The 57,671-nt window shown below is 66.4% G+C and carries 42 protein-coding genes (2 of these 42 cut by a window edge); 23 read left to right on the top strand and 19 right to left on the bottom strand.

The annotated features are described in order from the left end of the window. The 15 genes from KF833_06240 to KF833_06170 form a co-directional block, all read left to right on the top strand. Positions 1-251: the 3' portion of a hypothetical protein gene (locus KF833_06240; GenBank protein ID MBX3744893.1), read on the top strand. It extends 286 nt beyond the left edge of the window; only the last 251 of its 537 coding nucleotides appear in the window; its start codon lies beyond the left edge, outside the window; the stop codon is at positions 249-251. 79 nt (positions 252-330) lie between these two features. Then, the gene (locus tag KF833_06235; protein MBX3744892.1) at positions 331-2,040 is read left to right on the top strand and encodes a type II/IV secretion system protein; all 1,710 of its coding nucleotides are present in this window, start codon (positions 331-333) and stop codon (positions 2,038-2,040) included. 14 nt (positions 2,041-2,054) lie between these two features. Beyond that, on the top strand, positions 2,055-3,332 hold the full coding sequence (locus KF833_06230) for a type II secretion system F family protein (GenBank protein MBX3744891.1): 1,278 nt from the start codon (positions 2,055-2,057) through the stop codon (positions 3,330-3,332). Between the two features lie 20 nt (positions 3,333-3,352). Further along, positions 3,353-3,817 (top strand): type II secretion system major pseudopilin GspG, encoded by a 465-nt coding sequence (gspG, locus tag KF833_06225; GenBank protein ID MBX3744890.1) that lies wholly within the window; start codon positions 3,353-3,355, stop codon positions 3,815-3,817. A 151-nt stretch (positions 3,818-3,968) separates the two neighbouring features. Beyond that, a complete protein-coding gene (locus KF833_06220; protein ID MBX3744889.1) occupies positions 3,969-4,511 on the top strand; it encodes a hypothetical protein in 543 nt (180 codons plus the stop codon). A 4-nt stretch (positions 4,512-4,515) separates the two neighbouring features. Beyond that, the gene (locus KF833_06215) at positions 4,516-4,890 is read left to right on the top strand and encodes a type II secretion system protein (GenBank protein ID MBX3744888.1); all 375 of its coding nucleotides are present in this window, start codon (positions 4,516-4,518) and stop codon (positions 4,888-4,890) included. Further along, the gene (locus KF833_06210; GenBank protein ID MBX3744887.1) at positions 4,887-5,591 is read left to right on the top strand and encodes a type II secretion system protein GspJ; all 705 of its coding nucleotides are present in this window, start codon (positions 4,887-4,889) and stop codon (positions 5,589-5,591) included. Before KF833_06215 ends, KF833_06210 begins: the two co-directional genes overlap by 4 nt. Continuing rightward, the gene (locus tag KF833_06205) at positions 5,588-6,976 is read left to right on the top strand and encodes a general secretion pathway protein GspK (GenBank protein ID MBX3744886.1); all 1,389 of its coding nucleotides are present in this window, start codon (positions 5,588-5,590) and stop codon (positions 6,974-6,976) included. Before KF833_06210 ends, KF833_06205 begins: the two co-directional genes overlap by 4 nt. Next, positions 6,973-8,409: a pilus assembly protein PilM gene (pilM, locus tag KF833_06200; protein MBX3744885.1), complete on the top strand. Its 1,437-nt coding sequence runs from the start codon at positions 6,973-6,975 to the stop codon at positions 8,407-8,409. Before KF833_06205 ends, pilM begins: the two co-directional genes overlap by 4 nt. A gap of 20 nt (positions 8,410-8,429) precedes the next feature. After that, positions 8,430-8,939, top strand: a complete 510-nt coding sequence (locus KF833_06195; GenBank protein ID MBX3744884.1) for a hypothetical protein — start codon at positions 8,430-8,432, stop codon at positions 8,937-8,939. Next, entirely contained in the window at positions 8,936-9,622 is a 687-nt protein-coding gene (locus KF833_06190) for a hypothetical protein (GenBank protein ID MBX3744883.1), read from the top strand. Before KF833_06195 ends, KF833_06190 begins: the two co-directional genes overlap by 4 nt. Further along, entirely contained in the window at positions 9,619-11,346 is a 1,728-nt protein-coding gene (locus tag KF833_06185) for a hypothetical protein (GenBank protein MBX3744882.1), read from the top strand. The genes KF833_06190 and KF833_06185 overlap by 4 nt, the downstream gene beginning before the upstream one ends. 51 nt (positions 11,347-11,397) lie before the next feature. Beyond that, the gene (locus KF833_06180) at positions 11,398-12,615 is read left to right on the top strand and encodes a type II secretion system protein GspD (protein ID MBX3744881.1); all 1,218 of its coding nucleotides are present in this window, start codon (positions 11,398-11,400) and stop codon (positions 12,613-12,615) included. A gap of 25 nt (positions 12,616-12,640) precedes the next feature. Beyond that, a complete protein-coding gene (locus KF833_06175; GenBank protein ID MBX3744880.1) occupies positions 12,641-14,188 on the top strand; it encodes a hypothetical protein in 1,548 nt (515 codons plus the stop codon). A gap of 11 nt (positions 14,189-14,199) precedes the next feature. Beyond that, on the top strand, positions 14,200-15,645 hold the full coding sequence (locus tag KF833_06170) for a sigma-54-dependent Fis family transcriptional regulator (protein ID MBX3744879.1): 1,446 nt from the start codon (positions 14,200-14,202) through the stop codon (positions 15,643-15,645). Positions 15,646-15,664: 19 nt separating this feature from the next. Here KF833_06170 and KF833_06165 read toward each other — a convergent pair whose 3' ends face one another. The 5 genes from KF833_06165 to KF833_06145 all read right to left on the bottom strand — a co-directional run bounded on the left by KF833_06165 (position 15,665) and on the right by KF833_06145 (position 20,450). Next, positions 15,665-16,678, bottom strand: a complete 1,014-nt coding sequence (locus KF833_06165) for an OmpA family protein (protein ID MBX3744878.1) — start codon at positions 16,676-16,678, stop codon at positions 15,665-15,667. A gap of 156 nt (positions 16,679-16,834) precedes the next feature. Further along, positions 16,835-17,746, bottom strand: coding sequence for an ROK family protein (locus tag KF833_06160; GenBank protein MBX3744877.1), 912 nt, complete (start codon positions 17,744-17,746; stop codon positions 16,835-16,837). After that, positions 17,743-18,465 carry a 6-phosphogluconolactonase gene (locus KF833_06155; GenBank protein MBX3744876.1) on the bottom strand — a complete coding sequence of 241 codons (723 nt, stop codon included), beginning with the start codon at positions 18,463-18,465 and terminating at the stop codon, positions 17,743-17,745. Before KF833_06155 ends, KF833_06160 begins: the two co-directional genes overlap by 4 nt. Positions 18,466-18,572: 107 nt before the next feature. Next, positions 18,573-19,520: a homocysteine S-methyltransferase family protein gene (locus tag KF833_06150; GenBank protein ID MBX3744875.1), complete on the bottom strand. Its 948-nt coding sequence runs from the start codon at positions 19,518-19,520 to the stop codon at positions 18,573-18,575. Positions 19,521-19,526: 6 nt separating this feature from the next. Continuing rightward, positions 19,527-20,450, bottom strand: a complete 924-nt coding sequence (locus tag KF833_06145) for a DMT family transporter (GenBank protein MBX3744874.1) — start codon at positions 20,448-20,450, stop codon at positions 19,527-19,529. Positions 20,451-20,634: 184 nt separating this feature from the next. Between KF833_06145 and KF833_06140 the strand changes: the two genes are divergently transcribed. The 8 genes from KF833_06140 to KF833_06105 all read left to right on the top strand — a co-directional run bounded on the left by KF833_06140 (position 20,635) and on the right by KF833_06105 (position 41,447). Further along, on the top strand, positions 20,635-21,678 hold the full coding sequence (locus KF833_06140) for a peptidyl-prolyl cis-trans isomerase (GenBank protein ID MBX3744873.1): 1,044 nt from the start codon (positions 20,635-20,637) through the stop codon (positions 21,676-21,678). Positions 21,679-21,702: 24 nt separating this feature from the next. Continuing rightward, a complete protein-coding gene (locus tag KF833_06135; protein ID MBX3744872.1) occupies positions 21,703-23,463 on the top strand; it encodes a hypothetical protein in 1,761 nt (586 codons plus the stop codon). 74 nt (positions 23,464-23,537) lie between these two features. Further along, a complete protein-coding gene (locus KF833_06130) occupies positions 23,538-24,068 on the top strand; it encodes a hypothetical protein (GenBank protein ID MBX3744871.1) in 531 nt (176 codons plus the stop codon). 138 nt (positions 24,069-24,206) lie between these two features. Then, complete coding sequence (locus KF833_06125; GenBank protein MBX3744870.1) at positions 24,207-34,589, top strand: hypothetical protein; 10,383 nt, start codon at positions 24,207-24,209, stop codon at positions 34,587-34,589. A gap of 267 nt (positions 34,590-34,856) precedes the next feature. After that, entirely contained in the window at positions 34,857-35,549 is a 693-nt protein-coding gene (locus KF833_06120) for a hypothetical protein (GenBank protein ID MBX3744869.1), read from the top strand. A gap of 161 nt (positions 35,550-35,710) precedes the next feature. Further along, positions 35,711-36,814, top strand: a complete 1,104-nt coding sequence (locus KF833_06115; GenBank protein ID MBX3744868.1) for an alpha/beta fold hydrolase — start codon at positions 35,711-35,713, stop codon at positions 36,812-36,814. Between the two features lie 440 nt (positions 36,815-37,254). Next, positions 37,255-37,842, top strand: a complete 588-nt coding sequence (locus tag KF833_06110) for a sigma-70 family RNA polymerase sigma factor (GenBank protein MBX3744867.1) — start codon at positions 37,255-37,257, stop codon at positions 37,840-37,842. Between the two features lie 134 nt (positions 37,843-37,976). After that, positions 37,977-41,447 (top strand): protein kinase, encoded by a 3,471-nt coding sequence (locus KF833_06105; GenBank protein MBX3744866.1) that lies wholly within the window; start codon positions 37,977-37,979, stop codon positions 41,445-41,447. A gap of 137 nt (positions 41,448-41,584) precedes the next feature. On the opposite strand, the gene KF833_06100 is transcribed toward KF833_06105, so the two are convergent. The 14 genes from KF833_06100 to KF833_06035 form a co-directional block, all read right to left on the bottom strand. Next, positions 41,585-43,018 (bottom strand): glycoside hydrolase family 140 protein, encoded by a 1,434-nt coding sequence (locus KF833_06100; GenBank protein MBX3744865.1) that lies wholly within the window; start codon positions 43,016-43,018, stop codon positions 41,585-41,587. Positions 43,019-43,084: 66 nt separating this feature from the next. Then, positions 43,085-44,068, bottom strand: coding sequence for a helix-turn-helix transcriptional regulator (locus KF833_06095; protein MBX3744864.1), 984 nt, complete (start codon positions 44,066-44,068; stop codon positions 43,085-43,087). Between the two features lie 34 nt (positions 44,069-44,102). After that, the gene (locus KF833_06090; protein MBX3744863.1) at positions 44,103-46,004 is read right to left on the bottom strand and encodes a hypothetical protein; all 1,902 of its coding nucleotides are present in this window, start codon (positions 46,002-46,004) and stop codon (positions 44,103-44,105) included. Further along, on the bottom strand, positions 46,001-46,975 hold the full coding sequence (locus tag KF833_06085; protein ID MBX3744862.1) for an ABC transporter permease: 975 nt from the start codon (positions 46,973-46,975) through the stop codon (positions 46,001-46,003). Before KF833_06085 ends, KF833_06090 begins: the two co-directional genes overlap by 4 nt. Then, on the bottom strand, positions 46,972-48,525 hold the full coding sequence (locus KF833_06080; protein MBX3744861.1) for a sugar ABC transporter ATP-binding protein: 1,554 nt from the start codon (positions 48,523-48,525) through the stop codon (positions 46,972-46,974). The genes KF833_06085 and KF833_06080 overlap by 4 nt, the downstream gene beginning before the upstream one ends. Positions 48,526-48,537: 12 nt before the next feature. After that, entirely contained in the window at positions 48,538-49,503 is a 966-nt protein-coding gene (locus tag KF833_06075) for an ABC transporter permease (GenBank protein MBX3744860.1), read from the bottom strand. Beyond that, positions 49,500-50,567, bottom strand: a complete 1,068-nt coding sequence (locus KF833_06070; protein MBX3744859.1) for a sugar ABC transporter substrate-binding protein — start codon at positions 50,565-50,567, stop codon at positions 49,500-49,502. Before KF833_06070 ends, KF833_06075 begins: the two co-directional genes overlap by 4 nt. A 9-nt stretch (positions 50,568-50,576) precedes the next feature. Further along, positions 50,577-51,380, bottom strand: a complete 804-nt coding sequence (locus KF833_06065) for a TIM barrel protein (GenBank protein MBX3744858.1) — start codon at positions 51,378-51,380, stop codon at positions 50,577-50,579. 105 nt (positions 51,381-51,485) lie between these two features. Further along, positions 51,486-52,316 carry a semialdehyde dehydrogenase gene (locus KF833_06060; protein MBX3744857.1) on the bottom strand — a complete coding sequence of 277 codons (831 nt, stop codon included), beginning with the start codon at positions 52,314-52,316 and terminating at the stop codon, positions 51,486-51,488. 22 nt (positions 52,317-52,338) lie between these two features. Beyond that, on the bottom strand, positions 52,339-53,361 hold the full coding sequence (locus KF833_06055; protein ID MBX3744856.1) for a Gfo/Idh/MocA family oxidoreductase: 1,023 nt from the start codon (positions 53,359-53,361) through the stop codon (positions 52,339-52,341). Positions 53,362-53,634: 273 nt separating this feature from the next. Next, complete coding sequence (locus tag KF833_06050) at positions 53,635-55,059, bottom strand: hypothetical protein (GenBank protein MBX3744855.1); 1,425 nt, start codon at positions 55,057-55,059, stop codon at positions 53,635-53,637. Continuing rightward, complete coding sequence (locus KF833_06045; GenBank protein ID MBX3744854.1) at positions 55,056-56,471, bottom strand: hypothetical protein; 1,416 nt, start codon at positions 56,469-56,471, stop codon at positions 55,056-55,058. Before KF833_06045 ends, KF833_06050 begins: the two co-directional genes overlap by 4 nt. Before the next feature lie 14 nt (positions 56,472-56,485). Beyond that, positions 56,486-57,226, bottom strand: a complete 741-nt coding sequence (locus tag KF833_06040; GenBank protein MBX3744853.1) for a prepilin-type N-terminal cleavage/methylation domain-containing protein — start codon at positions 57,224-57,226, stop codon at positions 56,486-56,488. Positions 57,227-57,235: 9 nt separating this feature from the next. Then, positions 57,236-57,671 carry the 3' portion of a sigma-70 family RNA polymerase sigma factor gene (locus tag KF833_06035; protein ID MBX3744852.1) on the bottom strand. 758 nt of this gene lie beyond the right edge of the window, so only the last 436 of its 1,194 coding nucleotides appear in the window; its start codon lies beyond the right edge, outside the window; its stop codon occupies positions 57,236-57,238.

Below are 57,671 nucleotides of genomic sequence, written 5' to 3'. Positions count from 1 at the left end.
CGCGCGGCAATGAGGGAGGCGGCCAGCAGCGCGGCAACCGGCCTGGCGGCACCTCGATTCCCGAGGCCGACGATCTGGAGAAGGCGATCGAAGCGCGCGCCTCGGCCGAGGAGATCAAGGCCAAGCTGGCCAAGTACCGGGAGGCCCGTCAGGCGAGGCAGGCGGCGCTGACCAAGGCCCAGAACGAACTGCGCCAGGTCCTCAATGTCCGTCAGGAAGCGGTCGCGGTGATGGCTGGCATCCTGGACTGACGTGGCGCCTGACCAACGTCCGAAACCCCTCCCCGACGCCCCCGTGACGAATCCCGCAACCCATTCCGGGCCGGCGACGCTGCCGGAACCCCTGCACAAGATGGTGGAGGCCCGTCAGTTGTCCGCGGCGGATGCCGAGGAATGGCGGGATCGTTGGGGCTCGGGCGAGGGGGTCGGGGCGGGCGAGGAAGAGATTCTCCGCTGGGTGGCCCGTGAGTACGGCGTTGGGTTTTCGACCCTGGACGGGGTGGAACCCGACAAGCAGGTGCTGTCGTTGTTCCCTGCGCGACTCCTGTTGAAGGACGAACTGCTTCCCCTGCGGCGGGTCAACGGGAGTGTCGAGGTGGCGACGAGCCGCCTGTTCGCCACCCAGCCCCTGGACACCCTGAAGACCCTGACCGGACTTCGGCTGCAACCGTTGCTGGCTCCTTCGGAGGCCATCCAGCGGGAGATGAAGAAGCATCTCGGCGTGGGGGCCGACACCATCGACACCCTCGATGAGGAGGCGCCGCTCCAGGTGGTGGACGACGAGGCGGACGAGGACACCAACCTCGACAACGCCGCCGAGGACGCCTCGATCATCCGATTCGTGAACCAGGTTCTGCGGGATGCCATCGAACTCCGCACCTCGGACATCCATCTCGAGCCCTTCGAGAACGAATTGCGGATCCGGTACCGGATCGACGGCGTGCTGCAGGAGATTCCGGTGCCGGCCCAGATCAAGCGGTTCCAGCCGGCGATCGTCTCGCGGGTCAAGATTCTCAGCCACCTCAACATCGCCGAGAAGCGCCTGCCCCAGGACGGGCGCATCAAGATCCGGCTCGACGACAGCGAAGTGGACATCCGCGTCTCGGTGATCCCGATGCTCCACGGGGAAGCGGTGGTGCTGCGTCTGCTCCGGCAGAACGCCACCTTCCGGGGGATGGACTCACTGGGGATGGACGCCCCGGGACTGGCGTCCTTCCGGCGTGTGCTGGGACTGCCCCATGGGATTGTCCTGGTGACCGGTCCGACCGGCAGCGGCAAGACCTCGACCCTTTATACGGCGCTCCACGAGATCAACGACTCGGTCCGGAAGATCATCACCATCGAGGATCCGATCGAATACCAGCTCCGGGGGGTCAACCAGATCCAGGTCTCGGAGAAGGCGGGACTGACCTTCGCCAAGGGGCTGCGGTCCATCCTGCGGCACGATCCCGATGTGATCCTGGTGGGCGAGATCCGGGATCAGGAGACGGCCCAGATTGCGGTGCAGGCTTCGCTGACCGGTCACCTGGTGTTCTCCACCCTGCACACCAACGACGCCCCCGGGGCGCTGACCCGGCTGGTGGACATGGGGGTCGAGCCGTACCTGGTGGCATCGTCGCTCGAGGCGGTGCTGGCGCAGCGCCTGGTCCGCGTGCTGTGTCCGGCGTGCAAGGAGGAGGATGTGCGACCGGCGGCCATGGTGGTCCGCGAACAACTCGGGATGCCGCGGGAGGAGCGCATCTTCCGCGCGGTCGGATGCCGCGAATGCCGGAAGACGGGGTATCACGGGCGCCGGGCGATTTTCGAGTGGATGGACACCGACCCGGAGATCCGGCGGCTCATCCTGAAGAATGTTTCGAGTGACGTGCTTCGGGAGGCGGCCCGGCGTGCCGGGATGCGTTCGCTGGCGGAGGATGGCTGGCGTCTTGTCCGGCTGGGTCTCACCACCCCGGAGGAGGTGCTGCGGGTGACCAAGGATCAGGCCCTGGGCGGGGAGTCGGCGGACAATGTGGCTGACCTTCCGTCGGCCGAGGCAGCGTAAGGGATTGGGACGGCATGCCTGTCTTCGAGTATCGCGCCCTTCAACCCGACGGGAGCCTCACCCAGGGTCGGGTCGAGGCGGGCGGGCGTCAGGAGGCCCTGCGTCGGATGGCGGTCCAGCGCCTTCGCCCGGTCAGTCTGGTGGAGAGCCGTGGGGACGGTTCCGCTGCGAAAGGCGGGAAGCCGGGTTCGGGGGCGGACGGGAGCCGTCCGGCGGGCGGGGCTGGATCGGTCGGGGCATGGTTTGGATCGCAGCGCATCACCCCCCGGGCGCTGGAGAACTTCACCCGGCTGCTTTCCAGCCTGCTGGCCGCCGGGGTGCCATTGAGCCGGGCCCTGGTGATTCTGCATCGGGAGGGGAGCACCCCGGCGGCGTGCGCGAAATGGAAGGAGATCCACGACCGGGTGGTGGACGGCATGCCGCTGGCGGGGGCGATGGCCCTTTCGCCGGAGACGTTTCCGCGGGTGTATGTCGCGATGGTGGAAGCCGGCGAGACGGGCGGGTTCCTTGACGTCGTGCTGGCGCAGATCGCGGACTTCCAGGCGCGGGAGAAGGAGATGCGGGGAAAGGTGGCGGCGGCGCTGCTCTACCCGGTGATTCTCCTGATCCTGGCCCTGGGCGTGCTGGTCTTTCTGCTGGTGTTTTTCATCCCGCGATTCCAGGGGATTTTCGCGGGCTTCGGCGCCCAGTTGCCCCTGTTGACGCAGGCGATTGTTTCGGTCAGCGAGGCGATGCGCGGGTACGGCCTGTTTCTGGCGGCGGGGGCTGCGGTCGTGGGCGTGATGGTCCGGCAGTGGCTGGTATCGCCCGCCGGTCGTCGCCACTGGGAAGGGGCGATCCTGCGGATGCCGGTGCTCGGGGGGTTGGTGGCCCAGTTCGCCATGGCACGCTTCTGCCGGATGCTGGGGACGCTGCTGGGCGCGGGTGTTCCGCTGATCAACGGGTTGAATGTGGCGCGGCGCTCGATCGGGAACCAGATCCTCGTGGATGCCGTCTCGCTGTCGATCGAGCGGGTGAAGGAGGGCAAGGCGCTTGGCGCGAGTCTGGCCGATTCGCGCGGGCTGTTCCCGGGATCGGTCCTCGAGATGATCTCGGTGGCGGAGGAGAGCGGGCGGCTGGATCGCGAGCTGGTCCGGCTGGCGGATGTCACCGAGGGTGACCTCGATCGCCAGTTGCGGATGGCGGTGGCGCTGGCCGAACCCCTGATGCTGTTCGCCATCGCCGGCTTCATCGGCACGATTTTCATCGGCATGGTCATCCCGATCTTCACGCTTCAGGACTACATCAAATGAACTGTCATTCCCGAATCCCAATGGGTCGCAGTGTTCCGGGCTCCCAGGGTGGCGCCGGGCTGCCGTCGCGTCACGGCCAGCGCGGTTTCACCCTGATCGAGCTGCTGCTGGTGCTGGTGATCCTTGGCATCCTGGCGGCCATCGTCGTGCCCAAGTTCTCCGGCCGCACCGAGCAGGCACGGATCACGGCGGCGCAGTCGCAGATCGCCACCTTCGGCACCGCACTCGACGCGTTCGAGGTGGACAACGGCCACTATCCGCGCGGGCGGGACGGTCTGCTGGACCTGGTGGAGCAACCCCGGGACGCCAGGGACTGGAAGGGCCCGTACATGCGCGGCGACATTCCCGACGACCCATGGGGGCGCCCCTATCTCTACGAGAGCCCGGGACGCCGGAACGTGTCGTCGTACGATCTTTGGTCCGTGGGGCCCGACGGGCAGGACGGAACCGACGATGACATCACGAACTTCCAGTCGAGCCGGTAGGCTTTGTGGGCCATGGAGCGAACGGCGGAAGCCATGGATGCCGGAGGTCAGGCCGACCCGGTGGGCTTCCCTTCCCGCCGATCGGGGGGCGCAGGGAGCCCGGTCATGGCGGGCGCTTCCTGGGTTCACGCTGATCGAGTTGATCCTGGTCATGGCGCTCTTGAGCATCGCCTTTGCGCTGACGATTCCGTCGCTGCGGGAGTTCTTCCGCGGGCGGGTGCTGGATTCGGAGGCGCGCCGGTTGCTGTCGTTGACGCGGTATGCACAGAGCCGGGCCATCTCCGAGGGGGTTCCGATGATCCTCTGGATCGACGGGATCGAGGGGCGGTATGGATTGGAGGCGGCGGCGGGATTCCTCGAGGAGGACGGCCGGGCGATCGAGTTCAAGGTGGATCCGCTGCTGGAGATGGAAGCCAGCGAGCCGCCGCGGGCGGACCCGTTATCGATGCGGCCCGAGGAGGCGATGTTGACCGGACTGGGGGCGGTGCCGGGTTGGGGCATCGCGGATCGCGGGCGTTCGCGACTTGGCTTGCCGCGGATCAGTTTCCTGCCGGACGGCTACCTGGGAGAGACGAGTCCGGAATACATCGTGCTGCGTCAGGGCGGGGAGAGCGCCGTCTGGCTGACGCAATCCACCAATCGACTGCTGTATGAACTGCGATCCGAGGCACCATCGCCCTACCGCATCTGGTGAACGGGTGCGGGCGGGATCGGTCCGGGGATTCACCCTGGCCGAGGTGCTCGCGGCGCTGTTGTTCATGGCCATCGTGATCCCGGTGGCCGTGGAAGGGCTGCGGGTGGCGCAACGGGCCGGGCAGGTCGGGCATCGCAAGGCGGTGGCCGCGCGGGTGGGAGAGCGCATTCTGAACGAGTGGCTGGTGACGGGGGCCCAGGCGGCCGGTCAGCCCAGCGGCGCCGTTCTGGACGGCGTCTTCGAGTATCGGTGGACGGTCCGGACCGAGCCGTGGTCGGAGGATGCGATGCGACAGGTGACGGTGGAGGTGGCGTACCGGGTTCAGGACCAGGAGTACGCGGTACGGCTGAGCACGCTGGTGGACCCTTACGTACTGTGAACCTGCCCGCGATCCAACCGTGGCCAAGGAGGAGCGGCTTCACCCTGCTGGAGGTGATGCTGGCGGTGGCGGTGGCGGCCTTCGTGCTGGTGGCGATCAACGGGGTTTTCTTCGGGGGCTTGCAGCTTCGGAACCGGGCGACCCGCACCTTCGAGGAGGCGTTGCCCCTGGAGCGGACGTTGAACCTGTTGCGGCGCGATCTGGCGGGGATTGTGCCTCCCCGGGGATTGCTGTCCGGCGCGCTGCAGACCTCCGGGTCCCGGGTGTTGGAACTTGGACAGGTCAGCCCCGACTTCCACACCGCGACGGGGGCCCTGACCGATCGACACCCGTGGTCGGAGGTGCAACGGGTGGCCTATCTCCTTGTGGATCCTGGTTCCCGGGAGGCGGCGGGCCAGGACCTGGTGCGGTCGGTGAGGCGCAATCTCCTGGCGCCGGTGGAGGACACGCCGGAGTGGCAACGGTTGCTGGGCGGGGTCGAGCGGCTCGACTTCTCCTACTACGACGGCAGCCAGTGGCGGACGGATTGGGACTCGACGATCGAGGAGATTCCGCTGCCGGCGGCGATCCGGGTCGAACTGCAACTGGCGGCGCCGGGGAACCGCGGCGAACTGCCGCCCCTGATCGAACTGGTGGTGCCCCTGCCGGTGGACGGCAGGACCAACACGCTTTCGGCGGCCGAAGGAGGAGGCGGGCGATGAACGGGCCGAGTTGCCATCCAGGGAAGGCGGGGGGCGGGGGGCGGGGGGCGGGGCCCCGGACCCGGGAGCGGGGCGCGGTCCTGGTGATTGTGCTGTGGGTGGCCTTCGGACTGGTGAGCCTGACGCTGTACTTTGCCCATTCGATGGGGATGGAACTGCGGGCTGCGGACCACCGGAGTTCGGGGCTGGCGGCGGAACAGGCGATCGCCGGTGCAGCCCGGTATGTGACCAATGTCCTGCATCTTGCCACCGTATCCGGCCGGTTGCCGGATCGATGGAGTTATCGGGCCGAGGCGGTGCCGGTGGGCGAGGCGACGTTCTGGCTGATCGGGCGTGGGGACGCGTCGGATGGCGCGAACCGGCTCTATTTCGAACTCGTGGACGAGTCTTCGCGGCTGAATCTGAATGCCGCCAGCATCGAGGTCCTCCAGTGGCTGCCGCGGATGACGCCGGAGCTGGCGGCGGCGATCGTGGACTGGCGGGACACCGATTCGGAGCCTTCACCGGGGGGCGCCGAGGACGAGGTGTACCTGCGGTTGAACCCGCCCTACCGGTGCAAGAACGGTCCGTTCGAATCGGTGGAGGAGCTTCGGTTGGTGCACGGCATGGACCTCGAGATCCTGTTTGGGGAGGACACCAACTGGAACGGGGTGCTGGATGCCAACGAAAACGACGGCGAGGCGTCGCCGCCCTTCGACAACCGGGACGGGCGGCTGGATCCAGGGTTGATCGAGTACGTGACCGTATCCAGCCGTGAACCGGCGATGACCCCGACGGGAACGGCCCGGCTGGACCTTTCGGCGGACGGCATCGATGAGGCGGCGGTGGGATCGCTGCTGCAGGAGCGTTTCGGGACGGAGCGCGGCAATGAGATCCTGGCGCGGTTGGGCGCGCTGGCGGAAGGCTTCGGGAGCGTCCTGCAGTTCTATATCCGGTCGGGCATGACGGCCGACGAACTGGCGCAGGTGGAGGAGGACATCCGGGTGGCCGGCCCGGAGGGCGATTGGGGCAAGGTCAATGTGAACACGGCCAGCGAGACGGTGCTGGCCTGTCTGCCTGGCATCGGTCCGGAGAACGCGCCCACGCTGGTCGCGCATCGGCGGTCCCTCAACCTGGATGTGCCGACGTTGGCCTGGGTGACCGAGGTCCTGGGCGAGGAGGACGCGATCCGGGCCGGCCCGTATCTCACGGGGCGCAGCTACCAGTTCAGCGCGGACATTGCGGCGGTGGGCCCTTATGGGCGCGGGTATCGGCGGGAGCGATGGGTGTTCGACACCGAAGGCGGCACGGTGCGGATGGTGGCGCGACGGGATCTGACGCACCTGGGGTGGGCGTTGGGGCCGGAGACGAGGCGGGAACTGCTGCTGACGGGAGGCGCACGATGAAGGGGATTCTGAATCAACGCGGCGGGGGAACCCTGCTCGGACTGGCATTTGAAGGGCATCGGCTGCGGGCGGCGGCCCTGCGTCGGAGCAACGGGCGGATCGAGGTGCTCAAGACCGCTTGGGTCCCGCTTTCGCTCGATCTGCTGACCAACGATCCCCAGTTGGTCGGGCGCGAGATCCGGCAGCAACTGGACGCGGCGGGATTCCGGGAGCGGCGATGCGCGGTATGCCTGCCGCCCGACTGGCTGCTGACTCTTTCCGTGCGGCTACCGGATCTCAGCGAGGACGATCTGCGGAGTTTTCTCGAACTCGAGGCCGAGCGGGGCTTTCCCTTCGGAACGGAGTCGATGGTGCTGGCCGAGTCGCGGTTCCGGACGCCGGAAGGCGAGGTCTGGGCGACGTTGGTCGCCGTGACCCGGGACCATGTGGCCCGGTTGGAGGAGGTCCTGGCGGCGGCGCAATTGCGTCCGGTGACGTTCTCGTCGGGTTTGGCGGCGCTGCCCCGGATGGCGGAAAGCCCGGACGAGGGGACCATGACCCTCCTTCCGGACGACGGCGGGCTCGGGGTGCTGGTGACCTACGGGGGCGGCATGGCGGTGTTGAGGCGTGTCGAGGGCGTGTACGAGACGGAGTCCGGAGGTCCCGCCCTGCGGCCCGACGTGCTGACGCGGGAACTGCGGATCACCCTGGGCCAGTTGCCCACATCCGTGCGGGCGGGGCTTCGCCGGGTGCGGGTGTTCGGGGGCGATGAGGCGGTGGAGGAATTATTCGAGGAGATGCAGCTCAAGGCGGCGTCCTGGAAGCTGTCGGTGGAATGGGTCCGGGAACTGCCGGTGGATGCGTTTCCGGCGGTGCTGCCGTCGGGAACGCCGGTGAGCACGGCGTTGTGCCTGGCGGCGCGCCAGTTGACGGCGAGTCTTCCCGGGGTGGAACTGCTTCCCCCGAAGGTGAGCCGGTGGGAGCGATTGGCGGCGCGGTATGCCTCCCGGAAACTGGCGTGGACGGCCAGCGCGGCGGGAGCCTTGGCTCTTCTGACCGCAGGCAGCTTCGGAGTGCAGCAGGTGGGCCTCTGGCACTGGGGATCCCGGTGGTCGGTGATGGCGAGGCAGGTGGGTGAGATCGAGGCCATGCAGCAGCAGATCCGCCTTTACCGGCCCTGGTACGACGATTCCGTCCGGTCCCTGAAAGTGCTGCGGCGCCTGACCGAGGCGTTTCCGGAGGACGGGCGGGTTTGGGCGCGGAGCGTCGAGATGCGGGGTCCGACGTCGGTGGTGTGCAGCGGAACGGCGCGGGATCGCGAAGCCCTACTGCAGGCGCGGACCCGTTTGGGGGCAGCCCCGGAGATCGACGATTTGAAGACCGAACAGATGCGGGGCGAGGGGCCGGTGGAGTTCACCTTCAACTTTCAGTGGACGGACGGAGGAGGCCAATGAGCGGAGCCAGCCGACAGCGCATGCTATTGATCCTGGCGGGGGTTGCCTTGGGGATCCTGCTGGGGGAGCGGATGATCCTCGATCCGCTGACGGGTGCATGGAAGGCGCGTTCGGCGCGCGTTGCCGATCTGCGCAAGAAGGTCACCCAGGGGCAGATGCTGCTGGACCGGGAGCGGGCGATCCGGGATCGATGGGCGTCGATGCGGAGGGAGGCGCTGCCACGGGATGTTTCGGTGGCGGAGAACCAGTTGCTGGGGGCCTTCGACCGGTGGTCGCGGGAGAGCGGCGTGGGAATCAGCGCGATCCGGCCCCAGTGGCGGCGGGGTCCGGAGGACTCGATGGTGATCGAGTGCCGGGCGGATGCGTTCGGAAATCTCTCGCGCCTGACGCACTTCCTCTATTTGCTGGAGAAGGATCCGCTCCCGGTGAGGATCGAAACCCTGGAATTGAGCGCACGGGATCCCCGGGGCGACCAATTGAACCTCAGCCTCCAGATCAGCGTGCTGATGCTTCCCACAACCGGATCATGACACGGACACCGACACGTTCCCTGCCTTTCACCCGATGGCTCGTCCGGGGGTGGTTGGAGTGCCGTGCCCTGGTGCTGGCGACGGCGATGCTGGTGTCGATGGGGGGGTGGGCCCAGACCAACGCGGCGCCGGATTCCGGCCTCGCCGAGTTCGGCATGATCGCCGAGCGCAACATCTTCAATCCCCAGAGAACTGCGCGTTCGGCCGCGCCGCCGGCCCCGCCGCGGGAGGAACGCCGGACGGTCCGGGTGGACACGTTCGCGCTGGTGGGAACCCTCAGTTACGAGAAGGGCCGGTTTGCCGTGTTCGATGGCAGTCGCTCCGAATACCGGGCGGTCCTTTCCGTGGGGGACACCATCGCGGGTTACACCATCGAGGCCATCCACGAAGGGGAGGTTCGCCTCAAAAGCGAGGGCGGCGGCGTCGATTTGAGGGTATCGTCGGGCATGAGGCGGGAGGACGAGGGCGAGTGGCGCCCGTCGTCCGCGGGAGAGGGGTTCATGGCTGCCAGCGGGCGCCGGGGCGATGACGGAGGGCGGGCGGCGTCATCCCGACCCACGCGCAGTTGGGACCGGACGGGGAACGCGGGTTCGGCCACCGCGTCCCCGGCGCCGGCCGGGGGAGAGGACGCCAGCGAAGTTTTGCGACGATTGATGCAATTAAGAGAACAGGAGCTGAAATGAAAACCATCCGACAATTCCTGCTGGCGGGGAGTGGCGCACTGATTCTGATGACGGCGACCGCCCAGAATCCACCCGTTCCTCCTGCCGACGCGGAGGACTTCGACGAGGAAATCCTGGAGGTCGTCCTTCCGGACGTCTTCGAACCGACGGAGGGGGACACTGACGGTGGGGTGGGAGTCGAACGCCCTGGGCAGACGCCGGCCGATGCCGGGCGCCGGCCCGAGGCAAGACCGGCTCCGTCGGCGGTGCCCGACCGGCGGGACGCCGGCCGGCCTGCACGGCCCTCGTCCCTTCCAACCCCGCCCGCGGCGCCGATGGCGGACGGGGAGAACGGACTGAGGCTCAATTTCCGGGGGGTGCCGCTCGAACTGGTACTGGACTACCTCAGCGACGCGGCGGGGTTCATCATCAACCTCGAAACCCAGGTGGAGGGAAGGGTCGATGTGTGGAGCAACCAGCCACTGGACCGCGAGGAGGCCGTGACCCTGTTGAACTCGGTGTTGAACCGCAACGGGTACGCCGCCATCCGGCAGGGCCGGACGCTGACCATCGTGCGGAAGGACGAGGCCAAGACCCGGGACATTCCGGTGCGGGTGGTGGACTGGGCGAACGACCGCGACCTCGAGGGCCTGCCGCGGAATGACGAGATCGTCACCCAGATCATCCCGGTGCGCTTCATCAATGCGGTGCAGTTGGTGAAGGATCTGCAGCCGCTGTTGCCGACCACGGCCACCCTGACGGCCAATGAGGGTGGCAATGCCCTGCTGATCACCGATACGCAGACCAACATCCGGCGCATGGCGTCCATCGTACGGGCGCTGGACACGGCGATCTCGAGCGTCTCGACCGTGCGGGTGTTTCCCCTCTACTTCTCCGACGCCAAGATCGTGGCCACGGTGATCCGCGACCTGTTCCAGCCGCAGGAGACGCAGCGGAATGCGGGCGGGGGGGGGCCGGGCGGCGGTGCGGCTCGGTTTCTCAACCAGATCCGCGGGGGTGGAGCGCAGGCGGGAGGGGAAACCGCAGCGACCAGCGGCCGGGCTCCTGTGCCGCGGGTGGTGGCGGTCGCCGACGAGCGGAGCAACGCCGTGGTGGTGAACGCGCCCGAGGAGCAGATGCTGGTGATTGCCGGGGTGATCGAGGAGATGGATGTCAATGTGGACGACATTACCGAACTCCGGGTCTTCCGCCTGACGCACGCTGATCCGCAGGAGACCGCGACACTGCTCAACGACCTGTTCTCTGACACGTCGCGCCAGCAGACCGGCAATCAGCGCGGCCAGGTGCGGTTCGGCGGCGGACCGCAGGGGGGCAACGCCCGGGGAAGCACGGACGCCAGCAGCCGCATGCAGCAGCAGAGCAAGGTGGTGGCGGTTCCGGATCTGCGGACCGGGTCGGTGGTGGTGAGCGCCGCCCGGGACTTGATGGGTCAGATTGCCGCCATGCTGAACCAACTCGACGCCGACCCCGCCCGGAAGCAGCGGGTGTTCGTGTACGACGTCGAGAACTCGGATCCCCAGGCGGTGCAGGAGGTGCTTCAGACGCTCTTCCCGGACCAGAACGTGGGCTTGAACCGCAATACGCGGAACACCCAGCGCCAGGGCAACAATGCGTTGAACACCCGGCAGACGCAGACTCAGAACCAGGGGTTTGGTGCGGGGCAACGAACGGGCACCGGCTTCGGGGGCAACGTGGGCGGGGCCAACTTCGGAGGGCAGCGGTAGTCGGGGATGTCCGTCAGGACGGCTGTCTTGAGGCGATCGAAAGTATCCAACATGCCAAAGGAATCGTTGTTCCAAACCGATGCCCGACCGGGGCCGCAGGCGTTGTGCGGTCCGAAGCGTTTCCCACGCCTCCGGGGCGCTTCCGCCGCCTGGATGCGTCCCTTTTTCGCCGCGGCGTGGGTTGCCGCGGGCGTCATGGCCCTGACCAGCCCCGCATGGTCGCAGACCGCCCAGCGGGCCGGGGCCATCAACTACCCGAGCAGCACCCAGATCGGAGGGGCCACGGTCACCTTCGATCAGGAGACCCGGAAGCTGATCGTGGTGGCCGACGAGGAGACGGCGTCCTACGTGAGCCAGGTGGTCACCAACCTCGACCGTCCGGCGCCCCAGGTCCTGATCAAGGTGGTCTTTCTCGAGGTGACCTACCGCAAGGGCTTCGACATCGGAATCGAGGGGAACTACCGGCGCGGCATGGGCAATTCGACGACCGGAAGCATCAACCAGGCCTTCGGTCTCGCCCAGCAGGGCGCGTTGCCGACCCCGCCCGGCGCCGGGATCTACCAGATCCTTGGAGACGATTTTCAGGTGACGCTGCGCGCCATCGCCGAGGCCGGCAAGACCGAGGTGCTGTCGCGTCCCTCGATCCTTGCCCGCAACAACCAGCAGGCGGTGATCACGGTCGGGCAACAGGTGCCGCTGATCACCAACGTGCGGTACGACAACTTCGGCAACCAGATCAACGCCGTCAGCTACACCAGCGTTGGCATCATCCTGCGGGTCACCCCTTTCATCACTTCGGACGGCATGGTGGAGATGATTGTCTCGCCGGAGATCTCGAACCTCTCGGACGCGACGGTGCCCATTGCGGCCGGGGTGAACGCTCCGGTGATCAACTCGCGGTCGGCGGACACGGTGGTGGTCACGCCGGACGGGCAGACGGTGATCATCGGGGGGCTGATGTCGAACAACAAGATCGAGACCGACAGCAAGGTGCCGTTCCTGGGTGACATCCCGCTGCTGGGAAACCTGTTCAAGCGGCGGAGCCAGGCGGGGACAAAGACGGAACTGCTGATCTTTCTCACGCCGCACATTGTCAAGGCGCCGGCCCATCTGGCGGCCGTGGCGGACCGGGAGCGGGCGCATCAGGAACTGGTCCCGCAGGCCTTCTCGGAAGCCGAACTGAACCGCTTCCTGCACGATCAACCGCGTCCCGCGCCGGCCCCCGGCCGGGGTGAAACCCGGTCCGAACGGCGTCAGCGCAACCGCTGACCTGCGCCGGGCCCCCGCATTCCCCGTGAGCGCGCACATCAGTCGGAGCACCCGGTGGGTGTACGGGGGGCTCACCCTCCTCTGGCTGCTGGTGGTGGGCTGGCAGGTGGTCGAGCACCGGAGGGTGCGGCAGGTGGCGCGGACCGAACTGATTCACCGGGCCAAGGACATTTCGACGACACTCGGTTTTGTCATCCATTCGCAGCGGCGGTTCGGGGGCCTGGTCTCGAAGGAACGCATCGAACTGGCCCTCAAGCCGCTCATCCGTCCCGGGGAACTCCACACCATCGCCCTTCTCAACGACGCCGAGGAAGTGGTCGCGTCCGCGGGGGAACCGATCGAGTTCGACCTCCGGGAACTGGTGCCCCGGGCGGAGTACTGGCGCCGGGATTTCGTCGCGTTGATGAACCTGGTGGACCTCGGGACGAATGTGACCAGCGAGGCCGAGTCGCGCTCGACCACCATCGTTCTGCCTCCCCGCAACGAACGGACCGGCCTTGGGCCGGAGCGTCCACCCGGTCCGCCGCCCGGAGGGCCCGAAGGATTCCGGTCGCGGGCTGCGGGCGGGGCCCGGGAGCGCGACGAGACGGATGAGGCCGGAGGCGAAGGGCACGAGGAGTGGAACCGGCCGAGGCCTCGCCGGGGGGATGGCCGGTTCCCGTTTGGGCGCCCGTTCTGGATGGGCGAGGAGGAGTACCGGACGCTGGTGCAGAAACAGGGGGTGCACAGTTTCGTGCTGGTGTTGTCCACCCATTCGATGCGGGCCGTCTGCACGCAGGACCTGTGGGCGCGCGGGGTGATCGCCGCGTTCGCCGCGGTGTCTGCGCTGGGGTTGGGTCTGGCGTGGCGGAACCTCGGCCATTCCTCCGAACTGGAGGTGCGCCTGGCGCGGGCCGCCGAGTTGAACACCCGCCTCAAGGAGATGAACCTCGCGGCGGCCGGCCTGGCGCACGAGACGCGCAATCCCCTCAACATCATCCGGGGGCTGGCCACGCTGATTTCGCGGCAGGTCGCCGGATCCCCCGAGATCGAGGCGAAGTCGCGCGACATCATTGCCAAGACGGACCGGGTGACCGCGCAGCTCAACGAGTTCATCAACTACTCGCGCCCGCGCGAAGTGCGCTGGAGCGCGGTGCCGCTGGGCAGCGTTGTCGCCGAGGTGGCCCGGGCGTTGGGCTCGGACCTCGAGGAGCGGGGGATGACCCTCGATGCCGCCCCGGACCTGCCGGCGGTGCAGGGTGACGAACCGCTGGTGCGGCAGGCGCTGTTCAACCTCTTCCTCAACGCCATTCAGGCGGGGGACCGCGGCGGGCGCATCGAGGTGGTGTCGCAACGCTCCGATTCGGGCGGGTTCCGGATCCAGATCCGTGACGACGGACCGGGTGTGCCGGAGGCGCTGCGGGAGGAGATCTTCCGGCCGTACTTCACCACCCATCCGGGCGGGACGGGCCTGGGTCTGGCGGTGGTCCAGCAGATCGTGTTGGCCCACGGCTGGGAGATTCGTTGCCTGCCCAACCGGCCGCGCGGCGCCGTGTTCGAATTGAGTCGCCTCCAGGCGGCACCCAAGGCCTGAATCGGAGTCCCATGCGCTCCGCCGCCCGCGACGCCCCGGTTTCCGCGGCCCGCCTCCTGATCGTGGACGACGATGCCGGACAGCGGGGTCTGCTGGAGGCGTTTCTGCGGAGCCAGGGATTCGAGACGGTGACGGCCCCATGCGGGGAGGAGGCCCTGGCCCTGCTCGCCGAGGGCGGCTTCGGGATGATGATCTCCGATGTGCGGATGCCGGGGATCTCCGGCCTGGAAACGCTGCGTCGGGCCCGCGAACGCCATGCGGTGCTCCCGGTCCTGCTGGTGACGGGGTACGCCGACATCCGGGAGGCGGTGGGCGCCATGCGGGATGGCGCGGTGAATTACCTCTCCAAACCGATCGACCTGGACGAATTGCTCGCGTCGGTGCGGCACGCGCTGGGCCTGGTCCAGGCCGGTCCCTCTCCCGCCGTTCCCGACCGTGCCCTGCCCCCGCATGTGGTGGCGCGAAGCCCCCTGATGCGGGCCCTGTTCCGGGATGCCGCGTTGATCGCCGGGTCCGACAGCCGGGTCCTGATGGCCGGCGAGAGCGGGGCCGGCAAGGAGGTGCTGGCCGACGTGATCCATCATTGGAGCCATCGCGCGGACGGCCCCCTGGTGAAGGTCAATTGCGCGGCCATTCCCGAGGCGCTTCTCGAAAGCGAGTTGTTCGGCCACGAACGTGGTGCCTTCACCGGGGCCACCAGCCAGCGGATCGGACGGTTCGAGCAGGCCACCGACGGGACCATCTTCCTGGACGAGATCGGCGACATGTCGCCGAACCTTCAGGCCAAGCTCCTGAGGGTGACCCAGGACGGCCGCTTCCAGCGGGTCGGTTCGAACCGGGAGATCGGCTCCAACGCGCGCATCCTGGCGGCCTCGAACCGGAACCTCGAGGAGGAGGTCCGCCAGGGACGGTTTCGCGAGGACCTGTTCTACCGCCTCAACGTGGTGGAACTGAGCGTCCCCCCTTTGCGCGAACGGCGGGAGGACATCCAGCCTCTCGCCAACCATTTTCTCGAGCAGTTCGCCCAAGGCCGGGCCCGCCTCTCTTCCGCGGTGACCGAAATCCTCGATCGCTACGCCTGGCCGGGCAATGTGCGGGAACTTCGCAACGCCATGGAACGGGCCGCGCTCCTCTCGCGCGGCGACGTCGTCCTGCCCGAACACCTGCCCAACCGCATCCGCGCGACGGCGACGGTCACGGCGGGGCCGCCGCCGGACCCCGGCGAGGTGATGCGTCTCGATGCCCTCGAACGGCAGACCATCCTTCAGGTCCTGCACGAGCAGGATTTCAACCGCACCGGGACGGCCCGTGTGCTCGGCATCAGCCGGCGGGCCCTGATCTACAAGCTTCAGCGCCTCCGGGAACTCGGTTGCAGGGTCGATGCCCCGGGCACCGGTTCCGGCACGCCCGGCCTCGAAAGAGGTTCCGACCCGGCCGCACAGCCTCCGGAATCCTGACCCCGGGGAGAAGGAGCGGCTAGTCGCGCCGTTGTCCGGGATCCTGCGGCGTACCCGGCACCGGCGTGTCCTCTTCCGGCGTGACCTCGACCGGCCCATCGAAGAGTCCGGGATCCCGGGGCGGAGGATCCGCAAGGGGCTGTGCCTCAGGCGGGGGCGAGACGGCGCCCGGAGCCGGCATCGGCGCGGGGGACTTGGCGGGAGTGGAGGGTGCGACGGGTTCGACGGAATCCCCATCATCGGGCAGACGCCCACTCGCCCCTGCGGGGGAATGGACCGGAACGTCTTCCGGGAATGCATCGGGGACGGCCGGTTCCCCGGGTTCCCCGGGTTCGTCTGGCACGACATCGGTGGGAACGAACAGATCGGGGAGCACCACCAGGGCGATGCGACGGTTTCGGGCGCGGCCTTCGGGGGTGGCATTGTCGGCGATCGGCTGATGTTCGCCGCACCCCACCGCCGAAAGCCGCCTGGGGTCCACTCCGGCCTTCTCCGTGAGGTACCGGACCGCCGCCAGGGCGCGGGCCATCGAGAGTTCCCAGTTGCTGGGGAAGCGCAACCGGATGGGAACATTGTCCGTGTGCCCGAACACCTGGACCGGACGGTTGGTGTACCGGGCAAGGACCTGGGCCACTTCGTCGAGGACCCTCATGCCCTCCGGCTTCAGGGTGGCGTCCCCGGAATCGAACAGGATGCGGTCGAGGATCGTGACCGTCAGGCGCCCCTGAAGATCGGAGACGGCCACATCGCGGGACTCGAGGACGGAGCGCAGTTCCGATTCGAGGCGCTTCTGGGAGCTGGCAGCCCGGGCCATCTGTTCGGCGAGCGCCTCCTCACGATCCCGCGTCATCTCCACTTCCTTCCACGCCTCCGCCAGTCTTGCAGCGTGGGCCTCGCCGTCGCGGCGCAGATCGGAGAGCTGGGTCCGGACGATCTCGAGTTGGCGATGTTTCTGCCAGGCGACGTAGCCGGTGGCACTCAGGACCGCCACCACCACCATGCCGAAAAACACGAACCACGCCTCGCGATTCATCGGCGCCAGCCTAGGGCTGGGACGCGACGGGAGCGATGCGGAATCGCACGCCGCTCCCGCGCCCGGCGCATCCCCGGGTTCTGCGTGAGAAGGCAGCGAATCGGAGGAACGACCGGAAGGGGGCGCCGGCAGCGCGAGCGTCGGGGTGCACCCGGTTCATGCGACCTGTCTCCAGGCCTTCGCTGCGGCGCCGAGCCAGCCGGCGTCGGCCCCGGTGGCGGCGCGGAGCATCGGCAGGCCGCGGTGGGTCTCCGACCAGATGTGCCGGCGGGTCGCGGCGATGAATTCGTCCCAGTACGCGCCCTCGCTCAAGCCCAGTCCGCCGCCCAGAACGACGGCCTCCGGGTCGAGAATGTTGACGAGCAGAGCGACCTGGGACTCGAGAGCGCGGCTTGCGGTCGTGACGATCCGGCGGGCTTCGGGATGGCCGGACATGGCCGCCGCCAGCACGTCCTGACCGCTCGTGGCCACGCCGCCAACGGCGTTGAAGCGGGCCACCAGCGCCGGGCCGGAGGCGATCTCCTCCAGCGTGCGCGTGTTCACGCCGCCACAGGTTTCGCACGGCACGCTCAAAGGACTGCTGCCCATCGTGCCGGTCGCACCCCGCGAGCCGGCATACGGCCGTCCGTCGAGCATGAGACAGCAACTGATGCCCGTGCCGACGGTGACATAGAGGAAATCCCGGAAGGTTTGTGCCGCACCGAACCACGCCTCGGCCTGCGCGGCGGCGCGGACATCGGCTTCCAGCACCGTCGGGGCGATCGCCGCGAGTTCCTCGCGCACGGGCTGGTCCAGCCACCGGATACAGTTCGCACTGGCCAGCCGGCCTTCGCGGTCCACCAGTTCGCACACGCCGAGACCGATCGCCTGGATCGTCTGCCCGCGTGCCACGGCCTCCCCGGCCAGTTCCCGCGCGAGCCGCAGCACCTCGTCGAGCACCGCGCGTCCGCCCCGTTCCGCGCGCGTCGGAATCGTGCGCCGCCCGTACAGCGAACCCTCCGGAAACGCCGCCAGCCCGGCGGCGATCTTCGTCCCGCCCACATCGATGCCCACGGCAAGGAAGCTCATGGTCCGGCTTCCGTTCGACTCGCGGCGGCGGCATCGAGGAAGACCTGTGTGTCGCCATGGCCCTGGAGCCACGACGCCGGGCAGGACGCATCGCGTGGGCCGTGCCGCATGGACGCCACAGCGGCGGCCTTGTGCGGGCCATAGGCCATGATCAGCACCCGTCGTGCGGCGAGGATCGTCTTCATTCCCACCGTCGCCCCGCGCGAGGGCGCGTAGTCCCCGTTGAACCACTGCCGGTTCGCCTCGACGGAGATGGCATCGAGATCGAGCACGCGCGCGACGGAATCCTCCGCGCTGCCCGGCTCGTTGAAGCCGAGATGCCCGTTCTGGCCGAGACCGAGAACGATGACATCGAGGCCGCCCATCTCCCCGATGCGCCGCTCGTGGGCCCGGATGCAGGCCAGCGCCTCCGCCTCCAGCGAACTCACCATGAATCCGTTCGCGGCCGGCACCCCCCACGGCCCGACGGCGGTGCGGCGGATGAGATTGGCACAGTTGCGGGGTTCATCCCGCGGCACACCCACGTACTCGTCGAGGGCGAAGACATTCAGATGGGCGAGCGCCAGCCGGCGCGCAGCGACAAGCCGGTACAGTTCGAGCGGCGTGTTCCCTGCGGCGAGCATCACGTTGCGGGTTCCCGGCGCGACCAGCCATCCCGCCAGCGTTTCGGCAGCGGCGGCGTTGGCCTGTTCGGCCGTCTGAAAGACCAGGACATTCATGGTTCAACCCAGGGTGATATGGACAAAGGCATGTTGGCGGGGGAACGGGTGTTCATCGTCGTCACGGAGTTCTCCATGGCGCCCTGCCCGGGGCATCGCATCGGATCCTACGCGGCCTGACTCACGCCCGCTGCCAGCGCCCGGATGTAGGCCGCGTTGCAGCCGCAGCATCCGCCCGCGTACGCCACGCCCTCGGCGCGCGCCCATTTCCCGAACTCCACAAACGCACCGCGCGGGACCTGGATCGTCTCCAGGTCGTCGGGGAACGCCGGCAGGCGCGTGAAGCTGTGGCATGCCTCCGTGGTGTGGAACGCCGCCGGCTGCGCGGCCAGCGGCACCGTCGCCGCCGCGCGCATCTCCCGCAGCAACGGCAGCATCCGTTGCGGGTCCTGTTCGCAATTCGCGCCCACGGCAATGGCCCCGAGATCCGCCATCGCCCGCGCGCATTCGGCAGGCGTCCTGTCGTCACTGCACCGGGTGATGAGGGGACGGAAGCTCATGGTCGCCACGGCGGGCAGGCCGGCATCCGCCGCACATCGCAGCGCGACCTCCATCTCCGCGAGGTGGAAGAAGGTCTCGAGGATCAGGAAGTCCACGCCCGCATCCTTGAGCAGCCGGATCTGCTCGGCGAGATGGTCGCGCGACTTGTCCAGTGAGGTCATGCCCTCCCGTTCCGTGAGCTGGGTGCGGGAGACGCTGCCTGCCACCAGCGCCCGGTCGCCCGCGACCTCCTTCGCCAGCTTCACGGCGGCGACATTGATCCTTTCCGTGTCCGCCCCGTAACCGGCGCGGTTCAATTTTTCACGCGTGCCGAAGAAGGTCAGGGCCTGAAGCACGTTCGAGCCGGCCTTGAGGAATTCACGGTGCAGTTCGCGGAGCGCGTCCGGGTTCTCGATGGCCACCTCGGGCGTGAACTGCCCGCTGCCGCGTCCGGTGCCGACCTTCTCACGGCCCGAGCCGCTGTCCACGTGGCCGCGTCGTTCGAGTTCGATGAGATAACCGCCGTCGCCGATGACGACACCCGTGCGCAGAAGCTCAGTGATGGATTGGGGCATGGAGATTCATGAGGTTGAGACGGCCATCCCGGAGGTTCGGCCGGCGGTCTCCCACGAGAGCGCGGCCACGGAGACCAGCGCGGCGGCGATCGCCACGGCCTCGCGCGGGCCGATGCTCTCCTGAAACCAGAGCACGGCCACGGGCACGCTGATGATGGGATAGAGATTGCTCATCGGCGCGATCACCGAGGCCTGACCGCCGCGCGCGTAGGCAGCCAGCACGGCGAAGTTCCCAAACGCGATGAAGAATCCGAGCGCCGCCGCCAGACCCCAGGCACGCGGAGGAATCGCCTCCGGCCACGGCGCCCGCAACGCAAAGAAGATCCCGACCGGCACGAACGCGCCAAGATAAACCAGCGCCGCCGTCTCACCGGGGAGATGGTTGGTGGCCACCTTCTGGAGGAAACCCGATGCGCCCCAAAGCAGGATCGGCGGCAGCGCGAACAGGACCGTGCTCGACAGCAGCCCACGCTCGTGCTGCACGTTGAACAGCCAGATGGCGACGAACGACATCGCGAGGCCGGCGAGCTGGACACGGTTCATGCGCTCGCGCAGAAGCAGCACCGCGAGCAGCACCGTGACCAGCGGCGAGATCGCCGTGAGCGACGCGACCGCCGCGACCTTCTCGCCGCGCGCCAGGGCCGCGTAGAACGCGATGTTCCCCAGGCAGGTGATGACGCCGCCGAGGAAGGCAAGCGCCAGGCCCCTGGATGACGCACCTCGCAGCCTGCCCCGGCTGCGCCACGCGAGCGCAGGCAGAATCGGCAGCAGACCGAGCGTCGAGAGCGCCTGGCTCTGTTCCGCCGTGAGCGCGTCGCCAAGCGCCTTGGACAGCACCGCCCACAGCCCCCAGGAGAGCAGCGCGGTGGTCGTCCAGATGAACCAGGCGGGCACGGCGGCGAGGATGAAGAGCCCGCCCGCGCCGGGCAATGCCTTCGATGGCCCAAGGAAACCCCACCGTTCGCCAGCGGGACAGGCGCCTGCAGGTCAGGCCTTGGGTTATTGACCCTGGATGGGAGGCTCGGCTCCCGGATGCGAATCGCCTGTCGTGTAACGTTTGGTTCCTTTCCATGTAAGTAGGGCCGGTAACGATTCCCATGGAGTCAGACCCGGCATGAAGACACCGCGCACAGCGATCGCCCGCCCCGAACCCAGTTTCTCCCGGCCTCCGGCACCGCGCACAACGGCGCTCTCCCGGATTGCCCCCCTCCTGCTTCTCCCCTTCCTGGCCTCCTGCGGACCCTATACAACCTCGAAGACCACGGCAGTCGCCAGCGAGGGCGTTGCGTTGAGTCAGGGGGCGATCGCGGTTGTCGGGAGTCAGGCGATCTCACCCGACACACTCCTGGGCGCGTGGATCCAACGCAATCAGGGGACGGTCGCACCGGCAGACAAGGCCGCCGTGCTGGATGACCTGATCAGGCGTGAACTTCTCCATGCGGAGGCCCGGAGGACGGCATTCGACGAGCGCCCGGACATCCTTGCCGCCTGGCGTGACTTCGTCATCAATCGCTTTGCCGAGGAACGGGAGCGTACAGGTGGGGCCCTTCCTCCACCCACCGAGGCGGAAATCGAGGATCACTATGAGCGTCACCTGAGTCACTACTCATCTCCAGAACGCATCCGGGCCGCCCTGATCCTCATCCGGCAGTCCCCGCTTGCCGATGAGGAGAGGAAGGAGGCCCTGGTGGCACGACTGGCAGCGTTGCGGGATCAGGCTGTCCAACAGGCGGATTCCGCTCCGGATTTCGGCGAACTGGCCCGGGCACACTCGGAGCATCGGGCGACACGACATCTGGGAGGAGACGTCGGATGGATGACTCATGACACGGCAGCCGGCGCCTGGCCCGACGAGGTGGTTACCGCCCTCTTTGCGCTTCGCCGGCAGGGCGAAATCAGCCCGGCAATCAGGACCTCAGAAGGGCTCTTCCTTCTCAAACTCATCGCCCGCCAGCCCAGCGAGCCTCTTCCCCTGGCCGACGTTCGGGAGCGCATCAGCCAGCAACTCAGCCGGACTCGGGCCCTTGAGGCGGAAGCGGCGTTCTACGAGGGTCTCAAGCGAGCCCACCCGGTCCGCATCGATACCAACCTGCTGGCAGAACTCTGCCAGGCACCGCCCCGGGTCGCCATCCGCCCGCCGCATCTGCCGCTCCGCTGATCGATCCACCCGCACTCCCCCTCCATGATCCCACTGAAATCTCCAAGGCACGAAGAGTCCGAAGGCCAGGCACCGGAAGCCGTTCCGCCCTTCCTTCCTTCGTATCTCTGCGTTGCAGCCGTCCTTCTTGCAGTCGCCATGCAGGCGCCCGCGCAATCGCTTACCCAGACCTTCAACCTGCAGCCCGGCTGGAATGCCATCTGGCTTGAAGTGGATCCGCCCGACCGCACGCCCGCCGTCGTGCTTGGGGACTTGAATTTCGTCAGCTTGTGGACCTGGTCCGAACGCGTCAGCGCAACGGACTTCATCCAGAATCCCAGCTCCAGCGGATGGAACAGGGCACAGTGGCTTGCGGCCTTTCCCGCGCAAAGCCCCGAAGCCATGCTCGGCAACCTCCATGCGATACTGCCCCGGCGCGCCTATCTCGTTAAGATCGCGGGCACCAACGCCGTGGACTGGCATGTCACGGGCACTCCATCCCTTCAGACCACCGAATGGCTGCCGGGCCGCTTCCACCTGCGCGGCCTGCCGGTGGATCCGGGGGCGCCACCCACCTTTCTTGGCTTCTTCAGACCTTCCCCAGCCCATTACGACACACGACAGGCAACCCTGGAGCCCGCCTATCGCCTGAAACCCTCGGGCGAATGGGTCGAAATCGACCCCAATGCCCCGGTGCGTCGCGGAGAGGCCTACTGGATTCGCGCCCGGGCACCCTCGAACTACCAGGGTCCATTCAGCCTCGAACACACCAGCGGACCGGGACTCGAATTCGGCGATGCCGCGCCGCGTGGCCGTCTGACCGTGCGAAACCACAGCGTCCTGTCCCAGGTCATCCGGTTCGAGTCGGCCACGGACCTCGAATCGCCCCTGGCGCTGGACCATGGATCCCTCGCGACCCCCCGGTTCACCGGCTTCCAGACGCACGAGGAGGGTGTCGCTCCGGGCGGGGTGAAGCACCTGAGGCTGCTGGTGGACGCGGTGCCAGGCAGCTTCAGCACCCACACCAACATCTACCGTGCCAGCGACGGCCAGGGCACGATGTACTACCTTCCCGTTCGCATCGCGGCATCGCAACAAGCCGGGTCAGGATCGACCGGCGGTCTCACCAACGGATCCTTGAACACCGGCCTGTGGATGGGATCGGTCGTGATCACCAACGTGGCCCAGGCGCATGCCACCAACGCGACGGCCGCGGGAACGGTCTCCGCGGGATTCCCCATGCGCGTGCTGATTCACGTGGATGACCACGGGCAGGCCAGTCTTCTGCGTGAGGCGGCCCTGCTCTACGGTCGCACCACCCCGGACGGGCAGTCGAACCCGGCTCCGTTCTCCTTGTTGGTGACACAACCGGCGCGCCTGGCCAGGGTCCTCGCTGCCAATCCTGCTTCGGGCCGGATCACCGGCCGGCGTGTATCCACCTCCCACTTCGACTTCGACACCCGATCCGGCCAGTACGAGCTGCCGCTGACTGGCATCTTCGCGATCGGCAATCAATTGACGGGTACGATCGATCTGACGCCCGACCTGCCCGGAAATCCATTCCTTCACCGATATCATCCCGATCATGGGACCAACCGTGCCTACCCGGTGAGCAGGGATTTCACCTTCCGGTTTGAAGCAGCCGAGATTCGCACGGGGAACCGTACACTTCCCGCCATTGCGGGCACCTACTCCGAAACCATCATGGGCCTTCACAAACTGCCGCTGATGACTTCGGGGTCGCTGTACCTGCAACGCATCTCGGAGGTGGGCACCCTGAACGCCGAGGCGCCGTCAGCCTTCTAGGCACCCCGGCCATCCACCAGGAGACTCCTTGCATGAAACTGATCTCTCGTTTCCTCCCATTCCGGCCCGTCGCGATGTGGCTTCTGCTGGCGTGCGGGCCCTGGGGCCTTCCCGTGCCGGCTGCCAGCGTTTATCCCAATCCGTCGTCCCCGGACCCCTATCGTCCGGCGAATCTCCGTCTCTACGGATCCGCGCAGTTCGTTGATGTCAGCGCGGACGGGATCGCCTACCACTACCTCTATCCCGGCCATGAAAATCAACCCGGCATGGTGTTGATCGACCTCCCGGGTTCCGGCAGGACTGCGCCGGATGCCTTCACCGTCGAATTTGTTCTGGCAAAGCGGACGGTGATCCTCGATCGGGCTTTCAGCTTCAACTTTGGAAACATCGGCGCTTCCGATCTTGCCAGTGGATCTGGGGGCGCCGGCAACGGGCTCACCATCTCATTCGTCGGTGAAATCGAGAAAGACATAGTACAGACCCATATCCAGGCCAAGTGGGGAGGAGCGTTGCTTGGCAGCGCCGTCCTGAGGATCCTGCCTGTCGCCTGGACCATCTCTTATGAGCACGGCCATCTAAACATCACCTTTCTGGATCCGGAGTGAGAACCAGTTAAGTGGCTCAATAATTGGCAGGTTGATCCCCCGCCCGATCCAGCCTGGCGCTTCGCATGGATCTCGGACACGGAAGTGCCCGTGCATTATCGCGCAGCGAGTGGACCTCCGCCGTCTCCGACACCCGGAATGCGGATCTCCGCCTTCGGAGCCCCCCGGCTCGTCGGAACGTTGACGAATCGCACAAGCTTTCAGGATCACGAGGACAGCTTCAGCTTTCAGTTCGCATCGCTTGATCCCGTCATATCCCAATCCCATCTCTATATCACCACGTCCAACCCCTCCGTCATCTCGACCAACGACATCTCCATTGTGGAGTCTCCAGGGACCGCTTACGGGGAGCCTTACGACGCAGACCTGGTCCTGATACCTCGTCGCGGTGTCACTGGGTCCTCCACCGTCACCCTCATGGCGGATCAGGGAGGCGGCTGGCCGCCTGTGAGTCTCGGCAGCTACCTGCACACGATTCAGAAGAACATTCCACCCACCATCTCCGCACTGGGTTCGGTCGTCCAGCCTCAGGGCGCCACCTGTGTCGTTCCCTTCTCGGTGGGCAGCGACCACTGGCCGCTGAAATCCCTGTTCCTGAACATTGAGCTCGACCATTCGAACTGGGACCTCCTTCCGCAGGTATTCATGCAGGGATTGGGGCGCAATCGCACTCTTGTCTTCACCCCGGCGCTGCACCGGACCGGGGAAGCCGAGTTCATCGTGACCGTCACCGACGGTTCCGGAGACGAGGCCACCAGTTCACTGAAGGTGACCGTCGTCCCGAATCAGGTTCCCCCCGCCGTTCTTGGATCCGGCTTTGCACTGGACCTGAATCGAAACAACTCCGAAGTGCAGAACATCGAGGTCCCGCAGTACGCGGTGGACCGGAACTTCAACCCCGATCAGGGAGATCGCTTCACCCTCGAAGCATGGGTCAATCCTGCCTCGGTCGGCAGCCGGACCATCCTGTCCAGAGGAGCCGGGCCAAACGACAGCTCGGAGTTCATTCTGGGGTTGATCGCCCAGTCGGGCGCGATGCGCCTCGGGTTCATGGCTGCCGGAGATTGGGACTACTCGACCTCGGAGATACCCACCAACCGCTGGACACACGTCGCGGTGACCTATGACGGCGCGGTGAAAACCTTCCATATCAACGGCGTCCAGGACAGCTCGGCGAGTCGAGCGGGGCCCCTCTTCCAGTCGCCGGACAACCTGTTGTTCATTGGAATTCAGGGTGCCGACTGTCAGTGCAATCCGTTCGTCGGATCGTTGGATGAGGTGCGTGTCTGGAACGTCGTCCGCTCACCCAGCCAGATCCAGGCATCCATGCAGGCGCCCCTGGACCCGGCCAGCACCGGCCTGCTGCGGTATTACCGGTTCGACGAGGGATTCGTTCACTTCGACTGGGGGAATGACTCCTTGCAGGGCGGGGCACCATCGCCAGGCGGTCAGGTGCGGGACTCGAGCCAATCCAACCGGGGCGCCGGGACCGTCAATTTCCCCGGCTTCATTCCCGGCGTGCCCGACGGGATCGTGGTGCCTGCTGTGCAGGCCGAGCCTTTGACCCTCGGACTGGGCGCCGCGGCACAAGGCACCAATGTCTGGGGAACCGCCGGCCTGGCCAGGGAAATCTATTTTGGTTCGAACAGCATCTCGCTCGCCTCGGGCATCGTGAGCTGGCCCTACTATCCAACGAGGCCGGACATCGTCCTGCCGGCAGGCAAAGGCCTGGAGGTGCCGCCCGGCGGCCCGGTGCTCTACGGAGAGCGATTCAGGGGCTATCTCCTGCCCCCTGTATCAGGCACGTACACCCTGGCGATTGCCAGCTCCAATGAGGGTCAACTGTGGCTGGGCGACAATGAAAGTCCCGACAGCAAACGGCTGGTCGCCCGCTCTCCCGAGGCAGGCGTCGCCTTCCGCCAGTTCAATCGGGACCCATCGCTGCAGAGCGCCAGTGTCAACCTGACCGCCGGACAACGCTACTATCTCGAAGTGCTTCATCAGGCGGGTGATGGCAAGGATGCCAGCCCGCACTTGTCGGTGCAATGGACGCTCCCCGATGGAACGATCGAAAGCCCACTGCCTCCGTATCGCACCCAACCCTTGGGTGGCGCCCCTTCGGAGGGCGCGTTCACGTTTGTCGATGTTCGCCCGCCTGGGTTCGGAACACTGACCGGTGCACAGGCCGACGGAACCTATTTGGGTGCCACCAACTTCTTCGGACAGGATGAATTCGCCTACATGGTGTTGTCCGGCGGAAAGGCCTCCCCCCCGTCGCGTGTCGTGCTCGATGTGAAGAATCGCAACGATCGTCCGGTGGCGGGTTCCCTCAACGCATTGAGGTTCGACGGTGCCTCGGGGACGCTGCAGACGGGCTCCGCCCTGAACCTGACCGACGGTTCCTTCACGATCGAGTTGTGGGCACGACAGCTCAATGGGACACAAGGCTGGGCGGAGACGCTGTGGTGTCACGGAACTCTGGATTTCAATCACTTTGCAACGCTGGGCTGGCAGTCGGATGGACGCCTGCGTCTCTCGATCGGCAACACCAACCTGGTCAGTCCTGTTGCGGTTGCTGACAGCCAATGGCATCACTACGCAACGGTTTACGACGCAGGAGCGAAACAGGTCGAAATCTATCGGGACGGCATCCTGCTTGTGTCCTCGGCCTTTACGGAAGGCTATCACGGAAATGGGCCGCTCGTGGTGGGGAGCTTTCCCGGACACCCGCCCAGCCAGTACTTTGCAGGCGATATCGACGAGATCCGGGTGTGGCGCAGCGCCCGGGATCGCCTGGACATTCTCTCGACCATGACGACTCCGTTGGGAGCCGCCGAGGAACCCGGCCTGTACGCCTACTATCGCCTGGATGAGGGCAATGGCCTTCGCGCCGGGGACTCGAGTGCCCCCAAGTCAGGCGTCGCCCTGGATGCAACCCTGCTTGGGGAGTTTTCATGGATCCAGGGAGCGCCTGGATTCCTTCAGGTCACCCTTCCGCGGAACAGTCCCGGGCATCGCTTCTTTCTTTCGGGATATGATTTTGGCGGGGCGCCGCTGACGTACCGGGTGACGCGCCAGCCGGCTCATGCGAAGGTCACCCTTGATCCCCTGAATCCAGGCGAGGCGGTCATTGTCCCGAACCGAAACTTCTACGGCCAGGACGAGCTTCGATACACCGTGACCAGCGAGCGGGGGACATCGCCCGAAGTCACGCTGCAACTGGAGGTGGCGTTCATCAACATCCCGCCCGTGCTTGGACGGATCCGCGACCAGGAGATGGAGGAGGAGGATCCCCCGTTGGTCGTGCCATTCCTGGCGATCGACGAGGACGATGCCAACGGTGACGGCCTTATCTTCACCGCGACCTCATCGAACCAGCAACTGCTTCCGCCCGAAAGGATGGTATTTGGCGGTTCCGGTACCAACCGGAACCTCACGCTCGACCCGGTGGAGGGGGAGGTGGGCACGGCGATCGTCGAGATCGAGGTGAGTGACGGCGTGGATCGCACCCGGACGCACTTCGAGTTGCTCGTCAATCCACGCCTGGCGTTCGCTGTGATCGATGTCGGGCACCTCACCGCAAACCCCTTCAGCGTTGCCACAGCCCTCAACCGTCAGGGCCAGGTGGCGGGATACTCCGCCCGCGACGCCTCGGGGACCAACGCGCGCCCGTTCTTCTATACGGGCCTGGACGAGCTGTCGCGAGTCCTTGAGCCGGCGAATCCCGGGGGCGGTCCGGCCCGCGCTTTGGGACTCAATGGTCTGGGACGAATGGTTGGGGAGGCCGTCACATCCTTGAGCGAGACCCACGCGTTCCAGGCGGACCCGCTGGGCAGCACCCAGCTCATGGATCTTGGGACGATCGAAGGGAGCGACTTCAGTGCCGCCACCGCGATCAACGATCGCGGCCTGATCGTCGGGTACTCCAGGCTTCAGGACGGCACTTACCGGGCATTTCAGGCGGGTACGACGCCGATCCGTGCGATCGAGATGCCTGCTTCCTTGAGCAGCATGTGGGCCACCGCCGTCAATGTCGCCGGTCAGATTGTCGGCCACGGCACCACAACCGGCTCCGGAGCAACCAATGCGTTCCTCACCCTCAACGACGTCACCACGGTTCTCGATCTGCCCCCGGGCGCCGAGCACGTGATGGCCACCTGGATCAACGATCAAGGCGTGATCGTGGGTCACGCCATTTTTCCAACCGCTCCCCGATCGAGGATTGTGACCTTCGACGGGAGCCGGTGGAACATCCTGGACGACATGATGGGTGGGGGGGAGGCCCAGGCCACCGGGATCAATCGTTTCGGTCAGATCATCGGGCGCGCCCTCACGACCAACGGCACCTGGCGCGCCTTTCTCTACTCGGATGGACGCGCCAACGATCTCAACGAGCTGATTCCGTTCGCGTCCGGTTGGGAGCTCACGACCGCCAACGCAATCAACGACCAGCTCCAGATCGTCGGCGCCGGAGTCACCAACGGTGCGACTCGTGCCATTCTGCTCTTCCCTGCCAGCGAGATTGGCCGGCGTGTCTTCCGTCCTGCGGGCACCCTTGGCATGATCCCTCAGATCCGGGTTCTCCAGGGAGAGGGGGATGACAACGCGGCCAACTCCTTCTTCTGGAGCTCGTACGAGCGAAAGTTGTTCGCCATCCGACCCGTCGTCGCCACCCTGGACTGGCGCACTGGAATCTATGCTCCGGTCACGAACGAGACCCAGTTCGGCGACAGTGTCATCCGCCAGGTCTATACCAATGAGGTCCTTGTCAGTACGCTCTCGATCAACACCTGGCCACGGGATCCCGAGATTCACGTTGCCAACACACCGGTTCAGCTTCAGCCGGACCATCCTTCCTTCAGGCACGGTCTCGTGGACCTGCTCTATTCGACCTCCGATGGTGCGCAGGTGGACCGCAATTCGAGGGTGTTCGACGCTCCGCAGGAGGGCTACAGCGTGGTTCATTACCTGCGCACGGAGGGCCGCCCCCTCAACGCCAGCCGGCAGCCCAACCACTTCACCGTCGTCCAGACGATTCCCTGGAATCATCCGGCACACCTGGTCTCCAACGTGACCTGGACCGTTGCCACGCCCCTGACCAACGCGCTTCACAATGACTATCCGGGTCTCAACGGATATGTCTATTTCCCCAATGCGGACTATGACGCGGTTGGCGACGATGCCGCGTACAGCCGGACGAACCGGAGCGGCGCGATCCTTCCTGTGAATGCCAGTCCAGGGCGCGATCCGCTGGTGGTCGTGTGGTATCAGCAGGACAGGATCGGCACGGCATGGTCGAGGCATCCCGTCCGATACCAGCTTCAATGGCCCACCAACGCCGGGACGATTGTCATCGCCAGCGGGCTCGGAACCGGCGCGCTGGATCCGGCGCGGTATCCGAACCTGCGCATCTACAACCAGCCCGATTCGAACCTGCCGGGCTTCAACCCGAACGAGGAGCACGCGCTGATCTCGAACGGACGGGTCTATGCCCTCCGCGACGACCTGAATGCGCGACTTCATGAAAAGGCCTCCGAGCCGTTCGTCCTGCTCAAGTTCCAGGATGCCGCAACCCATGAATGGCGAATGAAACCCTACAAGGTCGTGGCAGAGCAGGATCCCTGGTCATTCCAGTACTCCGCCCAGGTGGGACAGGAGATTCAACCGCCTGCGCCGATATCGGTTCTTCCACTCATGACTGCCAGGAACCATACCGTCTCGGGCCCTTCCTGGCGCGATTACCACGGGAGGATCTATGCCAGGGCGGGTGCTCCGGACGGTGGCGACACCGACATTGTGGTCCGCTATTTCTATCCCCTGCAGCCCGGATTCTTCTACGATCTCAACGGGGATGGAAAACCCGACGCGGAGGTGGGTGCTCCAGTCGCCTGGCTGGATGAACGCCCGGGCGGGGTGACCGGCGAGCCGATCGATGTCACGTACAAGGTGGCCTGGCCAGAGAATGTGCCCGCCCTTCAGGTGGGCCAGACCCTCACCACGGCGCGATCCGGGCTTCCGGACATTCTGGATATGGCGGACGCCCAGGTGATCTTCGACTCGCTAAACGACAAGGGCGCCAATCCCCAGGGCGCGGCGGCACGGCTCTTCGATCCGCTCACGCCACGCACGGTGCCCGTCGAGGAGTCCTTTCAGTTCCCCACCCAGGTCCGGCGGGAGATGGATGCGGCCACCGGCAATGAGATCTTCCCGGACCTGCCCTTCCAGCTTCGGGTTCGACTGTTCCATGATCCCTTGAATCGTCTGCTGGGATTCCGTGGTTTCAACTACGTCCCGGCGGATGGGGGAACGCCGCTGACGCTCCTCAATGTGATGAGCCAGCGGGAACGCGAAACGATTCTGGCCCTCAACACGGAGAGTGGCGGCCAGGCGTTCGAGGAGCTGATCGAGGCCCTGTATCGTAAGACTCGAAATCCGAACGACCTCGACGTGGACAAGAACGGAAGGCCCGATGACAGCCTGCTTATCGGGGTGACCACGCAGGTCATCACCAATGGCAACACCGTCGTGACCAGTTTCGTCGGGGAATCCTTTGGAGGCGGACCCAAGGGACTCACCGCCGGGCAGCCATTGCCAACGAACACCAACGGCAGCCCGCGCTATGTGGTGATTGCCGAAAACAATGACCCCAGGCTTCCCGGACTACCGGTCAGTCTGCACGTGATCCGAGTGGTCGAGGACCTGTTCGACGGCTCGCTGGCCTTCATTCAACCCGACAACGTCCTCGACGAACGCATCTCATTGCGGCACACCGCGGACTTCGCGGGGGCTCCGGAAAGCTTTGTCTTCCAGTGGTTCTACCAGCTGGACGCCCAGGGACTGGACGGGACCGTTCTCCCGGAGACCGATGTCCAGGGGAGGGTGACCGACCCGCGCGGATGGGAGCCCTATGCTGTCGAACCCGAGGCGGGCACGGGGGCGAATGACATCACGCTTGGAACCGGGACAGAGTCCGCCGTCGTGACCCTGTCCGATACCTGGTGGATCTCCCGGTTTGGAGTGCCCGGAACGAATGGAACGATACAGTGGAGTGGCTGGATCGGGGATCCGTCGGCGGCTTCGGCTCCCCGCGCGATGTTTGTGCCGGGGTGGATCAAGCGCGTCCTGAGCGGGATCAATCTTTTCAGCCAGCGCACCTCGGACTTTGACAATCATGCAGTGAATACCCTTGCCAGCGCCCTGGCCGAGGCCGGCCCTCGATATGAAGGGGACGTCGCCCTCAATCCCGACAAGTTGGACGAGTTCGGTTTGATCCAGATCTACGAGACCATCCTGCGACGTGGCGCTGCCATGAGCATCAACGGATCGCCGCCGTTGGATATCGAAGCCGCCAACGGGGCCCTGCTGCTCGCTGCGGGGCGCATCGCCGATCTGTACCTGCTTCTGGGGAACGAGGCCTTTGCCGACGCCGCGGATCCTACGATAGGACTCACCACGGATTCGGAGTCCTTGGGGAGCCTGGCGTCATCGATCTTCGCTTTTGAAGACCAGCTCGATTCCCTGCTTGAGGAAGAGCTGGCCCTCCTCCGGGGCCGGGATGACCGTGCGGCGGGCGTGGGCGGGGCACCCGTTTACAATCGTCTCTTCTGGAACTTCACCGGGAGCGACGGAGAAGTCGCCTACTCGCAGACCTACGGCATCCTGGATTGGAATCGGGATGGGTTCATCAATGCCCTGGATGCCAGGAGGCTCTACCCTCAAGGCCACGGGGATGCCTGGGGTCATTATCTCACAGCGCTGACCACGTATTACGATCTGCTGCGCAACCCCAATTATACCTGGATCCCCCGGCCAGAGAGGACCCTGATCGCCGGGGTGACCATCGAGGTGAACTACGAGGACGAACGCCGGTTTGCGCGCGCCGCGGCCGCCCGGGCCCGCACCGGGGCGGAGATCGTCGAGCGCACCCGCCGTTCAGACTTTTCTCCGGACCCCAACCTGAGTCTGCAAGGGTACGACGACACGGACCCCCGACGCGCCTGGGGCATGAGCGAGTGGGCGCGCCGCGCGGGAACCGGCGCCTGGTTCGATTGGGTGACCGGCAACGCGATCCTTCCTCCGGTCGATTCGACCCATGCCGGCATCGAAAGGATCGACCGGCTCTCCGTACCCGAGCTGTCGCAGATCGTGGCCGAGGCCATCGTCATCCAGAATGAACTCGACCAGGCCGATGCGGGTTTGAATCCCCTCGGGGTCGCCTCCGGAACCGTTCCCTTCGACATCGATCCGGACCTGCTCCAGACGGGCCTTTCCAGAACCACCCATTTCGAGCAGATCTACAATCGGGCGGTCGGGGCCCTTCGCAACGCCGTCACCACCTTCGATCGGGCCAGCCGGCTCAGCAACACCCTGCGTCGCCAGCAGGATTCGGCCGAGGCATTCTCCGTATCGGTCCTGCAACAGGAAACGGACTTCCGTAATCGCCTGATCGAGATCTTCGGGTATCCCTACGTGGGCGATACCGGAGCAGGAGCATCCTACCCCGCCGGCTACGATGGGCCGGACCTGCACCACTGGATGTACGTGGACACCCTCGACGTCACCCCGGAAAACAACCCGAGAAGTGAGGAGTTCACCGACCTCTGGAAGGGCTTCAGGAATGCGATTCACGACTGGGGTGCGGAATTTTCAAGAGCCACCTTCAACGCCCTGAGTCCCGTGTACACAAATCAGAGCATCGAAGTCGAGTATCCGGTTGCGGCTTCCGATTATGGGTTCGTGGCGCCCGCTTCCTGGGGGAAACGAAGGGCCGAGGGCCGGCTGCAGACCGCGCTTCGGAAGATGGTCGGTGCCCAGGCCGAACTGAGACAAGCAACCACCCTGTATGCCAATCATGTCACCGAGATTGAAGAACAGTTGGAACTGCTCGATGCCCGCTTTGGGTTGCGGGCCGATCAGATCCGATTGCTCGACGCGAAGGAGGGCGTTCTCACGACGTTCAACGCCCTGATCCTCTCCGCGAAGTCGGTCAAGATCGTCAGCGAAGGTGTGACCGAGGACATCCGCGAGGTTACCGGTGCCCTCATAGAGTCCATCCCCGATGTCGTCGGACTGGCCAGCGATGTCTTTTTTGCGGTCATGGCTTCTCTCTACTTTACCGGCCACTTCAGCAGCTCCGTTTCCGAGAAAGTCGCCGAAGCCGCCGAACTCTCGGAGGCAGCGTTGGATTTCTCCAAGGAGGTGGCCGAGGTGGCCATCGAACGGGAGATGGAATCGAACGAGCAGGATTTCGAGGTGAACGAGCGCGCCAAGGAACTCGAGGGGCTGGTCCGTGGAGAGGCGGCCTTGCGGCTGGACATCTTCCGGGCCAGCCAGGCCCTGCTGCAAGCGGCCCGCGATCTCGAGGCTGCCCTGGCCGAAGGAAACCGGCTGCTTCAGCGGCGTCGCGTCTTCCGAAGTACGGCCGCAGGCGAGATTCAGAAGAACCGGTATCGCGACCTGGCATTCCGCATCTTCCGGAACGACGCGCTCCAGAAGTACGACGCCCAGTTCGAGCTGGCTTCGCGGTATGTCCATCTGACCGCCGCCTCCTACGATTACGAACTCAACCTGGATGGCGAGAGATCCGCACGGTCGTTCCTTTCCGAGATTGTCCGGGAACGCAACCTCGGCGAAATGATCGACGGCGAGCCCGTCGCCGGTCGCGTGGGACTCGCCAGCATCATGAGCCGCATGCGGCAGAACTTCGATGTCCTCAAGGGACAGCTGGGTCTGAACAATCACCGTGACGAGCGTGCCCGGTTCTCGCTCCGGACGGAGGCGCTGCGAATCCTTCCGGGAGGCACCAACGACGCCGCGAATCTCAACTGGCGCACCGCGCTTCAGCAGGCTCGAGTCACCAACCTGTGGGAGGTTGCCGAATTTCGCCGTTACTGCCGGCCCTTTGCGCCGGAGGGCAACGGACCGCAGCCCGGCATTGTGCTGCGGTTCAGCACCGTCGTCACCGCAGGCCAGAACTTCTTCGGGCGGCCGCTGGGGCCGTTGGACTCGAGCTACGACGCCTCCGAGTATTCGACGCGCATCCGGTCGGTGGGCTTGTGGTTCAGCGACTACAATGCCGCCGGGCTCAGTTACACCCCGAGGGTGTATCTGGTGCCGGTGGGTGCGGATGTGCTTCGCTCCCCCAACGCGGGGGATTTCTCGTTGCGCCCGTGGCAGGTTGTTGAACAGCGCATCCCGGTTCCGTTTCCGATCGGGACAACCGAGTTGAACAATCCGGGCTGGATCCCCGAGCTGCACTCATTGGATGGCACCTTTTCCGATTTCCGGCGGCATTCGGCGTTCAGGGCCTATCACGATGCGGCCTTCGACAGCCGGGAATTCGCCGAGAGCACCCGGCTGGTGGGCCGGTCCGTCTGGAACTCGCAGTGGGTGCTGATCATTCCGGGGCTCTATCTCCTCGGCGACACGCCCGAAGCGGCCAGCGAAGGTCTGGACAGGTTCATCGATTCGGTCTCTGACATCAGGCTCTTCTTTCAAACCTACAGTTATGGCGGAAACTGAGAATCAACCGACACGTCGAGGTGCCTCAAGCCTATGAATTCCGAACCTTGCCAGGGCCCTGCATTTCATGGGCGGAGGGTGCGTTCCGCCGGGCCGTCCAGCCACGTGGCGCATTTGCAGGGGGGTCGGGAAGGGGGTCAGCGCGCCGGCATGGGCTGGAGATCGCTGACTGCTGCGATCCTTCTGATCTCCGGAGTGGGTGTTCACGGGGGAATTCCGCTCCCGGACCACGTTCTGTACGGCACCATTGCCTTGAATGGTCGCGCCGTGACCCGGATGGATACGGACGTGCGGATCGAGGCCCGGCGCAGTGTCCATGGCCCGGTGCTGGCCTCGTACCGGATGGGTTCATCCTCCGGGATGGGCGAATTCCACTATCAACTGCGGATCCCCATGGGCGACCGCCAGGCTGCTGCGACTCCCGACACCGCTCAACCTGGCGACGTCGTGGTGATCCTCGTCCGGAATGCCGCCGGGCTGCAGCATCAGGTTTCCCACCAGATCGTCGAGCCCGGCGCCGCGCTCCGTTTCGATTTCGGTGCCAGCCTCGACACGGACGGCGATGGAGTTCCCGATGGCTGGGAGCTTGCCCAGCTGGGTGGGGTCAAGGGGAGCCTGGAAGGGGACACGGACGGGGATGGTGTTTCCGATCTTCAGGAGTATGTCGCGGGCACCCGTCCGACGGATGCAGCCGATGTTTTTCGCCTTGCAACGATGATCGAGGGCGGACTCGCGCACATCAGCTTCCGGGCCCTGTCGGCGCAGGGCAGCGGGTATGAAGGACGACGACGATGGTACGCGCTGGAGAGTTCGACGGCGATGGAACCGGATCGTTGGCAGGCGGTCGAGAATCACAGCCGGATTCCGGGGATGGATCAGATTGTCGTTTACAGCCGCGGGCTGAACGGCACGGATTCCGCTGCGTTCTTCCGGGCGCGGGTGTGGCTGGAGGGACCGTAGGCACAGGGTTGGGACCGGCATACGAGGATTGATGGGTGGTTCATCGGCGGCATTTCTGGAGTTTTATGTTATCGGCAGACTCATTCTTTGCTCACCAGGCATCGCGGACGCTGGCCCACGTGCAATTTGGAGGGGCGGACTTTGGAGAAGTCACGACGACCATGGCCCGTGTGTTGCCCGGCGACGCAGGTTCGTGGCAACGGGAATGGACGGTGACCGCGGACCGGATTGCGGCCATCGGGGATGCGTGCGCGGCGCGTGGACATGCCGTGAGTGCGAGGGAAGCCTGGTTGCGGGCCTCGAACTACTACCGGACCTCGTACCTCATGCATTACGGGGCACCGACGGCACCTGAGGTGTTGCACGGCTTCGAACGCGAGTCGGAGACCTTTCGGGGCTTTGCGGAGCGCGCCGATTCCCTCCTCGAACCGGTGGAGATTCCGTACGAGGGCACGACGCTTCCCGGCTACTTCTGCCGGGCGCCGGGTGCGTCAAGGCCGGCAAGAACGCTGATTGCAACGAATGGCTACGACTCGACGATTCATGAGATGTACTTTGCCTTCGCCATCGCAGCGAACCGACGGGGTTGTCATTGTCTGCTTTTCGATGGACCGGGGCAGGGACGGGTCCTGATCCGGCAGGGTCTCCGGATGCGGCCGGACTGGGAGAACGTGATACGGCCGGTGGTGGATTTCGCCATGACGCGCCCCGAGATCGACCCGAACCGGATTGCGCTCGCGGGCTGGAGCTTTGGTGGGTATCTCGCGCTCCGCGGCGCGGGCGGGGAGCCGCGCCTGGCAGCCTGTGCGGCGGACCCGGGTCTTATGAGCCTGCTGGCACCGCTTCGGAAGATTTGCCCGGACCTGCCGGGTGAAGTCCTGGCGAAGCCCTCCGAGGCCGATCCGGCCCAACTGGCACCGCTGGTGGCGCTGATCGAGTCCACGGCCGAGCTGCGATGGAGCATCCTGCAGCGCGGATTCTGGGTCCACGGGGTCCGTTCGGTGGCCGAATTCCTTGGCGTTGCGGGGCAGTACACGAACGAGGGGATCCTGCGGTCGATTCGTTGTCCGGTGTTTGTAGCGTGGCAGGAGAGTGATCCTTTGGCGGCGACGGCGCCCGAGGTTTATGAGGCGCTCCGGGCGCCCGGGACGCTGGTGCGGTTCCTCGCGTCCGAGGGCGCCGGCGGCCACTGCGCGATGACAGGGCGATCCCTGTTGCACCAGCGAATGTTCGACTGGCTCGACGATGTGCTGGGGACCCACTGACCATGCACGAACTCCCTCCCTCCATCACCGGGTCCGTGTGTGTGCCCCCGGCGGCATGGGCCCGTGCCTCCTGGATTTGTGGGGAGATGAGCGAACATCGCGAAGCGTCGCTTCGGAGGGCCGGGTTCCACGAGGCCGCAGGGGAGTGGTGCAATGGAATGAGGACTCGCGGAGCTCGTCCCTCCGATTCGCATCCTCACCGCCGCTTGGGGATGCACCGGGCATGGATCCACGCAGAAGTTTCCCCTTGTCGGCGGAGAGATGCGAGATCTATACCAAGCGGGTCGTCGATGGCGGAATCGAACGCGGGCAGACCTCAAGGACTCTTCCGGACCACGCACTGGAGCGTTGTTCTGGCCGCGAGCGACTTGAATTCGCCGGATGCGCATCAGGCTCTTACGCGTCTCTGTCAGACCTACTGGTATCCATTGTATTGCTGTGTGCGGCGCCACGGGCGCTCGCCGGAGGATTCGCAGGACCTGACCCAGGCATTCTTCGCGAAGCTCCTGGCCAGGAATCAGATTGCGCTTGGGGACCGCGAGAGGGGCCGTTTCCGCACATTTCTGCTGCATTCCTTCGAGAACTTTCTGCACAACGAGCATGCGCGGGCCACGAGGCAGAAGCGTGGCGGTGGACGGGAGTTCATCTCCTGGGATCCGCAAAGCGCCGAGGAGCAGTACGCCAGGGATCCGTTTCCGGAGATGTCGCCGCAGCGGATCTTCGAGCGACGCTGGGCGTCAACGCTTCTCTCGGAGACGCTGGGGCGGGTGCGGAGGGAGTTTCATTCGAACAGCCGGGAGGAATTGTTTGATCTGTTGGAACCCCATTTGTGGGGAGACGACACGGGCACGCCCTATGCGCAGATCGCCGCTCAACTCAACATGACGGTCGTGGCCATCCGGGTGACGATGCACCGGTTGCAAGCGCGGTACCGCGACCTGCTGCGGGAGGAGATCGCCCAGACCATCGGACCGGATGAGGACGTCGATAGCGAACTGAGATATCTGCGGCGCATTCTCACGACGTGAGGCCGTGATCCTGCCGGCACTTGACGGCAGGAACCAACAGCGTGACACCTCGTTCGTCAGACTCGAGTCTTCCTTGTCCGCGATGCGGAGCCCCGCTGCCGCCCGATGCATCGAGCAGCGCCTGTTGGACCTGCATGCTTGACCTCGCCGCATTCTCCGGGGAAGAGCCAGGATCCATGGATGGCGGGGCGGCGAACACGGCGGTCCCGTCTGGAGGCGAACCGGTTGGATTGCGCTTCGGCGACTACGTCCTGGAGCAGGAGATTGCGCATGGCGGGATGGGGGTTGTCTATCGGGCACGCCAGATCAGCCTCAACCGGATCGTCGCGGTGAAGTTGCTGCTTCTGGGCCGGTATTCGAGCAACGAAAGCATCGAACGGTTCAAGCGCGAAGCCCGGTCCGCGGCGGCCCTGCGCCATCCGAACATCGTTGCGATCCATGAGGTTGGGGAGTGTGACGGGCAGCACTTCTTTTCGATGGAGTACATCGATGGACGCAGCCTTGCGGAGTTGCTCAGGGAGGGACCGGTCCCGTCGCCGCGGGCCGCCGAGTTTGCCCGGGTCCTTGCCCAGGCGATGCATTACGCTCACGGACAGGGGGTGCTGCATCGCGACCTGAAGCCCTCGAACGTGTTGATCGACGATTTGGGGCAGATCCGGATCACTGACTTTGGTCTTGCCAAGCGGCTTGATGGCAGCAGCGATCTCACGCTGACCGGCCATCTGGTGGGCACACCGAACTATCTCGCACCCGAACAGGCTGCAGGCCGGCAGGCGGAGGTCGGTCCGGCGAGCGACGTGTACGCGATCGGGGCCTTGCTCTATGAGTTGCTGACTGGCCGGCCTCCTTTCCTCGCGCAATCCCTGCAGGAGACGCTCCTTCTCATTCGAGACACCGAGCCTGTGGCACCGCGGGTCTTGAACCGGGCCGTGGCGCGGGACCTCGAAACCATCTGTCTCAAGTGCCTGCAGAGGCGTCCGGCCCAGCGGTACATGTCCGCGCAAGCCCTGGCGGACGATCTGGGGCGCTTTCTGGACCATGCGCCCATCAAGGCACGCCCTGTCACCGCGCTGGAACGTCTGGTGAAGTGGGTTCGCCGCTCCCCCGGAATCGCCGGCCTTCTGGGGGTCACCACGCTGGCGGTCGTGAGCCTGGTCGCCAGCCAGTCGGTCATGGGCTGGCGTCTGGCCCGAGCCAGCCGGATCACACAACAGGCGAACATCGAACTGGCACAGACCGTTCGCGACCTGGAATGGGAGAAGGCGGAGAATCTGGCGCAGGCGGGCAAGACCGCCGATGCCCTGTCGTATTTCAACCGATTCCTTCGCTCCAACCTCCAGGACGATGTTGTGGCGAGTCGCATCCTTTCCACACTCAACCTTCGGAATTTCGCGGTGCCCGCCAGCGAACCGTTGCGTCATGGGGGACCCGTCGTTCATGCGGAGTTCAGCACCGACGACCGATTCGTACTGACGGCGTCGAGCGATGGGACGGCACGCCTTTGGGAGACGGCGACGTCACGCCCCATCCTGGTGGTTACAAACGGCCATCCCGTGGCCGGCGCGGCGCTTCTGGCTCAAGGCACGCGATTCGCCACCATCCACCGCGGTGGTGTGGGGCTCTGGGATGTTCGAACGGGACAAAGCCTCGCCCGCTTTGCGGCTGACCCCATGTCCGGGCCCGTCCTTTGCGTCAGCCCGGATGGGGAGCGGATCGCCTTTCCGGATGAGCTCAACGTACTCGTGATCCATGCCCGATCCGGGCAGCCGGTTTGTCCTCCTCTCCCTATTCCAGATCCCCTGTTCCAGGCGCGATTCAGTCCGGACGGCCAGCAGCTCATCACGGGGACCATGCAGCAACAGGTGGCGGTTTGGGACCTTTCGAGGGGAGGTCACTTCATGGAGCCCTGGGCGATCAAGAAGGGCTGCGCGGACTTCAGCCCCGGTGGCGCCAGCGTGGCCGTGGCATCGGTGGATGGAATCCTCTATCTGTTCGACGCGAAGTCCGGCGCCGAGCTCCGGCGGAGCACCATTCCGTTGGGGGACCCATTCCTGGTGCGGTTCGTCAGTGGCGGCCGGAGGATCCTGACGGTGTCATGGAACTCACCGGTGCAAATGTGGGATGTCAGTTCCCTGGAGCCGATCGGAACGCCCTTCGGAATTGCGCAATGGATTTCGGACTTCGACGTCACGACCGACAGCCGCTATCTCCTGACCGGGAGTCGGCAGGGGGCGGTGAGACTATGGGAATTGGATGGAGGCGATGCGGCCTGTGAACCGTTTGAACACGAAAGTTCCATCGCCACGGTCCGCTTCAATGCCAATGGTAGCCTTGCGGTGACCGCGTCCGCGGATGGCACGGCACGGATCTGGGACCTGCGAATGAGAAGCGCGAGGGTCCCCCGGGTTCGGATGGCGGAGAATATTCGCGCCGCCCTGTTCAGTCCTGACGGCGGGCGTGTTCTGACGGTCTCCTTGAACGAAGCGAGGATTTGGGATGCCCAGTTGTCACAGCCTCTCGGTGCGCCGATGCAGGACAGGAGCATTCATGGCGCCGGCTTCTCGGCGGACGGGCAACTGATCTACACATCGTCCCTCTATCATCACGTGCGCCTCTGGAATGCGCACACGGGCGTTCCTGTTGGCGAACCGCTGGCACATTCCCGGGAGGTTTGGAACTGCGCGTTCACGCGCGATGGCCGTTCGTTGATCACCACGTGCCGGGACGGTCGTGCGCGGGTGTGGGATGTCGGAACCGGCAGCCTTCGGATCCCGCCCATCGTTCATCCGGATGACGTGATCAACCTGAGTATCGCACCGGACGATGAACGCTTTGTCACGGGCTGCATAGACGGCGCAGCGCGGGTCTGGTCGGCCAGTTCAGGCGCCCGGTTGAGCCTGCCGATGTGGCACAAGGGGGTCCTCTGGGCGGTGGCATTCAGCCCCGACGGACTGAAGATCGTCACCGGCTCCGCCGACAGGACCGCGCAGGTCTGGGACAGTCGATCGGGGCAACCCATGGGAGTGCCCATGCGCCACGACAAGGCGGTGTTTCATGCCGCCTTCAGTCCCGACAGCAGGTTCGTCCTGACCTCTTCGGAGGATGGGACCGCGCGCGTCTGGAATGGAACGACAGGTCAGCCGGTTTCCCGCTGGATGCGGCATCGGGACGCGATCTGGTCCGCCCGTTACAGCCCGAACGGACGGCTGGTCGCCACGGCGTCCAATGACGGCACGGCGTGCCTCTGGGATGCCCGAACCGGCTACCCTGTCAGTGAGCGCCTGAGACACGACGGCGAGGTTCACCGGGTTAACTTCAGTCCGGACTCACAACGTTTGTTGACGGGATCGGCGGACGGCGTGGTCCGTGTCTGGGAAGTCGGTCTTCCGCCCGTCCCGGTCGCTCCTGCATTTCTGGAGCTGGCAGAGGCCTTGACGGGTAAGCGTCTGGGCAGCGACGGTGAAATCCATCTCGTACCCCAACCGCAACTGCGGGAGCTTCGTGACCGGCTGATGAGCGGTACACAGGATGATTATTATTCCCGATGGGGACGATGGCTGTTTCGCGACCGACTGACGGACCCGGCACCGGCCTTCCTGCCCTAAGAGCCTGTCTGAAAACTGGAAGGGCCCCTCCCAGTTTTAAGACAGGCTCCAGGCCGAACAGGCGTTCCTCGACGGACCTGAACCTCTTGCCGCGTCGGGTGACGGCATGGCGACGGAGCCGGGCCGAACGAGACCGTTCAGGGCGACGGACGCCGGCCCGGCGCGGGATAGGCCCTGGTGGCGTCGTCGAGCACCAGCACCCAGTCGAGCATCTCGCCCAGGTCGGGCGGATGGAAGGTGCGCTCGCCCTCGTTGGGGAAGGTACCGATGACCCGGGCTCCGCCGTCGCGCGGATTGAACCACCACGCCTGGACCTTCGGCCCGCGAATCACCTCCATCCGCACCCTGAAACTCCTGCCCACGGGCGCATAGACCATTGCGTAGGTGCCGTCGGTGTCGCGTGTGGCCACGAACCGGTACCGGCCCGCACCGGGGACGCTCGTCGGCACGCGGTCGGTGACGAGGATCGAGTCGTCGGGGATTCGGGTGAGGAACGGGCGGGAGAGCATCAGGTGCCTGCCATGCTGCATCTGCGCGGCGGCGGGTTGATGGATGGCCTCGTACCAGGGCATCAGCGGGTTGTTGACCGGGTTCCGTCCGGGCGCCCACATCTGCCAGATCGAGTGATGACCGTAGGTGTGACCGAACGCGCCGGAGAAGAGGTTCCAGTAGAGCGGCCGCCGCACGTCGCCACTGATCGAATGGCCCAGCTCGTTGGCCTTGAAGGCCACGGGGTGGTCCTCGTAGATCGGTTCGCCATCGAGCACGGGCTTGACGGGCGTGCGGTCGTAATCCTTGCGCGTGCTGTCGTAGCGGCCGGTGTATTCGGCGACGTGGCCGTTCTGCCGCATGTTGAAGTCCAGCCAGTCCTCCTCGTGGAAATACTGCGCCGAACCCTGCCCGCCGCTGGGATGCCAGGTGATTCGATGGGCGCCGCCGTCCCCCCGGCGCAGGCCCTTCGCCATGGCGCGGTTGATCTCCCGGTGCAGGTCGCTTTCCACCGGCCGGTCGCCGCCCGCGATCCAGACGATGCCGGCCTCGCGGTAGCGACGTCCGAGCCATTCCCCGTAGGTGCCGGCGTTGGCGGGGGTGAAGATCTCCGGGCCGACGCCCCACTTCCTGTTCCACTTGTCGCCCCACGTCGGGAGCATTCCGATCACCAGCCCGAGGGAGTTCGCCCTGTGCACGATGTAGTCCACATGGTCCCAGTAATCGTTGGCCGGGCCGTCCTTCACATCGGGCTTGGTGGGATCGTTGTCGATGAGCGGGCGGTGTCCGTAGGGATTTGGGTCGTTGAGACCGTCCAGTTCGGCGAGCGCCACGGCCTGGATGACGGTGAAGCCCTTGTCCGCCCGATCCTGGAGATAGCGGTCCGCCTCCTCGCGGTTCAGACGGTGGAAGAGTTCCCAAGCCGTATCGGCCAGCCAGAAGAACGGCTGGCCATCGGCGGTGACGAGGAAGCGCCGGTTTTCGCTGACCTGGATCGACGGGGCGGCTGCGGCCATGGACGCCGGCAGGGCCAGGGCCCAGACGGCCAGACAGGCGAGGGCACGAAGGGTCCGGGATTGCATGGCGTTGAGGCTGCCACGGGCATCCCGGCGCCACTAGGACGTGCCGGGAAAAAGCTTGCACGAAATTCACCCGGAACCGGACGGACGGACCGCGCGCCGGCGAAACTCCTTGGGCACCTGCCCGAAGGCGCGTTTGAACCGTCTGTCGAAATAGCTCTGGTCGGAGAATCCCACCTCGCTGGCGATCTCGGCGATCGACTTGTCGGTTTCGCGCAGCAACCGCGCACCGTTGGAGAGGCGCACATGGTTCAGGTAGGCCACCAGGGTCATGCCGGCCACCTGCTTGAAGGTTCTCATGAACTGCGGCGCACTCATCCCGGCCAGCCGGGCCGCGGCACTGACGGGGAGTTTTCCCGCAGGACAGGCATTGATGTGGTCGAACAGTCTCTTGAGCCGAAGGGACCGTTCCTGCTGGCGCATGAACTCCCATTTCGCCACCGCCGAGGCCCGGAAATGCGCGGCCAGATGATAGAGCAGCTCCAGCAGAAACGCCTTGGAGCCCGCCTGAAAGAACGGTTTCTCCGTGCCGCCGAAATAGCAGTCGAGCAGGCGCGTCATGGCTCCGTGAACGTCCGCCGCCGCCTTGTCCCCGGCCCGCATGGCATGGGGCTTCTTTTCCAGCTTGGAGTAGAACGGCAGGAGGAATGCGTAGTCGTGCGAGGGAGAGCCGAGACTGTAAACGAACTCGGGCAGGAAACTCACCACGATGACCCGTGTGTCGAAGCCGGGAAAGTCCACCACGTGATGGAGCTTCAGGTTGTCCACCACCAGCAGATCGCCGCGGTCCAGGCCGACCTCCTGTTCCCCCATGCGAAAGCGGGCCGGGCCGTCGAGGGGAAGGAACAGCTCCAGCCGCTCATGCCAGGTCCCGCCCCGTGTGTGCCGGCGCGACGTGTAGCGGAAGAGTTTGATGGCCAGAGGAAACTCCTCGTCGAGCGGCACAACGTAGCGCCCGCGCGCATCGAGCTGCGCCGCAATGTCATGGGGTTCGAACCGGAGCCTGCGGCAGGTCTCGCACAGTCGCACGAAGCCGTCGTTCAGGACACCCATGGGACGTGACAGTAGGCAGGCGTCCGGAGCATCTCTACTCCAAATCCAGGACGACCAGCGCGTACTTCTGCAGCACCAGTTCGACTTTCCCGGCACCCCCCGCAACCCATTCGCCAGGTCCCGCAAGATGGGATTCCGGGCGGTGCTGCGCCCGATCGAGGGTCGTTTCGTCGAGCATGCTCCAGCGCGCGCGCCCTGCAGGAAGGGAGAGGCCCAGCCGCAGCGGATCGGTGCGGAGGTTGGCGATGACGATGCGGCGGAGATAGCCGTCCCGGAAGAGTGCGAGCGCCGTGTATTCACCATCGGGTGGCATCGGGAACGGCGTGACCTGACGGAAGCCGGCCACGGCTGCGAAGACGAAATAAACTGGAAATACGGCGCCCGGCAGGGAGGGAAACAGGTCCGGCAGGGGCGATCCCTCCGTGGTTTCCATGATGCCCCGCCACCCCGTCGTTTCGAAGTACGTCACGGCGGCGGTCCCGGCGCCTGTCAGTGCCGCAAGGCTGCCGAGTGTCCAGGCCGCGGCGAGCAGCGTGGGCTGGCGTGGGTCCACCGTCGATGGCAGTTCGTCTGCCGGCCCGGCCGGGTCCGCCCTGGTTGCCACGGCGTTGAATCGGGGACGCAGGGTGACCGGGGACACGATGAGCGGCTTCATCGGCGCCATCCGGCGGGCGCTGGCGACGGTGTCGGGCAGGGCTTCGAGATTCTCGAACAGGGAAATGCCATCGAAGGTGTGGACCTGGGGTGTGGCAGGCCAGCCGAGGAAGTCACATTCCGAAGCCCCGAGCCGGTGGAGCGCGTGGGCCCGGTTGAGTTCACAGAAGTGGGCGTTGGAACCGCCGCCGATCGGAACCCGCAGCGGCCGGAGGGCGGCTCGGGCATGGTTCAGTGTGGCGCGACCGGTCGCCTCTTCGCCGTCGCGGAACACCAGCACCCGCTCGATGCGCCCGCGCGCCAGGCTGGCGACCTCGCGAAGTTCACGGGCGCCATCGAGGTCGGGAAGATGGAGGGCGAGTTCCAGTCGGAGATCCAGTTTCGCCGCATCACGGAGTACCCGCTTCAGCGTCTCCCGCCAGCCCGCCTCCTTCAGCCGCACATCGGCGCGCAGGTGCGCGAGTTGAAGGGCTGCGAGGCGCCTGACTTCCAGCGCACGCAACGGTCTGCCATGGCTCGCCCTGCCCAGTCCGAGACGGGGAAGCTCGTGGGTGGGAACGGTAGGCGGCACGAGAGCCGTCCGCGCCATGGAGCGCCCCGGCCGGAAGGAACGCCAGGTGGCCCGCAGCGTGACGCTCTGCCGAACGCGTGTACCCGCGCGAACCGCCCTGGGAAAGGGCAGGGCGAGGGGCGTGCAGTAGGTCTTGAAGCTCGCGTCCGTCCAGTTGCGCTGATCCTCCATTTCGAAGACGTCGCCCTTGAACTGGAAGGTCACCCGGATGCCTCCCCTGACCTCGTGGGCGAGGGTCTTCATGTCACGAAAGGTCGCCGCTCCGACCCCTTGCGGTTCGATGTCGCGGGCGAAGCGGCCTCGCTCCTCCTGACCGTTCGTCCGCACCACCCAGGCCCGGGCGCCCCGGCACTCGCGGATCGGATGGAGCACACAGAGGCCGATGCGGTTGCTGAGAAAGCCGGAATGTGCCACGCCATCGAACTGGAACTTCACCGTTCCATTCGCCGCCCCGCGAATGTGTCCGGTCCAACCGAACTCGATGCCGTCCCGACGGCACCCGGCATCGAAGGAGAGGTGAAAGGACTTTTCCGAGGCGCGGACAACGAGGTTGGAAAGCACGGGAGGCACGGTGTTCCAGTTGGCGTCCCTCACGGCGGCGTAGATGCCCCGGACAAGCTCGGTTGTGCCAAGCCGGACATGGCGCAGGAAGCCGGTGTCCGGGTCAAACTCCATGGCGAGGGCGCCCGCATGCAGGGGCAGCAGGCTCATGCCTCCTCCCCCCGGATTCTCCGCCGGGTCAACGAAGCCACCAGCCGCTGACGGGTACTGTCGATGAGCACCGCCACGAAGATGATGGCGCTGGTCACGAGCGGATAGAGGTAGGGATCGGCATTCAGGATCACCAGCCCGTTCTCGACGCTTTGAATCAGCACGGCTCCCAGCACCGTGCCGGGAAAGACGGCGCCGCGTCCTCCGAAGAGACTCGTCCCACCGAGCACGGCTGCGGCAATGGCGGAGAACTCACGATGGGTGCCGAACGTCGGCGAGACCGCGCCAAGCTGCGCGAGGGAGAGGATGCAGCCGATCGCGGCACACAGTCCGCTGATGACATAGACCGAGGCGAGGAGCCTGCGCGTGTTCAGGCCGGCCTTCCTTGCCGCCTCCAGATGGTTGCCGACCGCGTAGAGCTGACGCCCGAACGGCGTTCGGGTGAGTGTGACATGGGCCAGTGCGAGGACCCCGGCGAACACGATCAGCGGTAGGGGCACTCCTGCCAGCCGCGCCGTGCCGATGTGAAGGAACACGTCGGGCAGATTCATCGCCCGCGTCTGGGTGATCCAGAGGCCCAGGCCGCGCCCGGCGTAGAGGGTTGCCAGGGTGGCGATGAAGGCGACGATGCCGAGGCGCGTGACCAGCAGCGCATTAATTGCCCCGCAGGCGAGACCCGTGGCAAGGATGGCGAGCAGGGCCAGCGGCAGGGCGACCCCGGCCAGCAGAAGTTTCCCCGCGACCGCCGCCGCAATGAACATGATCGCGCCCACCGACAGATCCACGCCCGCCGTCACCAGCACGAATGTCATGCCGATGGCGACGACGGCGGTGGAGGAGGATTGCACGAGCAGGTTTTCCAGGTTGGCGCCGGTGAGAAACTTCGGTGAGAGCGTGCCAAACACCGCCAGGACCGCGACGAACAGCAGCACCGTGGATCCGTTGAGCAGGACGAGGGCGGCGCGGGTCATGGCTTCCCTTCCCCCCGGTCGTGCCCGGCCAATGCGGTGTGCAGGATCTTTTCCCGGTCAAACGCATCGCGGGAGAACTCACCGCTGAGGGCGCCCCGGCTCAGGACAAGGATCCGGTCGCAGAGGCCGATGAGTTCCTCGATCTCCGACGAGATGACGATCACGCCGGCACCCCGATCCGCGAGTTCGAGGATGAGCTGGTAGATCTCGAACTTCGCGCCCACGTCGATGCCGCGCGTCGGTTCGTCGAGAATGAGCACGCGCGGTTCGGCCAGCAGCCATTTGGCCAGGACGACCTTCTGCTGGTTGCCCCCGCTCAAGGTGCCCGCGGTTTGTTCGAGTCTGACCGATGGCTGCAGCCGGACGGCTTCGCGGATGCGGGCCAGCGCGCCGCCCAGTCTCCGTGGATCCAGCATCCCGAGGGGCGGCCGGATGTATTGAGGCAACGTCACCAGGGCGAGGTTGTCCGCCACCGAGGCCTCCAGGCAGAGGCCGTCGTCCCGGCGGTTCTCGGTCAGCATGGCCAGTCCCCGCCGGATGCGGCGGCGGGGGGAACCGTGCAAGGGCTGGCCGGCGATGCGGAGGCTTCCGCGCTCGAACGGATCGAGCCCGAAGAGGATGCGCGCCAGTTCCGTGCGCCCGGCGCCCATGAGCCCGGACAGGCCCAGCACCTCGCCCTGGTGCAGGGTGAAGGAGATGTCCCGAATCACCCCGGGCTGGGTGAGGGAACGGACTTCGAGCAACGCTTCGGAACCTTCGGGCGGGCCATTTCTCCGCCGATCCGGGAAGAGCTGCTTCAACTCACGTCCCACCATCAGGGAAACGAGCCGTGGCTGATCGAACCCGGTCGCCGGTCCCTGGCCCACGACCTCCCCGTCGCGCAGCACGACCACTTCATCGCAGATCCGCAGCACATCCCCGAGCGCGTGCGAGATGAAGATGATCGAGCGTCCCTCGGCGCGAAGCTGGCGCATGAGCGCAAACAACCGCCCGCACTCGCGCGCGCTCAACGAGGTCGTGGGCTCGTCGAGAAGGATGAGCCGGGCATCGAAGGAGAGCGCATGGGCGATCTCGACGAGCTGGCGTTCGCCCGGGGATAGGGTCTCAACGGGCGCATCGGGCGAGAGCCTGAGTCCGACCCGCTGCAGCAGGACGTCCGTCCGGTCCCGCATCCCGGCCCGGCGGATGAACGGTCCCATCGTCGGAAACCCGGTCAGAAAGAGATTCTCGGCGATGCTGAGATTGGGAAACAGGTTGAGTTCCTGATGGACGAACCCGATGCCGGCGTCGCGCGCGTCCCGGGGCACGCGCGGCGAGTAGGGCTTCCCGGCGAAGCGCATTGAGCCTTCATCGGCGGCGAGATTCCCGCCGAGCACGTTCATCAGGGTGGATTTCCCGGCGCCATTCTCGCCGACGAGCCCGACGATCCGCGCCCCGGGCACGCTGAAGCTGACAGACTTCAACACCCGGACTCCGAAAAAGGCCTTGGTGATGCCACGGAAGGTCAGGAGTCCGGCGGCGGCGCCCTGCGGTGAGTGAGTCGTGGCCATGCGCATGCCCGGTTAGGAACCGCGGGGCCTGAGCCAGGAACTCCTTCCCACATCGAGGACGGCCGCCATGAGGATGACCAGTCCCTTCACGATCATGATGGTGAAGTAGGACAGGTCGAGGAGGTTGAGGGCATTGTCGAGCAGGGTGAGGAACAGGACGCCAAACAGGGTCCACAGCACCTTGCCCTTCCCGCCGAACAGGCTCGTTCCGCCAATGACCGTCGCCCCGATGACATCCAGCAGGATGCGCTGGCCGAGCACGGGCGACGCCGTTTCGAGCCGTGCGGTGTAGAGCACCGACGCGGCGGCGGCAAAGATGCCGCTGACCACGTAGGCCATGGTGACCACGCCCTCCACCGGGACGCCGGAGACATGCGCGGTGCGCGGGTTGTGGCCGACGGCATGGAGCCAGCGTCCGAACATCGAACGCGAAAGCATCAGGTGCGCGACGCCGGCGAAGGCGGCGGCAATGGGCAGTGAGATCCAGACCGGGCCGCCGAGGATCGTGAACGCCGGGGGCAGTCCGGGAATGTTCCTCGACCGCGTCAGCCAGATGGCGAGTCCGGACAGAAACATCATGCTCGTCAGAGTGACCATGAAGGGGGGCATCCGGAGCCGGGTCACGGCGAACCCGTTTCCCGCACCCATGAGTCCGCCGAGGGTCAGCATCAACAGGGTCCCGACCGGCACGGCGGCCGGATGCCCGCGCAGCCATCCCGTTTCGCCATTCATCACCATCCCGCCCACGACCGAGGTGAGGGCGATGACCGAGGTGACGGAGAGATCGATGCCGCCGGCGATCAGCACCACGGTCAGTCCCACCGCCACGATGAGGAGCGGGGCGAGATTCCCAAGCAGGTTGACCAGGTTGCCCGCAGAGACCAGACCGGGAGTGAAGGGCCCGAGCGCGACCACCAGGGCGCCGCTGAGAAGAAGGACAAGGTATTCCGAACGGATGAGCCGGAGGGCGGGACTCATTTCCTCTGGAGGTTGGCTCCCCACATCTGCGGCGCCTTCTCCTTCAGGTTGCCCTGGTGGATCACGAATCCGGGGTCCTGGATGATCTCCGGCAGTTCCCTGCCCGCGCGCAGATCCACGATGGCCTGCACGCTTTGCTCCGCTTCAAAATACACGTCCTGCACGCCGGTGGCGTCGAGATAGCCGTCCAGCAACATGGCATACGCCGTCGCGTCGCCATCGAAGCCGCCGAGCAGGACATGGCCGGGCGTGCCGATCTTGTGATACTTCCCGGCGCTTCGAAGGGCGCTGACGATACTGGGGAGCAGGAAATCGGAGCTGGTGAAGATGAAGCTGATGTCGGGGTGGGCCTGAAGCGCATTCACGACCCCGGCGTGCGCCTTCTCCTGATTCCATTCGGTCGGGATGCGCGCGACGACGTCCACGATCCCGGGCGCCTCGGTGACCGCCGCCTCGAAGCCGTCACGGCGCCCGATGGCGTTCATGTCGCCGAGATCCCCGAGCAGGACCATCGCCTTGTGTTTCCGGCCCGACTTCCGGGCTTCCTCGATCAGGTAGGCGACGGTCTCCCGGGTGAGCGCGAAGTTGTCGGCGACCACGGCGACGGACTTCGCGTCGCTCCGGCCGGCGGGCCGGTTGAACAGGACGATGGGGATGTTCGCCGCGTTGGCCGCCCGGATCATCGGGATGCAGGTGCTGGCGTCCTTGGGCACGAGAATGATGCCGTCCACTTTGCGGGTGATGAAGTTTCTCACCTGCTGCAACTGACGGTTCGCATCGTTGTCCGCCACGGCCTCGATCACCCGGAAGCCGCGTCTGGCGCACTCGGCCTTGATCGCCTCGTACCCGGCGATCCAGTACTCGGTTTGCAGCGTCTCGAAGGCGACGCCGATGGTGAGGGGTCTGCCATCCGCATCCTGGGCGCTCCCGGAGGAACCGGATCTGCCGCAGCCGCCCAGAGCGAGGGCGACGAGCGCGAGACAGGCCCCGACGAGCGAGGGGAACCGTGCCGCCCTGGTGCCCGCGCGAGTCCGGTTCAGGAGAAGTGGGGAAGGGATCTTCATGGGGTCGGGTTAGTGGAAGAACGGCTTCAGGTACTCGATGCTTTGCCTGGCCCAGGCAGCTTCCTTCGCAAGGGTGTCCTCCAGGCGCGGTTCAGGCTGGGTCCAGAGTTCCAGGACGGCGGTCTGGCAGCGAGGGAACGGGGAGAGATGCTTCAACAGGCGGGGCACGTCGAGCAAGCCTTGTCCCGCCGGCCGCCCTTCGACGGTGAAGCCCATCCGGTGGGGCAGGCGGGGGACCGCGAAATCCTTGATGTGCAGATTGACCGCAAGGGGCCCGAGTTCGTGCAGCACGGTGTCCAGTCCCTCGCCCGCCCCCAGGGAATTGGCGGTATCGAGGCACACGCCCAGGCGGTCGCTGCCCGCCCTCTCGATCATCGCGCGCAGGGTGCTGGCGGGGAAACGGTCATGGTTCTCGATGCCCAGCGTCAGGCCGCCGAGCAAGGGATCGCACCGGCGCAGAAGGCCGGTGAGGAACTCGGGCTCGGGATGATAGCCCGCATCGTCGATCACGAAACGGACGAGCCGTGCGTTGAGCCGCCGGGCGATGGCGGCGTAGCGGCCGACGTTTTCAAAGGTCAGCCCCCGTGCGCCGATCTCGAGTTGCACACCCTGGAGGGCCGCCTGTTCGGAGAAGCGCGCCAGGCGGGCCGGATCGAAGGTGTGCAACGGCAGATTGTCGCCGATCTGCAGGAGGCCCGTGCCAAGGTCGCGGCACTGGTCGAGGAGACCCAGTTCATCGAGCGGGCTGGGCGGCTCATGGCCGGGCACGCCAACCGCCCAGCCAAACGTGTAGCTGCTGAGGCCGAGGATCATGGCCGGGTTGCAGGCCTGCCGTCTCCACAGGGTTGCCGTCTCACCCGGCAGCGCCGTTGCCTCGCGGACTTGCCCATCGCGGTGCGCATCGCCGGTTCCGAGCCGTCACCTGCTGGTGATGTCCCGCACCTGTTCCCGGATGTCGTCCATCTCGAAGATCTTCTGCCAGTCGTCCTTGAAGAGGACGGGCCTGGCGCGCCGGCTGATCTTGTAGGCGGCATCGGAGAACGTTCCGTTCACTTCGCCGAAGAGCACGGCCACCTGAATGCGGAGGTGACCCAGCACGAAGTCACGGGCGCAGTCGGCGGGGATGCCCTTCGCGACCACGCGGTCGTAACCCTCCTTGACCCGTTCCATGCAGGTTTGCGCGAGGGTCTCGACGAGCGCCGGTTCGAGAATCGCCATCTGTTCCACGGTGACGCGGTGGATCCGGTTCACGGGCGCGTAGATGAGGCGGGTGATTTCGACACCGATCTCATAGAAGTCCTCGCCGCCATGCATGAGCGCGCAGACGGCGGCCTGCTTCGCCGAAACGCCCCCGTAGAAGTCGCGAAAGTCCTCCTCGTTCGGCTCCCAGTTGAACACGCTGGGATGGCAGGGATGGGTGATGAAGTAACCGAGGTCGTCGCGGTGCGCGATCTTGCCGTCGAGCGGCGCGGCAGGATCGAGCAGGACCACCAGCGCGCCGGGTTTGAGGTGCGGCACCATGTCGCGCGTGACGGCCTCCATGGCCACGTCGGGCACGGCGAAGATGGCCACATCCGCTTCCGGGATGGCGGTGGCGGCGTCCGAGCAGCCCACGCCCAGGTCCGTCAGCCGTTGAATGCCCGCAGGACTGGTCTCCAGGCACAGCACCCGCCAGTCTCCCTGCTTGAGATTGCGGGTGATGCGGCAGCCCATTTTTCCGCCGGCGCCGATGAGGGTGATCGTTTTCATAGTTGGCCGCTCAGACAGGCTCTCAAAACATCTTCACCACCCGCCCGTCGCGGGCCGACTTGTAGGCCGCCTCGACGAGCTTGAGGGTCTTCACATTGTCCTCCGCGCGGGTCTCGGGCGCGGTGCCGTTCTGCAACGCCTTCAACAGGTCGCGATGACAGGCGACGATGCTGGAATGGACCAGCGCGTACCGCGGGTCCGCCCAGGAATACTCCGGCGGTGGAAACCGCCGCGCCTCCGTGCCCTGGCCGGTCGTCACTCGAATCCAGTAATCCCGCGCCAGTTCCATCGCGCCGAGATCCCCTTCGATGGCCACCAGCGTCTGCGGAAAGCAGTCGTGCTCCAGCCGGCTGGCGTAGCTCAGGTTCACGACCACCGTCGCGCCGGAGCGCATTCGCAGCAGGACGGTCGCGGCATCCTCGCCCGCGATGTCGCGGTGGATCTGATGCGTCTGGCAGCAGAGCGTTGCCGCCTCCCCGAACAGGAACCGCGCCACGTCGAGGATGTGACAGCCCATGTCGGTGAGGATGAACTTCTCCAGCGTCCGGAGGAACGGCTGGTTGTCGAACACCGGGAAGCGGTTGCAATAGTCGATTCGGGCGCGGAACGGGGTGCCGATGACACCGCTGTCGAGAAGCCCCTTGAGCTGGCGAATGGGTGTCTGCCAGCGCCAGTTCTCATGCACGCTCAAGGGCACGCCGGCGGTGGCACAGGCGGCGATCATCTCTTCCGCCCTGGTCACGGAGGGCGCCAGCGGCTTCTGGCAGATGGCAGGCGTCCCGTGCGCCGCGGCGAGATGGACAAACCGGCTGTGCGTCTCCACGTCCGTGATGATGTCGAGAAAGTCCGGCTTCTCGCGCTGGAGCATTTCCCCGGCGTCCTGGTACACGGCGCGAATGCCGGACTCCTTCGCCAACGCATCGGCTTTCGCGCGCGTGCGGTTGCACACCGCGACGCAGCGCGCGCCGGGGAGTTCGCGCCAGGCGGCCAACTGGTACCGCGCCCAGAAGCCGGCGCCGACGATGGCGAACCGCAGTTCCTTCATCGAGTGGTACGGGTCCATGAGTCCGATGAGTCCTGCCATCGGCATCGAGGCGCAACCGGGCCGCACGTCCATCGGAGGTGCCGGCCGCCGACCTCAAACGGAACCCATGCGCCCATCGTCATGATCCGGACGGACGGCGCCTAGAACGGACAGGTGAAAAACTAGGACGATTCGAGATGCGCCCGACCCCTCCAGCCGGAGCGGGTGGCGCAGCTCGAACCGATGACGCACGATGGCGGCCTCCGGCATTCCGGGGCCGCCAGAGCGACCGGGTCAGGGGAGCGGAGGCACGTCCCGGACGACCCGGTAGAAACGGGCGGGACCTTCGAAGGGTTCGGTGTCGGCGATCAGCAGGCAGCCTTCGCCGTCGCCGCCCGTGGCGATGCGACGCCACGTCCGGAGATCGCGGGACACCTCGATGGCGCACGGGGCGTGACTTTCTCCGACCAGGGGAGCCGGATCGCGGACGACCAGCTGGACTTCGCCGGATGGAAGCCGGCGGAGGGTCTCGACATACGGCCGGGCGGGTTCCGCCGGGATGCGGGCGGCCAGCAGGGGAACGTCGTGCCCGTCGAAGGAGGCCACCCCGTCCCAGGGCGTCGGATCCGCGCCCTCCCATTCCACGGTCAGGCGCCGGGGCGCATCGTCGGGGAAGGGTCCCCAGCGGATCACGCCGGCCACGGGGTCGTGGGCGCCCCCTTCGCTCACGGCCCGGACCCGGGTGTCGGGTTTCAACCAGACTTCGGCGGCGTAGGCGCGGGTGCCGGGCGCGGGCAGCAGTTCGAGCACCGCGATGCGGGCGGGGTCGGGCCCCTCCCAGAGGGACGGGGCGACCAACAGGAAGCCGGGCCGGGTCGGGATCGGGAAGGCGCCGAGGGGGGCGGCATCGGGAATCCACGAAAGGGGCAGGGGACCGCGGGAAGGTTCATGGCGATAGGTGCCGCCCTCGGCCACCAGGTAGGCGGCGCGGGTGACGTGGCCGATCGGGATGCGGCCTGGCGCGGTGCCTTCGCGCCAGTCGGTGGCGAAGCGGGCCAGTTCCCCTTCGTCGATCCGCCAGTCCTCGGGATCGCGATCGGCGGGGTGGGGCAGGACGGGCAGGGGTTCGGCGGGCCGGAAGATTTCGATGAGGATCGTCGGGGCGTGCACCTCGCGGCCGAGGGCGTCGATGGCACGCGCGGCGAGGCGATGGATGCCGGTCGGGGGCCGTTCCCAGTGGAACTCGTGTTCCAGTACGGTGCCGGGATCCGGTTCCCGCACGAAAACGATCTGGGATTCGCCGGTGGGTTCCCCCTGGGCAAGGAAGGTGACATGGGTCAGGGCGCCGAGCGGGTCCACGCCAACCACCCGGAGCACCACGGTGGAGGGTTCCTCGAAGCGCGTCCGGGGCCGCGGTTCGACCCACTCGAGGACCGCCGGATCCGCGGCCGGATCCGGCTCGATCCAATGCCCCGTGGCACTGGGGGATTCTCCTGCGAGATGGAGCTGCGATTCCGGCAACCCGGGCGGAATCAGCATGGAACTCGAAGTCCAGCGCGTCGTCGGGATCGCCGAAACACCCTGATCGTCGGTGGCCACCACGGACGCCAACGGAGTGCCCGGCGGGGGACCTTCCCAGGTGGAACTCGAGGCCGGACGGGCGAGGCCGGCGAGCAATGCCAGGACTGCCGAACAGAGGACGAAGGATCGGGATTTCATGGTTCTAGGGATCGGTTCTCGGAAAGGGGTGGGGCGTCGGCGATCGGCATCGGTCGCAGCCGGAAAGCGCCGTGGGACGCATTCAGACAGGGAAGTCGTGCGGTCCAGGCGCCAAACCGGGCGACGCCACGGCGGACGGGTTCCCAATGGTGCCAGTCGTCGGTGAACTGGATTTCCCACGCCTGGCCCGCGGGCAGATGAAGTTCGACATCGAGGCCGTCCACGCCGGGTTGAGGCAGTCCGAGCGGGGGCAGTTCGCGGGTGAGGACCTGCGTGTGAAATCCACCCGCCGCCACCGCCACCCCTCCGGTGAGCGCCCCGGGAACCGTCGTCTGGCCCTGCGAACCATCGCCCCAGGCCACCAGCGTCCCGTCCGTGCGCAACGCAACGGCATGGTACGATCCCGCAGCGATGGCCACCACGTTCGTGGCGGAGTCCGGGATGTCTGTCTGACCGTACCGCCCGTCGCCCCAGGCAAGCACCCGCCCGTCGGCCCGCAGGGCCAGACTGAAGTGGGCGCCGGCGGCAATGGCCACCGCCGGTGCGGCGTCGTCGGGGACCCGGGTGATCCCGTCCGGGGCCGGTCCCCAGGCGAGGACGCGCCCGGATCGGGTGAGGGCGAGGCTGTGCGCCGCACCGGCCGCCACCGCGACAAGCCCGGTAAGGGTCATGCCCGCCGAAGGGGCCGGAAGAAACGCGGGATTGAGAATCTCGACCGTGCCGTCGCTTCGAAGCAGGACGCTGTGAAGCACGCCGCCGGCTGCGGCGACGAAGCCGTGGTTGGCGGCCTCCGGGATCGTGATCTGTCCGGCGTCGGAACGTCCCCAGCCCACGACGCGCCCGTCGGCACGGACGGCGAGGCTGTGATCCATCCCGGCCGCCACGGCCACCACCTCACGGAGGTCGTGCGGAACGGTCGCCTGACCCGCGCCGTTCCAGCCCTGGGCGCGGACCGTGCCGTCCCGTTTGAGGAACAGGGTATGAAATTCCCCGCAGGCCAGGCCCACCGTTCGCGACGACTCCCACCAGTCGCGCGCCAGGACTTCGTCGTCCGCCTCGAGGGTCAGGCGAATGTCTCCGGGGAGGCTCGATTCCCAGCGGTACGGGACCATGGGCCCCACGCCATCCGCCCGGTCCGGGCCGGTGAGGACCACGCGATACCCGGACCCGTCTTCGAGACGGGTCAGGGCGCCGGGTCGCAGGGGCGGGGCATCCATCACCTGGCCGAGTTGGTACGGGCTGCCGGCGTGGGCGACACCCCATCCGCGGACGGCGAAGGGCCCGGCCACGGCAAGCCGTTCGCGGTCGGTGGGAAGGTCATGGCTGCGAACGATCGCGGGGAGCAGTGCGAATCCGGCCAGCCCCAGGCGGAGCACGGCTGCCATCGACCGGTTGGGGAACACACGACACATGGGGTCCTCGGGCATCAGCGCGGGGGCACGGCGAAGTTGTCGCCCCGCTCGATGCGGGCCTTCAGCACCACCGCCGGGATCGCCGCGACGTGCCCGTCGGCAAACAGGTAGTTCGCCCCGCGGCCGTGACGGTGCGGATCGATGTCGGCGAGGACATGCGGCCAGCCGAGCGCCCAGGTGTCGGGACGGGTGCGCGCATCGCCCAGCAACTGGCCCAGGCGCGAGGCTTCGAAGACAAGGAAGGTCTCGGCGGGGCGGGGCAGCAGGTCGAGACGACGTTCGCGGGGCGCCTCGTTCCAGCGATGGCCCTCGGGATCGACGAGGGGGGCGGGCTGGGTGGATTCGTGAGGCGCGTCGGCGGACGTGTACTCGTTCAGGACATAGCTGCAGCCGGCGTTGGTGCGCAGCCAGGCCCGCAGGGAATCGCCCGGACACAACCGCAGGCGCTCCACATTCTCGATGGCGTTGCCGAGGGTGAAGATCCATGACGGCCGGGGGTCCAGTCCCACCGGGGGCGGTCCGGAACGATCCTCGCCCGGCAGCCGCCCGTGGGTGTCGTCGTCCGCGTACAACCTCAGGCCGAGGCCGATCTGCCGCAGGTTCTCAGCGCACCGGAGGGCGTCCGCGCGACGCCGGGTCGTGGCCAGGGCGGGCAGGAGCAGGGACGCCAGCACGCCGAGGATGGCCACGGTCACCAGCAGTTCCAGCAGGGTGAAGCCGGCAGGGCGGGGACGAAGCGACGGGTTCGCGGGCATGGCGGGAGTTCAGTCGAGATTGATGGCGCCCAGGCGGGGTTCGGGATCGCCGCGGCCGGCGGGGTGCGCCACGATCCACGCCTGCCCCGACCCGATCATCACGCCGCGGGAATCGCAGTAGAGCTGCGTGCGCGGACTCTTGAGGATGGCTCGGGCCAGGTCGGGCGGGAACACCGATGCAAAGGCCGCACGGAGTTCCTCAGGCGAGGATACGATCCGCGTGCCTTCGGGTCCGTTCACGCGCAGGGGATACCGGATGAGGCCGAGGACACGGTCGTGGTGGCCGGTGAGCAGGCCCTGCTGGAGGGACAGAAGAAAGTCGTGGACCGGTTCGGGGCGGGGAAATCCGGCCGGTCGGTAGTCATCCAGGTGGGCGGGTGCGGATGGCGATGAGGTTGGAACCCCGGGGCGATCGACGCCCCCCGCCAGACCCCATCCCAGGCCC

The organism is Verrucomicrobiia bacterium (genome assembly GCA_019634625.1).
In the GTDB taxonomy this organism is placed as follows: Bacteria; Verrucomicrobiota; Verrucomicrobiia; order Limisphaerales; family CAIMTB01; genus CAIMTB01.
The sequence above is the reverse complement of the archived record's forward strand: the minus strand, read 5'-3'. Positions and strand labels throughout refer to the sequence as shown.

Bases quoted from the DNA above. Each gene is read 5' to 3' on its own strand.
- KF833_06230 (MBX3744891.1), top strand. From the start codon at position 2,055: ATGCCTGTCTTCGAGTATCGCGCCCTTCAACCCGACGGGAGCCTCACC.
- gspG (MBX3744890.1), top strand. From the start codon at position 3,353: ATGGGTCGCAGTGTTCCGGGCTCCCAGGGTGGCGCCGGGCTGCCGTCG.
- KF833_06220 (MBX3744889.1), top strand. From the start codon at position 3,969: ATGGCGCTCTTGAGCATCGCCTTTGCGCTGACGATTCCGTCGCTGCGG.
- KF833_06205 (MBX3744886.1), top strand. From the start codon at position 5,588: ATGAACGGGCCGAGTTGCCATCCAGGGAAGGCGGGGGGCGGGGGGCGG.
- pilM (MBX3744885.1), top strand. From the start codon at position 6,973: ATGAAGGGGATTCTGAATCAACGCGGCGGGGGAACCCTGCTCGGACTG.
- KF833_06195 (MBX3744884.1), top strand. From the start codon at position 8,430: ATGCTATTGATCCTGGCGGGGGTTGCCTTGGGGATCCTGCTGGGGGAG.
- KF833_06190 (MBX3744883.1), top strand. From the start codon at position 8,936: ATGACACGGACACCGACACGTTCCCTGCCTTTCACCCGATGGCTCGTC.
- KF833_06185 (MBX3744882.1), top strand. From the start codon at position 9,619: ATGAAAACCATCCGACAATTCCTGCTGGCGGGGAGTGGCGCACTGATT.
- KF833_06180 (MBX3744881.1), top strand. From the start codon at position 11,398: ATGCCAAAGGAATCGTTGTTCCAAACCGATGCCCGACCGGGGCCGCAG.
- KF833_06170 (MBX3744879.1), top strand. From the start codon at position 14,200: ATGCGCTCCGCCGCCCGCGACGCCCCGGTTTCCGCGGCCCGCCTCCTG.
- KF833_06165 (MBX3744878.1), bottom strand. From the start codon at position 16,678: ATGAATCGCGAGGCGTGGTTCGTGTTTTTCGGCATGGTGGTGGTGGCG.
- KF833_06160 (MBX3744877.1), bottom strand. From the start codon at position 17,746: ATGAGCTTCCTTGCCGTGGGCATCGATGTGGGCGGGACGAAGATCGCC.
- KF833_06155 (MBX3744876.1), bottom strand. From the start codon at position 18,465: ATGAATGTCCTGGTCTTTCAGACGGCCGAACAGGCCAACGCCGCCGCT.
- KF833_06150 (MBX3744875.1), bottom strand. From the start codon at position 19,520: ATGCCCCAATCCATCACTGAGCTTCTGCGCACGGGTGTCGTCATCGGC.
- KF833_06140 (MBX3744873.1), top strand. From the start codon at position 20,635: ATGAAGACACCGCGCACAGCGATCGCCCGCCCCGAACCCAGTTTCTCC.
- KF833_06135 (MBX3744872.1), top strand. From the start codon at position 21,703: ATGATCCCACTGAAATCTCCAAGGCACGAAGAGTCCGAAGGCCAGGCA.
- KF833_06130 (MBX3744871.1), top strand. From the start codon at position 23,538: ATGTGGCTTCTGCTGGCGTGCGGGCCCTGGGGCCTTCCCGTGCCGGCT.
- KF833_06125 (MBX3744870.1), top strand. From the start codon at position 24,207: ATGCGGATCTCCGCCTTCGGAGCCCCCCGGCTCGTCGGAACGTTGACG.
- KF833_06115 (MBX3744868.1), top strand. From the start codon at position 35,711: ATGGCCCGTGTGTTGCCCGGCGACGCAGGTTCGTGGCAACGGGAATGG.
- KF833_06105 (MBX3744866.1), top strand. From the start codon at position 37,977: ATGCTTGACCTCGCCGCATTCTCCGGGGAAGAGCCAGGATCCATGGAT.
- KF833_06100 (MBX3744865.1), bottom strand. From the start codon at position 43,018: ATGCAATCCCGGACCCTTCGTGCCCTCGCCTGTCTGGCCGTCTGGGCC.
- KF833_06095 (MBX3744864.1), bottom strand. From the start codon at position 44,068: ATGGGTGTCCTGAACGACGGCTTCGTGCGACTGTGCGAGACCTGCCGC.
- KF833_06090 (MBX3744863.1), bottom strand. From the start codon at position 46,004: ATGAGCCTGCTGCCCCTGCATGCGGGCGCCCTCGCCATGGAGTTTGAC.
- KF833_06085 (MBX3744862.1), bottom strand. From the start codon at position 46,975: ATGACCCGCGCCGCCCTCGTCCTGCTCAACGGATCCACGGTGCTGCTG.
- KF833_06080 (MBX3744861.1), bottom strand. From the start codon at position 48,525: ATGGCCACGACTCACTCACCGCAGGGCGCCGCCGCCGGACTCCTGACC.
- KF833_06075 (MBX3744860.1), bottom strand. From the start codon at position 49,503: ATGAGTCCCGCCCTCCGGCTCATCCGTTCGGAATACCTTGTCCTTCTT.
- KF833_06070 (MBX3744859.1), bottom strand. From the start codon at position 50,567: ATGAAGATCCCTTCCCCACTTCTCCTGAACCGGACTCGCGCGGGCACC.
- KF833_06065 (MBX3744858.1), bottom strand. From the start codon at position 51,380: ATGATCCTCGGCCTCAGCAGCTACACGTTTGGCTGGGCGGTTGGCGTG.
- KF833_06060 (MBX3744857.1), bottom strand. From the start codon at position 52,316: ATGAAAACGATCACCCTCATCGGCGCCGGCGGAAAAATGGGCTGCCGC.
- KF833_06055 (MBX3744856.1), bottom strand. From the start codon at position 53,361: ATGAAGGAACTGCGGTTCGCCATCGTCGGCGCCGGCTTCTGGGCGCGG.
- KF833_06050 (MBX3744855.1), bottom strand. From the start codon at position 55,059: ATGAAATCCCGATCCTTCGTCCTCTGTTCGGCAGTCCTGGCATTGCTC.
- KF833_06045 (MBX3744854.1), bottom strand. From the start codon at position 56,471: ATGTGTCGTGTGTTCCCCAACCGGTCGATGGCAGCCGTGCTCCGCCTG.
- KF833_06040 (MBX3744853.1), bottom strand. From the start codon at position 57,226: ATGCCCGCGAACCCGTCGCTTCGTCCCCGCCCTGCCGGCTTCACCCTG.